This is a genomic window from Hungatella hominis, from assembly GCF_014288005.1.
GTDB classification, from domain to species: Bacteria; Bacillota; Clostridia; order Lachnospirales; family Lachnospiraceae; genus Hungatella; species Hungatella effluvii.
This window is the reverse complement of the sequence record NZ_JACOPB010000028.1, coordinates 1-52,953: the sequence shown is the minus strand read 5'-3', so window position 1 is coordinate 52,953 and position 52,953 is coordinate 1. Positions and strand designations below refer to the sequence as shown.

At 44.0% G+C, this 52,953-nt stretch carries 44 protein-coding genes and 3 pseudogenes; 39 read left to right on the top strand and 8 right to left on the bottom strand.

Annotated features, from left to right (window positions below):
• From H8S75_RS30360 to H8S75_RS30280, 18 genes and pseudogenes are all read left to right on the top strand, one after another.
• The coding region (locus tag H8S75_RS30360) for a hypothetical protein (protein WP_207729252.1) at positions 1-1,132 on the top strand (1,132 nt) is incomplete at its 5' end.
• A complete protein-coding gene (locus H8S75_RS30355; protein ID WP_002591372.1) occupies positions 1,116-1,988 on the top strand; it encodes a carbohydrate ABC transporter permease in 873 nt (290 codons plus the stop codon). The genes H8S75_RS30360 and H8S75_RS30355, both read left to right, overlap by 17 nt.
• Entirely contained in the window at positions 1,985-2,824 is an 840-nt protein-coding gene (locus H8S75_RS30350) for a carbohydrate ABC transporter permease (RefSeq protein WP_002591373.1), read from the top strand. Before H8S75_RS30355 ends, H8S75_RS30350 begins: the two co-directional genes overlap by 4 nt.
• 16 nt (positions 2,825-2,840) lie before the next feature.
• On the top strand, positions 2,841-3,959 hold the full coding sequence (locus tag H8S75_RS30345; protein ID WP_187024674.1) for an ABC transporter ATP-binding protein: 1,119 nt from the start codon (positions 2,841-2,843) through the stop codon (positions 3,957-3,959).
• On the top strand, positions 3,952-4,545 hold the full coding sequence (locus H8S75_RS30340; protein ID WP_002591375.1) for a VanZ family protein: 594 nt from the start codon (positions 3,952-3,954) through the stop codon (positions 4,543-4,545). The genes H8S75_RS30345 and H8S75_RS30340 overlap by 8 nt, the downstream gene beginning before the upstream one ends.
• An 89-nt stretch (positions 4,546-4,634) precedes the next feature.
• Positions 4,635-5,176: pseudogene (locus tag H8S75_RS30335) on the top strand (DUF3795 domain-containing protein).
• A 133-nt stretch (positions 5,177-5,309) separates the two neighbouring features.
• Positions 5,310-6,620 (top strand): phosphoadenosine phosphosulfate reductase, encoded by a 1,311-nt coding sequence (locus tag H8S75_RS30330; RefSeq protein WP_006774512.1) that lies wholly within the window; start codon positions 5,310-5,312, stop codon positions 6,618-6,620.
• Positions 6,610-7,143: an IbrB-like domain-containing protein gene (locus H8S75_RS30325; protein ID WP_002591378.1), complete on the top strand. Its 534-nt coding sequence runs from the start codon at positions 6,610-6,612 to the stop codon at positions 7,141-7,143. The genes H8S75_RS30330 and H8S75_RS30325 overlap by 11 nt, the downstream gene beginning before the upstream one ends.
• A gap of 99 nt (positions 7,144-7,242) precedes the next feature.
• Positions 7,243-8,004, top strand: a complete 762-nt coding sequence (locus tag H8S75_RS30320) for an MBL fold metallo-hydrolase (protein WP_002591379.1) — start codon at positions 7,243-7,245, stop codon at positions 8,002-8,004.
• Between the two features lie 92 nt (positions 8,005-8,096).
• Positions 8,097-8,561: a VOC family protein gene (locus H8S75_RS30315; RefSeq protein WP_006774514.1), complete on the top strand. Its 465-nt coding sequence runs from the start codon at positions 8,097-8,099 to the stop codon at positions 8,559-8,561.
• A 50-nt stretch (positions 8,562-8,611) separates the two neighbouring features.
• Positions 8,612-9,217, top strand: coding sequence for a GNAT family N-acetyltransferase (locus H8S75_RS30310; protein WP_118042184.1), 606 nt, complete (start codon positions 8,612-8,614; stop codon positions 9,215-9,217).
• A gap of 38 nt (positions 9,218-9,255) precedes the next feature.
• Positions 9,256-9,401, top strand: a pseudogene (locus H8S75_RS32925) (VOC family protein); the annotation flags it as partial.
• Positions 9,402-9,614: 213 nt separating this feature from the next.
• Positions 9,615-10,088 carry a GyrI-like domain-containing protein gene (locus H8S75_RS30305; RefSeq protein ID WP_187024673.1) on the top strand — a complete coding sequence of 158 codons (474 nt, stop codon included), beginning with the start codon at positions 9,615-9,617 and terminating at the stop codon, positions 10,086-10,088.
• A gap of 121 nt (positions 10,089-10,209) precedes the next feature.
• Positions 10,210-10,761, top strand: coding sequence for a nitroreductase family protein (locus tag H8S75_RS30300; protein WP_349769015.1), 552 nt, complete (start codon positions 10,210-10,212; stop codon positions 10,759-10,761).
• Between the two features lie 91 nt (positions 10,762-10,852).
• The gene (locus H8S75_RS30295) at positions 10,853-11,623 is read left to right on the top strand and encodes a TraX family protein (protein ID WP_187024672.1); all 771 of its coding nucleotides are present in this window, start codon (positions 10,853-10,855) and stop codon (positions 11,621-11,623) included.
• Positions 11,624-11,754: 131 nt separating this feature from the next.
• Complete coding sequence (locus H8S75_RS30290; protein ID WP_187024671.1) at positions 11,755-12,507, top strand: inositol monophosphatase family protein; 753 nt, start codon at positions 11,755-11,757, stop codon at positions 12,505-12,507.
• 1,004 nt (positions 12,508-13,511) lie between these two features.
• Positions 13,512-13,952: a sigma-70 family RNA polymerase sigma factor gene (locus tag H8S75_RS30285; RefSeq protein ID WP_187024670.1), complete on the top strand. Its 441-nt coding sequence runs from the start codon at positions 13,512-13,514 to the stop codon at positions 13,950-13,952.
• Positions 13,942-14,148 (top strand): helix-turn-helix domain-containing protein, encoded by a 207-nt coding sequence (locus tag H8S75_RS30280; RefSeq protein ID WP_055654191.1) that lies wholly within the window; start codon positions 13,942-13,944, stop codon positions 14,146-14,148. The genes H8S75_RS30285 and H8S75_RS30280 overlap by 11 nt, the downstream gene beginning before the upstream one ends.
• A 388-nt stretch (positions 14,149-14,536) precedes the next feature.
• Here H8S75_RS30280 and H8S75_RS30275 read toward each other — a convergent pair whose 3' ends face one another.
• Both H8S75_RS30275 and H8S75_RS30270 read right to left on the bottom strand, forming a co-directional pair.
• Positions 14,537-14,893 (bottom strand): hypothetical protein, encoded by a 357-nt coding sequence (locus H8S75_RS30275; protein ID WP_002602364.1) that lies wholly within the window; start codon positions 14,891-14,893, stop codon positions 14,537-14,539.
• 45 nt (positions 14,894-14,938) lie between these two features.
• Positions 14,939-16,126 carry a M20 metallopeptidase family protein gene (locus H8S75_RS30270; RefSeq protein ID WP_187024669.1) on the bottom strand — a complete coding sequence of 396 codons (1,188 nt, stop codon included), beginning with the start codon at positions 16,124-16,126 and terminating at the stop codon, positions 14,939-14,941.
• A 560-nt stretch (positions 16,127-16,686) separates the two neighbouring features.
• Between H8S75_RS30270 and H8S75_RS30265 the strand changes: the two genes are divergently transcribed.
• From H8S75_RS30265 to H8S75_RS33190, 15 genes are all read left to right on the top strand, one after another.
• Positions 16,687-17,649 (top strand): S1 RNA-binding domain-containing protein, encoded by a 963-nt coding sequence (locus H8S75_RS30265; protein WP_070102369.1) that lies wholly within the window; start codon positions 16,687-16,689, stop codon positions 17,647-17,649.
• Positions 17,650-17,718: 69 nt separating this feature from the next.
• Positions 17,719-17,931, top strand: coding sequence for a cold-shock protein (locus tag H8S75_RS30260; RefSeq protein ID WP_002591407.1), 213 nt, complete (start codon positions 17,719-17,721; stop codon positions 17,929-17,931).
• Positions 17,928-19,169, top strand: coding sequence for a DUF6273 domain-containing protein (locus H8S75_RS30255; protein WP_187024668.1), 1,242 nt, complete (start codon positions 17,928-17,930; stop codon positions 19,167-19,169). The genes H8S75_RS30260 and H8S75_RS30255 overlap by 4 nt, the downstream gene beginning before the upstream one ends.
• A gap of 42 nt (positions 19,170-19,211) precedes the next feature.
• A complete protein-coding gene (locus tag H8S75_RS30250; protein ID WP_187024667.1) occupies positions 19,212-22,841 on the top strand; it encodes an Ig-like domain-containing protein in 3,630 nt (1,209 codons plus the stop codon).
• Positions 22,842-23,033: 192 nt separating this feature from the next.
• A complete protein-coding gene (locus H8S75_RS30245; RefSeq protein WP_187024666.1) occupies positions 23,034-23,924 on the top strand; it encodes a transglutaminase domain-containing protein in 891 nt (296 codons plus the stop codon).
• A 65-nt stretch (positions 23,925-23,989) separates the two neighbouring features.
• Positions 23,990-35,599: a SpaA isopeptide-forming pilin-related protein gene (locus H8S75_RS30240; RefSeq protein ID WP_187024665.1), complete on the top strand. Its 11,610-nt coding sequence runs from the start codon at positions 23,990-23,992 to the stop codon at positions 35,597-35,599.
• 114 nt (positions 35,600-35,713) lie between these two features.
• Positions 35,714-36,169, top strand: coding sequence for a zinc-finger-containing protein (locus H8S75_RS30235; protein WP_002591412.1), 456 nt, complete (start codon positions 35,714-35,716; stop codon positions 36,167-36,169).
• Positions 36,170-36,185: 16 nt separating this feature from the next.
• A complete protein-coding gene (locus tag H8S75_RS30230) occupies positions 36,186-36,719 on the top strand; it encodes a hypothetical protein (protein WP_187024664.1) in 534 nt (177 codons plus the stop codon).
• 19 nt (positions 36,720-36,738) lie between these two features.
• Positions 36,739-37,107 (top strand): hypothetical protein, encoded by a 369-nt coding sequence (locus H8S75_RS30225; RefSeq protein WP_243270528.1) that lies wholly within the window; start codon positions 36,739-36,741, stop codon positions 37,105-37,107.
• 239 nt (positions 37,108-37,346) lie between these two features.
• Positions 37,347-37,928 carry a TetR/AcrR family transcriptional regulator gene (locus tag H8S75_RS30220; RefSeq protein ID WP_187024662.1) on the top strand — a complete coding sequence of 194 codons (582 nt, stop codon included), beginning with the start codon at positions 37,347-37,349 and terminating at the stop codon, positions 37,926-37,928.
• Between the two features lie 103 nt (positions 37,929-38,031).
• Positions 38,032-38,877, top strand: a complete 846-nt coding sequence (locus H8S75_RS30215) for an ABC transporter ATP-binding protein (protein ID WP_002591416.1) — start codon at positions 38,032-38,034, stop codon at positions 38,875-38,877.
• Complete coding sequence (locus tag H8S75_RS30210; protein WP_002591417.1) at positions 38,874-39,557, top strand: fluoroquinolone export ABC transporter permease subunit; 684 nt, start codon at positions 38,874-38,876, stop codon at positions 39,555-39,557. Before H8S75_RS30215 ends, H8S75_RS30210 begins: the two co-directional genes overlap by 4 nt.
• Positions 39,554-40,252: an Rv2686c family ABC transporter permease subunit gene (locus tag H8S75_RS30205; RefSeq protein WP_002591418.1), complete on the top strand. Its 699-nt coding sequence runs from the start codon at positions 39,554-39,556 to the stop codon at positions 40,250-40,252. Before H8S75_RS30210 ends, H8S75_RS30205 begins: the two co-directional genes overlap by 4 nt.
• Positions 40,253-40,262: 10 nt before the next feature.
• Entirely contained in the window at positions 40,263-41,174 is a 912-nt protein-coding gene (locus H8S75_RS30200) for a cation diffusion facilitator family transporter (protein ID WP_002591419.1), read from the top strand.
• 46 nt (positions 41,175-41,220) lie between these two features.
• Positions 41,221-41,349 (top strand): hypothetical protein, encoded by a 129-nt coding sequence (locus H8S75_RS33190; RefSeq protein ID WP_002591420.1) that lies wholly within the window; start codon positions 41,221-41,223, stop codon positions 41,347-41,349.
• A gap of 518 nt (positions 41,350-41,867) precedes the next feature.
• Here the strand turns inward: H8S75_RS33190 and H8S75_RS30195 are convergent.
• The gene (locus H8S75_RS30195) at positions 41,868-42,257 is read right to left on the bottom strand and encodes a helix-turn-helix transcriptional regulator (protein ID WP_002591421.1); all 390 of its coding nucleotides are present in this window, start codon (positions 42,255-42,257) and stop codon (positions 41,868-41,870) included.
• A gap of 171 nt (positions 42,258-42,428) precedes the next feature.
• On the opposite strand from H8S75_RS30195, the gene H8S75_RS30190 reads away from it, so the two are divergent.
• From H8S75_RS30190 to H8S75_RS30175, 4 genes are all read left to right on the top strand, one after another.
• Positions 42,429-43,232, top strand: a complete 804-nt coding sequence (locus H8S75_RS30190) for a helix-turn-helix domain-containing protein (RefSeq protein WP_243270527.1) — start codon at positions 42,429-42,431, stop codon at positions 43,230-43,232.
• Positions 43,233-43,300: 68 nt separating this feature from the next.
• Positions 43,301-43,609 carry an antibiotic biosynthesis monooxygenase gene (locus H8S75_RS30185; RefSeq protein ID WP_155560796.1) on the top strand — a complete coding sequence of 103 codons (309 nt, stop codon included), beginning with the start codon at positions 43,301-43,303 and terminating at the stop codon, positions 43,607-43,609.
• A 4-nt stretch (positions 43,610-43,613) separates the two neighbouring features.
• Entirely contained in the window at positions 43,614-43,877 is a 264-nt protein-coding gene (locus tag H8S75_RS30180) for a TIGR04076 family protein (RefSeq protein ID WP_187024660.1), read from the top strand.
• Positions 43,878-44,485: 608 nt separating this feature from the next.
• Positions 44,486-45,142 carry an SMI1/KNR4 family protein gene (locus H8S75_RS30175; protein ID WP_187024659.1) on the top strand — a complete coding sequence of 219 codons (657 nt, stop codon included), beginning with the start codon at positions 44,486-44,488 and terminating at the stop codon, positions 45,140-45,142.
• 259 nt (positions 45,143-45,401) lie between these two features.
• Here H8S75_RS30175 and H8S75_RS30170 read toward each other — a convergent pair.
• Both H8S75_RS30170 and H8S75_RS30165 read right to left on the bottom strand, forming a co-directional pair.
• Positions 45,402-46,911 (bottom strand): annotated as a pseudogene (locus H8S75_RS30170) (recombinase family protein).
• Between the two features lie 94 nt (positions 46,912-47,005).
• Positions 47,006-47,197: a hypothetical protein gene (locus H8S75_RS30165; protein WP_112481489.1), complete on the bottom strand. Its 192-nt coding sequence runs from the start codon at positions 47,195-47,197 to the stop codon at positions 47,006-47,008.
• A 291-nt stretch (positions 47,198-47,488) separates the two neighbouring features.
• On the opposite strand from H8S75_RS30165, the gene H8S75_RS30160 reads away from it, so the two are divergent.
• Positions 47,489-48,727: an IS110 family RNA-guided transposase gene (locus H8S75_RS30160; protein WP_112481490.1), complete on the top strand. Its 1,239-nt coding sequence runs from the start codon at positions 47,489-47,491 to the stop codon at positions 48,725-48,727.
• Between the two features lie 176 nt (positions 48,728-48,903).
• On the opposite strand, the gene mobV is transcribed toward H8S75_RS30160, so the two are convergent.
• The 3 genes from mobV to H8S75_RS30145 form a co-directional block, all read right to left on the bottom strand.
• Positions 48,904-49,845 carry a MobV family relaxase gene (mobV, locus tag H8S75_RS30155; protein WP_112481491.1) on the bottom strand — a complete coding sequence of 314 codons (942 nt, stop codon included), beginning with the start codon at positions 49,843-49,845 and terminating at the stop codon, positions 48,904-48,906.
• 183 nt (positions 49,846-50,028) lie between these two features.
• Positions 50,029-50,424, bottom strand: a complete 396-nt coding sequence (locus H8S75_RS30150; RefSeq protein ID WP_187024658.1) for a replication initiator protein A — start codon at positions 50,422-50,424, stop codon at positions 50,029-50,031.
• Between the two features lie 111 nt (positions 50,425-50,535).
• Entirely contained in the window at positions 50,536-50,949 is a 414-nt protein-coding gene (locus H8S75_RS30145; protein WP_112481493.1) for a cysteine-rich VLP domain-containing protein, read from the bottom strand.
• Positions 50,950-51,129: 180 nt separating this feature from the next.
• Here H8S75_RS30145 and H8S75_RS30140 point away from each other — a divergent pair, with 180 nt between their 5' ends.
• Positions 51,130-52,506 carry an IS1182 family transposase gene (locus H8S75_RS30140; RefSeq protein ID WP_187024657.1) on the top strand — a complete coding sequence of 459 codons (1,377 nt, stop codon included), beginning with the start codon at positions 51,130-51,132 and terminating at the stop codon, positions 52,504-52,506.
• Positions 52,507-52,953: the final 447 nt, after the last annotated feature.

Here is a 52,953-nt window from a genome sequence, read left to right as displayed (position 1 = left end):
CACCAGTGTTGGCATTAAATGGGAAAAGGGCGGTGTCAGCCCCTCAGAGCTTATCAGGCAGCAGACGTATGCAAGGCAGGATGGAGCAGGAAACCAGCCGGAGGTCACCTTATGGCAGATATATCCGGAACAGGAGATAATGGCTTCAGATAAAAAGGAGATGAAGGCGGATATAGTTGCCGCCTTTGGAGACTGCGGGGATGTTGTCTCCTCCATGCCGGCTGACGGCGCTTATCCGGCCAGATCGGATGCCTCTGGCTGTGCCGTCAGTACCGGTCTGGCATTCTCCCTGTGGGGGAGTATTAATGTGATTGGGTTGCCGGTAAAGGCGGAAGGAAAGCGGTTCTATGTCCGCGGCATATTTGAGGAGGAAGAACCAAGGTTATTCTTACAGGCGCAGGCGGAATCGAAAGAACCCTTATCCAATATGCAGCTGACGTTTACAGGTCCGGGAGCAGGGGAGAGGGCCGGTCAGTATCTCTCATCGGCAGGTTTTCCGGAGGGACGGATCCTTGACCTGACATTATTTGCATGGGTACTTGGCATGATACTCCGGCTCCCTGCGATCATTCTGGCAATTGGTATCCTTGGGCGCGTGACCAGGCATGGAAAAAGGCTTTTCCGTTATCCCCTACTGCTGGCTGTTTATTTTTTAATCGCTTTCGGTATATTGGCCGTATTATGGTTTTGTATGGATCTGCCTGAGTTTCCTTCCGAGTTTGTCCCCACAATGTGGTCTGATTTTGAGTTCTGGGGAAATCTGTTTCAGGAGCAGGGGAAAAATATGGTCTCCTGGATGGCGGCCGGGCCTGCCTTCCGGGATATGGAGCTTTGGACCTCGTCATTTATGGCAGTGCTGCTTTCTGTGTGTGCCTCTGCCTTTACGGCAGCCGCAGCAATGCTGGTATCCATACGCTCTTACAAAAGAATGATGTTCTATTGTGCGGCATATACACTGACACTTTGCCTGATTTCATTCAAGATAGCCTCTGCTCACAATATGACCTTTTGCAAAGCGATGTATCTTCTGCCATGTCTTTGGATATGTGTGGATTTTCTCTTTTACTGTCTGAAAGAAACACTTGCCGCCGATGTCCGTGAAGGGAGGATTATGGATGAAGAAAAAACGTGAATACAGTGTTCCGATCCGGGAACAAATGGTACCATGGCTGTTTTTGCTGCCGAGCCTGCTGTTCGTGAGCATTATGGTGCTGATTCCTATGCTGGACGCTCTGCGCCGTTCCTTTTTCCTGGCTGCCGGTGACCGGTTTGTGGGATTTCAAAATTATCTGTCAGTCTTGAGGAACCATGCGTTTCAGCTGGCGGCAGCTAATACAGCAAGATTTATCTTAGTCTGCATACCGCTTCTGTTACTCTTTTCCCTGGCTGTTTCCCTGATGCTGGCCTCCTTCAGGGAAAAGCGCGGCATTTTCAAGACCTCGTTTCTTGTACCCATGGCGGTTCCCGTTGCTTCGATTGTTCTTTTGTGGCGTGTGATTTTTCATAAAAATGGACTTCTCAATGCATTTACTGCACTTTGGGGTTTGGTTCCGGTTGACTGGATTGGAAGTAAGGCCGCCTTTGGCGTGTTGGTGTTTGCTTATCTGTGGAAGAATTTCGGATATGATATGGTGCTGTGGCTGTCAGGACTCAGCGCCATAAATCCGGCATTATATGAGGCGGCTCAGATAGACGGCGCCGGAAGCCTCCAGCGGTTTGTGAGGATTACGCTTCCCAATCTTATGCCCACATTATTTACCATTACCGTGCTGTCGCTGCTCAATTCCTTTAAGGTGTTCAGGGAGGCTTATCTGATTGCGGGAGGTTATCCGGATGACAGTATTTACATGCTTCAGCACTTATTCAATAACTGGTACGGCAATCTGGATGTGGATAAAATGTGTGCCGGAGCTGTGATGATGGCAATTCTGGTATTTATTTTAATACTACTGCTGCAAAAAATTATGAACAGAGGAGATAGGATATGAAAAAATGGCTTCTTGGCTTGCCCCTTGTATTGATTTCGGTCTTTATATGGCTGCCTCTTTGGATGCTGATATCCGGTACCTTTATGGGAGGGGCAGAGCTGTCTGAAAATCTTGCGCCTGTCCTGGAGGGCAGGGGAGGAACGGCTGTATGGCCTGTAATGGCGCGTTATCCGACTCTGGCGGCATATGTGGAACTATTATTGGATACGCCCCAGTTTTTTACGGTATTCTGGAATTCCTGCAGGCAGGTTTTTCCAATCATACTTGGCCATGTCCTTTTGGGCGCACCTGCGGCATGGGCATTTGCAAAGTTTCATTTTCGCGGGAAAAAGATACTCTATACCTTGTATATTGTCCTGATGCTGATGCCATTTCAGGTGACCATGGTTTCCAGCTATCTTGTCCTGAACAAACTGGGCCTGATTGATACCGTGTGGGCAGTCATACTGCCCGGTGCGGCATCAACACTTCCGGTATTCATCATGACACGTTTTTTCATGGACATACCGGAGGCGGTCATGGAGGCGGCAGCCGTGGATGGGGCTTCCTCATTTCAGACTTTTTTACGATTTGGGCTTCCGCTGGGAGCGCCGGGCATTCTCTCGGCTGTGGTATTGGGCTTCTTGGAATACTGGAACGCAATAGAAGCGCCTCAGGCATTCTTAAAAAACCAGGCGCTCTGGCCGCTGTCATTATATATGTCAAACATCACGGCGGATAACGCCGGGGTATCATTAATTGCATCACTGATTACACTGATGCCTCCTCTTTTGATATTCCTGTCCGGGCAGAAATATCTGGAGCAGGGCATTATATCTTCCGGAATGAAAGATTAACACAGGGGATTAATATATGGAAAACAGGAATTTTGCAGGCGATCTGCAGATAAGCAAAGTGAATAAATGGTATCCAGGCGATGTCCATGCTGTTAAGGATATGGATATGGAAATAAAGAGAGGGGAATTTATAGTTTTTGTAGGCCCTTCCGGCTGCGGAAAGACAACGCTGCTGCGCATGATTGCAGGACTTGAGAGTATAAGCAGCGGCGAGGTCATTATGGACGGCAGGACTGTGAACCAGGTTCCGCCAAAGAACCGCGATATTGCCATGGTATTCCAAAATTACGCCCTTTATCCCAATATGAAAGTAAAAGATAATATTGCTTTTCCCCTTAAAATGCAGCATATCGGCAAAACGGAAAGGGAGAAAAGGGTAGCAGAAGTGGCGCAAAAGCTGGAGCTGGATGCTCTGCTTGAAAGGAAACAGGGGGCCTTGTCCGGCGGCCAGCGCCAGCGTGTTGCCCTTGCGCGGGCCATGATAAGAAAACCCGGACTGTTTCTCATGGATGAGCCGTTAGCCAATCTCGATGCGAAGCTCCGCACAGAAATGCGCCGGGAGATTATAACGCTCCAACGGGAGCTGGGGGTAACAACCATATATGTCACCCATGATCAGACGGAGGCAATGACGATGGGGACGCGCATCGCCGTAATAAGCGGCGGTGTTTTACAGCAATTTGGAACACCGCAGGAAATATATAGAAATCCGGCGAATCTGTTTGTTGCTGGGTTCATAGGCTCACCCAATATGAATGTGTGGGACACAGAGCTTATTTCAAATAACGGACAACATTATCTGACCCTGGGAAATGCCCGTATTCCGATGGGTAAAAGCGGTCTGGACGCAAGAGGACTGCAGGGGCCCATTAAGGCAGGTATCCGTCCCGAACACATTGTGCCGGCGGCACCGGACGATCCTCATGCAGTGCGGATGAAAATCAGCATTTTAGAAAATACCGGGCGTGAAGCGGCAGTTTTCCTCACCGGGGCTGATATACCGGATATGACGATGGTAACAGGCGCGGATTTCTCAGGCCGGGCCGGGCAGGAGGTATATATTCGGCTAAAGCCGGAAAAGATACTTCTATTTAATACAGAGACAGGATGTGCATATGGAGATGTTTATGTATAGAATATATTCAACAGGGATAGAAACTGCGGCTGCATCAGCGATACTGATACCGATTCTTTTTTTATATCATATATTTATATTTCATAACATAAAAAAGACGGCAGCCTATATACTTTTTTCATTATATCTGGCTGCAATATGCTTTTTAGTGGGATTTCCCAATATAGCAGGGATGAGAATCGTTTTATCTCATAACTTTATTCCTCTGCGTGGGATGTTGACCGATATAACGAACAGCTATCTGAATGTTTTGCTTTTTATCCCATTAGGTATATTTGTTCCATGCTTATGGCCCGAATACAGAAGTATGATGAAAACAGTGGGCTTGGGCCTGATGACATCACTGGGTATTGAAATACTGCAGATATTTACCTTTCGCGCAACCGATATAAATGATGTGATAACGAATGTGGCAGGTACAATGATAGGATATTTAATAGGAAAATTGATTATTAATCGGTTTCCACAATTAAACTGGCTTGGCTGCAAGGAACGTGAGTTATATCTTTTATATGTAACGGTTGGCGTAGTAATGTTTTTTTCCCAGCCGTTTATTCAGTCTGTATTAGGTAATTTCTCTTTATAGGGAATTGCCTGGCAGCACAGGAGATGTTACAATGATAAAAAACAAGGAAAGAGGGAAACACAGGTGTGTAAACCGTTTAGGGAGGCAGCATGAAAGGATTCCATCGACAAAATAAATTATTTTCTCTCTGTGGATTGAATTGTGGGCTTTGCCCTATGTATTTGAATAAAAATTGTCTCGGTTGTGGTGAGGAAAATCACTCATGTAAAATAGCAAGGTGCAGTATGGAACATAATGGGATAGAGTATTGCTTTCAATGCAATGAATACCCCTGCGAAAAATACGAGAAGATAGACAAATTTGATTCTTTTATTTCACATCGAAACCAGAAGAGCGATTTAGAGAAGGCCCGGCAGATTGGGATTGAAGCTTACAATGCAGAGCAGGAAGAAAAGGTAGAAATACTGGGCACTCTTCTTGCAGGATATAATGATGGCCGTAAAAAGACCTTATTTTGTGTTGCAGTAAACCTTCTGAAGATTCATGAACTGAGAGCGGTACTTGGAAAAATTGAGAACAGATCCGATTTGGAAAACCTGACGCTCAAAGAAAAAGCGCTTTTACTGCTTGGTTGCTGAAGGCGGAAGCAGAAAAGAATAATATTGACTTGAAACTGCGAAAGAAAAAGTGAGAATTTGGATACAGACATCGTTCATTAATGGATAGTGAGGAATTGAGAATCGAAGTGAGTTCATCGAAATGTATCCGGTTCTTGGAAAGGACAGAAGAAGAGAGGTGTATTTTTGGTAAGAGAGTATCTGCATATGAATGTTTATGATGCGTTTTTAGCGCGGATGCATTTTCTCTTTGAGGAGTTTGATCATATCTATGTCTCTTTTTCCGGAGGCAAGGACAGCGGTTTGCTGCTCAATCTGGTTCTGGATTATCGGAATCAGCATTATCCGGAAAGGGCCATTGGCGTGTTTCATCAGGACTTTGAGGCACAGTATACGGTGACGACTGAGTATGTGGAACGCACCTTTGAACGGATTCAGGATCAGGTTGAGCTTTATTGGGTCTGCTTGCCCATGGCCACCAGAACCGCATTAAGCAGCTATGAGATGTACTGGTATCCATGGGATGATACGAAGAAGGAACTCTGGGTCCGGGAGATGCCACAAAAAGAATATGTCATCAATCTGGAAAATAATAGAATGACTACATATCGTTACCGGATGCACCAGGAAGATTTGGCAAAACAATTCGGGCGCTGGTACCGGGACGCCCATGACGGCGGAAAAACAGTATGCCTGCTTGGAAATCGGGCAGATGAATCTTTACAGCGGTACAGCGGGTTTTTGAATAAAAAATATGGCTATAAGGATACCTGCTGGATCAGCAAACAGTTTAAAGATGTCTGGTGTGCCTCCCCTTTATACGACTGGTCTACGGATGATGTATGGCACGCCACCTATTTATTTGGTTATGACTATAACCGCCTGTATGATCTCTATTATATGGCTGGACTGAAGCCCTCGCAGATGCGTGTGGCCTCCCCGTTTAATGACTATGCGAAGGATGCCCTGAATCTATACCGCGTCATAGACCCGGAGATTTGGTGCAAGCTTGTAGGGCGTGTACAAGGCGCAAATTTCGCTTCCATTTATGGAAAGAGCAAAGCGATGGGCTACCGGAATATTACTTTGCCAGAGGGGCATACATGGAAATCTTATACGAAGTTTTTATTGGATACACTGCCCAAAAGGCTGCGGAATAACTACGCTAAGAAATTCAATACCTCTATCCAGTTCTGGCATGGGACAGGCGGTGGGTTGGACGAGTCTGTAATTCAGGAGCTTCAGGAGAAGGGGTATCAAATTAGACGAAACGGTGTTTCCAATTATACATTGAACCAAAAATCACGGATTGTATTTGTGGGACCCATACCGGATCACACGGACGATATCAAATCCACAAAGGATATCCCCAGTTGGAAGCGGATGTGTTACTGCATTTTGAAAAATGACCATATCTGCCGCTTCATGGGATTTGGGATGACACGGCAGCAACAGAAACGGTTGGATATGATACGCCGTAAATACAAAAGTATAGAGGAATTCGATTATGAAGTATAAAAGCCCAGTTTATAATGTGATAGCTGTTCCAATAGAGAAGGTACGGCCCAATAACTACAATCCAAATAAGGTTGCTCCGCCGGAAATGAGGCTGCTTTATGAGAGCATCAAAGAAGACGGATATACGATGCCGGTCGTATGCTATTATGTAAAATCGCAGGATATTTATCTGATTGTGGACGGCTTCCACCGGTATCAGGTGATGATGGATCATCCGGATATCTACGAGAGAGAACAGGGATTGCTGCCGGTTTCTGTCATTGAGAAACCGATTGATAAACGTATGGCCAGCACCGTTCGCCATAACAGGGCACGAGGCACTCACGATGTGGATCTGATGAGCAACATCGTAAAGGAACTTCATGAGTTTGGGCGATCAGACGCCTGGATCTCAAAGCATTTGGGAATGGATAGAGATGAAATTTTGCGTCTCAAGCAGATTACAGGTCTTGCCGCGCTATTCAGGGATATAAAATTTGGAGAGGCGTGGCGCCCTGTAGAGGAAGAGACGGAAAAAGAGTAAATAATATTAATGAGTGAAAGTAATAAACGCCCTTTGGCAGAAAAATAAGTGATGTTCTGCAAAGGGAATCAGATATTAATTATGGAGGTATGCTTGCAAATGGATAAATGGTTCACGATTGATCAGATTGATGAAGATACATATATTATCAGCGAATACCGGCATTGGGAGGAGACGCATTGCTATCTGTTAAATGGATCCAGCCGCAGCTTATTGATTGATACGGGTCTGGGAATCTGCAATATTTATGATGAAGTAATGAAGCTGACAAATAAGCCTGTTACGGCCGTTGCCACCCATATTCATTGGGATCATATTGGGGGTCATAAGTTTTTTCCGGACTTTTATGCCCATGCGGAAGAATTGAGCTGGCTGAACGGTGAGTTTCCTCTGACAATAGAAACAATCAGAGAGATGGTGGCAGACCGCTGCGATTTACCAGACGGTTACGATACAGGCTCTTATGAGTTTTTCCAGGGAACGCCAACAAAGGTACTGGAGGATGGAGAGAACATTGAATTAGGTGGACGGAATATACAGGTATTGCATACACCGGGCCATGCTCCGGGGCATATGTGTTTCTGGGAATCAGACAGAGGTTATCTGTTTACCGGAGACCTGGTTTACAAGGACACTTTATTTGCCTATTATCCGTCAACAGACCCGGACGCATACCTTGCTTCTCTTGAAAAGATTTCGGAGCTTCCGGTCAAAAAGGTTTTTCCTGCGCATCATAGTTTGGATATTCAGCCGGAGATTTTAATTAGAATGAGAAATGCGTTCAGGCAGTTACGGGAAGATGGTAAATTACATCACGGCAGCGGTACATTTGACTATGGAGATTGGGCAGTATGGTTATAAAGAGAAGGAAGCAGTATAATTTTATTTAGTTGCGTGCTATACAAAAGGCTTTATCAGAAATAAAGAACAGCTATAGATTGAGGAGCGTTTATATGAAGTATGTATGTACAGTAATATCGGTAGCGGACATCAGCGCCGCAAGAAAGTTTTATGAGGAACTGTTCGGGGTAGAAGTCTATCAGGATTACGGAAGGAATATCGCTTTTACCTGCGGTCTGGCATTACAGCAGGATTTTGACTGGCTGGTAAGTATACCAAAGGAAAAGGTACTGAAGAAATCCAACAATGCGGAGATCGTCTTTGAGGAACAGGATTTTGATGGTTTCCTGAATAAGCTGAAAGCATACTCGGACATCGAATATTTGGGAGAAGTCATTGAGCATAGCTGGGGACAACGTGTAATCCGGTTCTACGATTTGGACGAGCATCTCATAGAGGTTGGAGAGGATATGCAGATGGTAGTAAAGCGGTTCCTTGCTTCTGGAATGACTATGGAAGAAGTCTCTGCAAAAATGGACGTATCCATTGAGGATTTAACAAAACTTCTAAATAGCTAATGTGCAGCGGGCATATAAATAAATTGAAATTTTGAGGAGAGTAAAATTAAATGTTAGACAGGACGATACCATTTTATAACATTATTCTTCGGTGTGATCGTTATTTAACCACTACACCAGTTTTGCATAATGGATATGAATTCCGTATGTATCAAGATGGAGATGAGCGAAAGTGGGCACAACTTGAATATGAAATTGGAGACTTTGATTCAGTTGATGAAGCAGAGCAGTATTTCATTTCAACTTATTGTTCAAAAAAGGCTCTTGATATTACAGAAAGATGTGTATTTGTAGTCAATGAAAAAAATGAAATTGTTGGTTCTTGCATTGCGTGGAAAGAATTAAGAAACGATATATTGGTTGCTTCCCTGCATTGGCTTGTTGTTTCCCCTCAATATCAGGGTAAAGGTATTGGAAAAGCTCTTTGCCAGAAGGTTATGCAGATTTTCGTTGTAAACGATGAGTTTCCAGTATATATCCACACCCAACCATGGAGTTATAAGGCAATCATTTTATATGTTCGACAGGGATTTAAGATTCAAAAAACAGACAGTTTTTCTCAATATGAAAACCAATTTAACTTTGCTATGAATACTTTGAAAAAAATATTACCGGAAAATCAATATGAGGAACTGACATACAATATCGAATTATAAATTCTTTAGGTTGTCGTGAGTAGCACAACAACAATCGGGATGGGCATCTCATAGAGGTTGGAGAGGATATGCAGATGGTAGTAAAGCGTTCCTTGCTTCTGGAATGACTATGGAAGAAGTATCTACGAAAATGGACGTATCTATTGAGGATTTGACAAAACTTCTGAATAACGAGAAAAAATAAAATTTTCAAATATGCTCAAAAACAGAGGAGGATAAAATGCCATATACATTTCAATCAGTGAAAAGCATGGAAATATTAACAGATAGCAGTAAACTATATAATTTCATCTAAGACTTTTCAGATTATGGAAAGAAAGGTATTTGAAAGCAAAGTAATTTTATTAGTATTTTTTTAAACAATTTAACAAATCGGGATTTGGAGGAAGAAATAATAATGCCAAGTTTAGAAGTGAACATAGAATATATCGAGCAACAAACAATATACGGATTATGGCAAAAGTCAAATGATAAAACAATTTCCAAAGATATAAAGGCTCTGTCTAAACAGTATCATGCCGTGGTTTCCATGCCGAAGGGGAAGGTGTTACCCTATTTTGTTCTGTCCAGAAATTACAATGAGCAAAGCCGCGATTTTGAATTGTTTATTGGTAGTGTGAATGACAAGAATAGTTTAGAAAGCTACGTCCTCCCAGCCAGCGAGTACGCCAAAATCACAGTAAAACCTAAATTGGGCTTTTTGTGGGGTGCTTCTATTGGAGAGGCAAAACAATATTTCTATACAAAATGGCTGCTCACAAGTTCCTTTGAAGCATTAAATTTGGAATATGAGTATCACACAGAAAGAAGTACGGAAAAGCAGCCGGCGATTGACATTATCTTTGCCATTCGACGCAAAGCTATCAATTAAAATTAGACCAATTATAATTTGTAGGGAAATTGAACATAGTGATTTTGCTCAATCGATATTTGAAAGGATAAAAGTAAAAATGATTTCTTCAATTTATAACAGACGAAGCACACGGTAATTCATAGATAAACCTATATCTCAAAAAGATATTATAGATATTATCCAAAGTGGAATAAAAGCCCCTTCTTCTAAAAATAGACAACCATGGAAGTTCGTTGTGATACAAGGAAATGCTAAGGAAAACATGATAAATGTTTTCAGGTTGGGAATCGGGAGAGAAGAAAACGATAGCGCATTGTTACCGCAAAGCAGACAACACATAGCTTCTGCAAAATACACTATTGATATTATGGCAGAAGCACCAACCATAGTCTTTGTTGTTAATTCACTGGGGAAAAGTATTATGGAAGAATTAACAACAGAAGAACGTGTTTATGAAATCTGTAATATTCAATCTATAAGTGCTGCTATACAAAATGTGCTTCTCGCCGCTACTGAGAAGGGAATAGGTAGTCTTTGGATATGTGATATTTATTTTGCATATCCAGAACTGTGTAAGTGGTTGAATAGTGACGGACAACTTATTGCAGCTATTGCATTTGGTTATCCAAATGAATTTCCTAAAGAAAGGCCACGCAAGAAGATTGATGATGTAGTGGAGTGGAGAAAGTAATTTGTCAGAATAATAACTTCCAGTTTGTTGAACTGAAAAATTTGAATTGATTTATCTGCAATGAATATGAAAACAAAAGGACAGAAACCATATGAAAACAACACAAAATTTAATGCGGGTGAAGGAGCTATTGCTTACCCCACCCACGTTTTCAGATAATAAGGCCCGACTGCAAACGAATCTGGATACTGATTTTCTCAAACTAATCGCCATTGTTTCAATGCTCATCGACCACATCGGCAGCGTCTTTTTCCCGGAGGTAAGGGTGCTGCGTTGGATCGGACGGCTGGCGTTTCCGATTTTCTGTTATTGCATGACAGTGGGCCTGCTATATACTCATGATATCAAGAAATATTTATTCCGTTTGGGAATATTTGCACTGATTTCTCAACCCTGTTATATCTTTGCCTTTCATCCGTATGACTTTTGGTCGCAGTTTACTAACTGGAATATCTTCTTTACTTTGTTTCTAAGCCTTTTGGCGATGTATGGATGGAAAGAACGCAAATGGTGGCTGTTCGCACTGACCTTTTTTGTGATTTCATGGTGGAACTTCGACTACTCCAGCAACGGAATTTTTTTGATGCTGGTGTTCTATCTCTGCCGCAACAATCCGGTAGTAGGGGCCATGTTCTATCTGCTGTTTACAGTTCCGCCAGCGCTTTTCGCCCGCCCCGGTGATTTTCGGAATCTCACCTTGGGTGGTCTTACATTTGATTGGACTTTTGCAATGGCCTTTGCCGCTTTGTTTATCTTCCCCTGTACCCATACAAACCTGAAGGTTCCACGTTGGTTATTCTATGCCTTTTATCCGATTCATTTGCTAATTATTGGCCTAGTTCGGCTGGTTCTCAAGGTATAATGTTAAGCTTTGCCAATTCATGTTTGTCGTGTTCTTTCAAACCTTATTTTCTTAACCTTTTAAATTAAGAAGCATGGTTTGCAAAACTCTATTTTGTAACCAGGTATTTGATGCCTATGGAGGAAACGCATATGGATATTCAGAAAATTATCAGTTTAGTAACAAAAACGCAAGGGCTAATTAAAAACCGTGAAATGGCCGCCCATGTAAAAGAGAAAGGTCTTGCAGATTATGTAACGCAGGTAGATATTGCCGTACAGAATTTCTTAAAAAAGGAACTGTTTGCCCTTGCGCCGGATATTCAATTCCTTGGAGAAGAAACCGGATTGCAGGAAATAAAAGCGGATAGCTTTTGGATTTTAGACCCTGTTGACGGGACGACAAACCTTATGCACGACTATCAGCACAGCGTTGTATCTTTAGCCCTTTGCCGCCAGGGGGAAATTATTATGGGAATTATATATGATCCCTTCCGCGATGAAGTGTTTTCTGCAATTAAGGGAAAGGGCAGCTTTCTAAATGGGCAGCCCATACATGTATCAAATGCAGAAAAACTATCCGACACAATGATTGGGCTGGGAACAGCAAAAAGAGAAGTGGCCGATGAAAATTTTGCCCGGTTTCGCAGGGTATTTGGTCAGTGCCAGGATGTACGCAGGATTGGCTCTGCCGCTCTGGAACTGGCATATACCGCCTGCGGCAGACAGGGAGGCTATTTCGAGATTTACCTAAATCTCTGGGACTATGCAGCCGGCATGCTTATGATTCAGGAAGCAGGAGGCAAGGTAACTGATTTTACAGGAGAACCGCTTGAACCGAAAAAGGGGAGCAGTGTGGTGGGAACAAATGGATTTATCCATACAGAACTGTTAAAGTTACTGTAAGCTATGTGTTCACTTGGGTACCCTGATGTAGGATAAGGTTAGCTTCTGGGTATCATCTTCTCGAAGCGAAAAATCAGAAGCCAGTCCAGAAAGTGGTGGAACTAACAATGTTCTATTCAATTCTCGGAAAATGCGGACTTAAATGTGGAGGCGGTTTACCCATTGCAAGAGCCGCGAACATCCTATCAGTCATGGCTAATGTAACTTTAGATAGGATAAAATTCTAACTGCTGGTAGTCAGGAGCTTTGTTGTGTGGAAACTATTCTGTCCTTAGGGAGGAGAATTATAATAGAGTACTGGAGTTCCTTTGAGTCTCATTTCCTTTGAGAATTTGAACAGATAGAGCCTTGTTGAAAATCCTATAGTATACTGACTAAAAAAATGTGAGCAGATGACTATTAGGATAATTTATTAAGCCTGAGCGAATTATGAGACCGTGTGTGCAGTTCAAAAGTTATGATGATTATCTAAAATTGGCTTATTAAAGAGCGGGCTGGTAATCTGCTTTTGGAGGCGTTATGAAAGGCTTTGAGAGACAAAACCAACTGCTATCCCTCTATGGATTGATTTGTAGGCTTTGCCTATGCTATTAATTAAGAATTGTCGGTATTTCTTACGGGTGTTGTAGTAAAGGCAGTGTATCAAAAACCAATATATTAGCTGATGGTCTGGACTCTTCAAGTACATTACCTCTTTATGGATGATGGACACTATTTTATTAAGTTAATATAGAACCGGAAATTAAACATAAACTATTATCCCTAAATATAAAGGTATATAACTTAGAGAAAGGAAGAGTAGCAAAGAGCCAAAGACTTAAAGAATGCGATATAGCAAAAAGCCAATATCAACAATTCTTTTTAAGGGGAACAGTACAAAGCTGTTCCTCTTTTGTTTTCAAAATAACAGTATACACCCTCATGAGCAGGGGAATATATAGGACAAAGGTTCGTGGCCCACCATAGTCTTTCTGAAAAGAGATAATTCTACATTCGGAGGGACTATGAAAGTGAAAAAGAAAGATAATATCAGATACCGTTTTACGGGATATGTATTAGCAGCTTTAAAACGTGCCAAGAGAGATTACATATGCCGTGAAATAAAAATAAGTAATCATGAAAGCCCGTTAGAGAAGCTGCTTCCAGAACCGTTGTGTGATATAACGGATAGTAAGCCATTTTTATGGGAAGAAACGGAGCAGATTCCACTGATACCGGATGAAGTTCGTCAGTATATGGAAAGCCAGATTGGTGAGTCAGGAGAAACGGCGCTTGAGGCTCTGACAGATATGGAAATTCTTGTAGTGTTTATGAAGGTTTTTAGACAGCTGACATATCAAGAGATCGGCAGGCATTTGGGCATGGACTATAAAAAGGCCGGCTCTGTTTTTAACTATGCGAAGAAAAAAATGAGGAAAGGATGGAAAATACGGAATGAATTTTAAAGAACTGTTAATGAAGGCTAAGCGGGGAGACAAGGAGGCAAGGGAGGAACTGTTTTTGATGTACCGTCCCATGGTGTTAAGCAGGTCCAGAATCAAAGGAATATTTTCAGAGGACTTATATCAGGAACTTTCTAAGACCTTTGTATCCTGTATTGAACAGTTTTCTATTGAGGGGACTGAAAACGAGCAAAAATAAGACTGAATTTCCTTCTTAATCCGCAGTTAACGACAGGAGGACCAGTAACTATGAGTCTTTAAGGAGACAGAGAGTAAGGGAATACAGCATGCAGAGGCAGGGGTATTCCCTTTTCCTTTAATAGTATTTATCTTTATGTATGCTGCTACATTTATTTCAAGGGTATCTGATACTTGTCCCTTAAGCAGCTTAATAGCAATAGGGGGAGTCAGGACCATAATAAAGACTAGACAAGCACTAAGAAGAATTATCTTTGTGCCTCTAAAACTTAGCTTTACACGCTCATTTTACGTGCAATACAAACAGGACGCCTGTCTGAATCGGCAGACAACTTAATGAGTCAGCGCTTTGGGGACTAGGAAAGCCGCCCAAAGGCGGCTCCTAGCTTTCAGCATTTTACAAAATAGTAGAACTCTATGTCATCTATCGTAATCCACACATATGGATTGCCCAATATGTCCCTTACACCGTTTACAACCTGTGTGAACGCTTCATGGAATTTTTCATAACTTTCCACTTCGACAGGATTCCATATAATTATAAAGTTAGCGGTCAAACCATCCAAATCAGGTCCTCGTTTATCCCCACAAAGGAAATAAGATTCGCTTAACCATGCATTTACATATATGCCTGTACTCGCATATACTTTTTTGGCGGCCTTTCCCCAAATCTTAACCAGGATGTTCTGAGTGACAATTTCCGGTATTAGTCCCGCAATGACAACGGTATATCGTTTTGTACGCATATGAATAACCTTTTTTATTAGTATATTCAGTAAACAAAGAAAAAGTTATTGGCTATGGTTTCGCAGCCAGTTTATGGCATTTGATGCGTAAAGTGCACTGCCTAGGGAAAGAATCTCCTCATTAAATACAACGTGGTCATTATGCATCGGTTTGCCGAATAGCGGATTTTCCTCTGGGGTTCCGGCGCCTATTAACATATAGCAGCATGGCCGCTCATAAGTATAAGAGGCGAAATCCTCTGACCCCATACCGCCTTGTGTAAACAATTCTATTTTATAAGGCTCATAGCATTCCTTCATGTAGCTGGCAAGCTCCTTGACCATTTCACTGTCATTTTGCAGCGGTGGTGCGGAAGCAATTTCTTTCACACAAGCTTGTCCGCGAAAGAGAGAAGCTGTCTGAATGGAGATTTCTTCAATTCTGTCAAAGATATATTTGGATATCTTGCAATCCATTGCACGGATGGTTCCCTCCAGAATCACATCTTCAGGGATGATATTTGGAGCTTCGCCGGCAGAAAACCTGCCAACGGTAAGTGCGGCAGGTTGGGTGGGAGCAATTTCTCTTGCAATGATTTCCTGGAGAGACAGATAAACATGGGCCGCAATATTGATGGGGTCAACTCCGGTTTCCGGCATTGCACCATGGCAGCCAGTACCTTTTATATGGATCTGAAATAAAGTACACCCAGCCATGCAGGTGCCTGAACCACACATAACTGTTCCAGATGGAATGCCGGAAACAACATGGAAAGCAATGCCTGCATCTACATGGGGATTTTCCAAAACACCGGCCTTAAGCAATGCCTTTGCTCCGGTGAATCCCTCTTCGTCAGGTTGAAATATCAGTTTGACGGTTCCAACCAGATCCTGCTGGTATTGTTTTAATAATTTAGCTGCGCCCAGAAGCATAGTTGTGTGCATATCGTGTCCACATGCATGCATATAGCCATTTTCAGAGGCAAATGGAACGGGAGCAGTTTCTTTAATCGGAAGAGCATCCATATCAGCGCGAAGAAGGATTGTTTTGCCGGGCTGCTTTCCAGATATAGTGGCAATAACAGCACTTTCGCATATTTTCTGAGGACAATATCCATACTCTTCCAATTTACTAAAAACAAATGATTGGGTTCGTGGTAAGATAGAACCTATTTCAGGATATTGATGTAATGTTCGTCTGATTGATATAAGTTCTGGGGTTAGCTGTTTTGCAGACTCAAAAATTGATTTCATATTAATATCCTCCGGGTTAATATTGACTGAATTTTAAGAGTATGAAAATGGTTTGTTTCACATGTTTCTGTTTATGAAGTATATCATAAAAAGTGAAAAGAATGTGAAGTCATATGATAAATAAACAATGAATTAAAAAAGAAAGTGTCTGGAATAGTATGTATGAATAGCACGAGTTGTATGCGAGTTGGAGCCGTATTCAGCAGAACATATAAATAAAGGTAGTAACTGGGAATGATAACAAGGAGGAAGGGATGATAGAATGCTGCATATAAATGCGGATGATTACAAGAAAAGTAAATATTGTTCGTTTGACGTTGGAGGGATAGGAGGATTTATATCAGGAATTGTACAAGACCTTTCTAAACTACATTGATAAGTTTCTGATTGATGTCACCGAAAAAGGACCAAAAAGAGACTGATTTGCGTCCTGACATGAATTGACATGCGATTTTCAATCTTTTATAATGATATCATCGGATTTGAAAATCTGGATAGAGAAAGCAGCTGGTTCGCCGGCTGCTTTTTCTGACTCAAAAAACAAGAAAGGTGGTATATGCATGAGGGAAGACAGTGAAGGTCGTCTGGCAGAGGAGGTGCAGGAGAGGGAAAAGCGTGTACATGTCCAGCCAATGGGAATCCTTACCGTAGATGCTTCCGGAGCAGCGGCAAGGCAGGAGAGCGGGGATATAACCTGGCATGAGATGGTGAATGCCTACCGCACAAAGAAAATCCTGTCTGGAGGATTAAGTGGTATCGAGCGCCTGGATGGCGGATGGGTAGTAGCAGTCGTCTACTATAAAGATTACCGTGTATTAATCCCCATGGAAGAAATGATGATTAACTTGGAGGGAGACGGAAGAGAAAATTCCAATACGTTAAACCGCCAGACCCGTCTTGCTAACAACATGCTGGGCGCAGAACTGGATTTTATAATCCGGGAGATGGAAGAAAAGTCAAGGAGCGTGGTTGCGTCCAGAAAAGAGGCGATGCTTCGTAAACGCCAGCAGTTTTACCTGGGACAACAGGAGGGCCCCCCTATGATTGTGCCTGGCCGTGTTGTGGAAGCGCGAGTTATTGCCGTGGCACAGAAAGCGGTCCGGTTAGAGGTCTTTGGCGTGGAATGCTCCTTAAAAGCGAGGGATATGTCCTGGGAATGGATGGCAGATGCCAATGAGAAATTCTCTATTGGGGATGTTGTCAGCGTGATGATGAAGAAGATATCCGGAGATTCGATTGAGAATCTGAAGGTAGAGGTAAGTGCCAAAGAGGCAAAGACCAATGTCAACAAGGAAAATTTAATGCGCCTGCGCCGCCAGGGAAAATATGTAGGAAAAATAACAGATGTATTTAAGGGCACCTATTTTATCCAACTGGACTGCAGGGTCAATGCGGTGGCACATTCCTGTAATACAGCCAGCCTTCCGGGGCAGGGAGATGAGGTCGGCTTTTTGGTAACCAGAATTAACGATGAGCGGGAAGTGGCAGAGGGGATTATCACAAGAATTATTAAAAGAAAATAGGAATTTTGTACCTGAGACAGTACCAGATGCTGTCTTTTTTATTTGCACAAATATGAAAGGAGTTTTGATATGCTGAAAGGAATTGTGAAATGGTTTGATGTACGGAAGGGATTTGGATTTATTACAGATGAGGACAACATTGATTATTTTGTCCATTATTCCGAAATCCATGGAGATGGTTTTAAACGGCTGAAGGAGGGGCAGAAAGTGAACTTTGAGCCAGGGGAGGATGACAGGAAACGAAGTGTTGCATTATCAGTGACGGTGGAGGAGCAGGAATGAATTGGCGAATCAGGATGAAAAAGCGGCATGCCTTGTTTGTTTTGGTTGCCACCTGTTCTGCTATCAGCTATCTATTTGGCTTTATAGCCCATGCGGAGACAGTCAGAGGTGAGGAGGGGAGGTTTGAGACAGGAGATACACTGGAGGTTGAGACTGGCCTCGGTGATGGATACAGCACATTGGGATTCACCTGTCTGGATACGGATTACCGGGGTGGATATCTGTTTGTGTCGGATGAGGTCATTCCCTACTCTCTGTGTGTCCGTTATGCGGCTTCCAATAACGATTATACCTACTCAGATGTCAGGACATGGCTTAACCAGCAGTTTGCTGATACCTTGTCAGTATCAGGGGACCTGCTCCCCGTAAAACTTTCAGAGACTGGGGATTCCATATCAGACCGGGTTTTCTGCCTGTCTGTTGATGAAGTAAAGAACCCTGACTACAAAGCGATTACCAGAAAAATCTGGACACCGCAAAGAGGAATGCGCTACTACTGGACCAGGTCGCCTAGAGAGAACACGACAAACCAGGCCTATATGGTGCAATACAACGGACACATTGCTTCCAGCCGGGTATCATTAACAGAAGCCGGGGTCCGCCCGGCCTTTGTCATACAGAAGGGAGAACCAGATAATACACAGGGCAGAATCTGGTATACCGGGGATACGATGGAACGGTCAATTGCCGGGAAATCATATACCTTCCGCTGTATTGATCCAGATTACTGTGATGCCGGAAGTAACCGGAATGGAGCGCTGTTTCTCTGTGACACCATTATTGGTGGAAGCGAAAGCCTTTTTGACGGGAGGGCAAATGCCTGGGAAGCGTCTGATTTAAGGGCATGGCTAAACCAGGAATTGGAGGATAGGGAAAATCTTGCGGAAACGGTTACAACCTGCCCGTTTACCTATGCGGGAAAAAGTAATAATTACCAGATTTCAGCCCGGAGCTTTACAAAGCGCAGCCGCCCGGGACTTAAAGTCACGGACCAGATTTTCTGCCTTTCATTGGAAGAAGCACTCCGGTATTCGGATATTTTATGGAGGCTTGGTGGTGCAGAAGAGAATAATTTTATAAATGCAGGAACCTTCACGACGGGCTATTGGCTGCGTACACCTACGGCCGGCGACGGAACGAAGGGTTATGCTGTTACCTATGACGGCCGGGTGGCACCGGAGGATGTAACCAATAAAAAAATCGGTATCCGTCCGGCGTTTGTGGTAGTTCAGGAATAAAAATTTGCACATAGGGAATTTTCTGAGAAAAAGGAGAACAAGATGAAGAAAAAGATGAAGAAGGGGCAGGCAGTTCTATCTGCATGGACCTTGATTGCAGCGATGGGGTTAACTCCAGTTCTTTCTGTATCATATCCAAACGGTATCGCTACCGTTTATGCAAAGGAGGCCGTTAACGAGGCGGTAGAAGAAGCCGGTACAGCTCCAATGGCCAGTCCGTCAGAAGCTAGGCGGGAGAAAGAAAAAGACAGCGCAGAAGGGGAAATGGCGCAAGCAGGTATCACCCAGACTGACCAGAAGGCGGACCAGGATGCAGGAACTTCAGATTTAGAGGACAAAACAGAAGCAAAAGCGGAGGAAGAGGAAAACGAGGCAGGAACGGAGGAAATCAAAACCAAGGAACCAGAGGCAGGGGCAGCAGAAGTCATTACAGATAAAGATGAGCTGATTCCGGCTACTCCTTCCAATGCTACTCCTTCCAATGCCATGTTTTACAAAGGTGCCTTGAATATTTGGGGCGGTATGGAAATGAGTGACCATTTTGATGGAGAGGGAACCGAGGAAGAACCTTACGAGATTAACTCGGATAAGGATTTGAAACTCCTGGCGTATCATGTTGCCAATGAGGAAGTGGACGGTTATGAGGGGTACTATTTTGCTTTGACACGGGACATATCCCTAAGCGATACTGCCTCCTGGCTGCCGATTGGATATTTTACAGAAGCCGGGGACAGCGAACCGAAACCATTTAAGGGGAATTTTAACGGACAGGGATACCGCGTGTATAACCTGAAAATCAGTGATACGACTCAGGATTATGCCGGGCTGTTCGGCAGTGTCCATGGAGCGGTGATTGAAAATCTGACGGTGGACGGACAGGTGAATGCTCACAGTAAGGCGGCACTTCTGGTTGGAGAGACGAACGACAGCACCATAAGTAATTGCAGCTCCAGAGGACAGGTGCGTGGCGTAGGTGTCATCGGTGGGATTGTTGGGGAAGCATATGACAGCGTGATTTTGGAGTGTACCAATACAGCTGGAGTCTTGGGGGGAACCGATGCAGACGGCGTAAATGATGCTTACGCTGGAGGAATCTGCGGCTCTGCCCAATCCTCCTTTATGAGTGACTGCACCAGTGATACCACAGATAGCTACAGCGCTCTTTACTCAGAAGGATATGTAGGCGGAATTGCAGGAAATATCTACGAAACGGAAATATATAATACATATGTGGAAGGTAAGGTTGGCAGCACGTCAGCGGATTATATCGGTGGTCTGGTGGGAAGGATGCAGAGCGGCCAGCTTAAGAATGGCCGGTTTGCAGGGACCATTGGAGCATCTACTTCAACGACATTAAAGACAGCGGGACTCTTTGTGGGATATATTGAAGGTGGGACCATTGATTTAGGAGATGACCTCGCCTATCTCTATACGGATAGTGAGGACAAGTACTCATTAAATCCCTTTGGAAATAAATTAACACCGCAAATTCGGCTGGAACATCACATCGGGGCATATTATTCCAACCAGCGGGATTTTTCCCTTTACCAGATGGGAAGTTTTATAAAGCAGACAAACCGTTATTTTTATGAGGAACTGGAAACGGGAGTTTTGGAAATTGGAAAAGAGAATATCCATCACTATGCTCCCAGTAAGACGGGAGATCCGGTCAGGGGGTATTTGATTACAATTCCGGCTGTGGACCATGGTACACTCTCTGTGCTGGAATCCCAGAATAATTTTGCAAAAGAAATCAACTGGGCAAACCCGGGAGCCGTAGCGAAGGGAGCCAAAGTCCTGGTGTATACAAGTCCTTTAAATGAAACGGAGTCAGAGCCCCCTGTATATTATGAATTGGTGCCGGATTCCCTGTCCTGGACAACCGACGATTTTGACAAAGAGGAAATCATACATACCAATGGGGCTGAAACCTCCTTTACCATGCCGGAAGGAAACATTACCCTGTCTGCTAAATACCGGGCAATGACTAATGGTGTTATCCTGGATAAGACGGAGCTGACGTTTGAGATAGAACAGATACGCAGCGGTTCCCGTTGGAATCCGCAGATAGGCTGGAAGGTTACTGATCCGCAGAAACTGACGGCTACCGTAATACCGGATACGGCGGCAAACAAGAACATCATTTGGAATGTGAAAGATACGGATGGCTCATCTACCGATGTCATCCATGTTACAGAAAATGGGGAGGTATCGGTCAACCAGTCGGCAAAGTGGATTCAGGAGCTGATACAAGCCGGTGTGGCCAATCAGGAATTATATCCGTCCAAAAAGATAACAACAGAGGGAACCAACTATGCGTCTGTTACGGTAACCACAGAAGCCGGGCAGAAGCGTTCCAGTGCATTTGTTACGGTGAATTTCAAGATTACTGACGATACGGTTGTCCCGGTATCAGATGTTAAGCTCGACCAGTCTGAACTGGCATTTGAGATTGTCAGGACATTAGAAGGGGACCGTTTGGATCCTACAGAACGTTATTCCGTCACACCTTCAAAGCGTCTTTATGAAACGATTACTCCGGAATATGCGGACAACAAAAATGTGAAATGGTCTGTAGGTGATGCGGATATGCTCCGGATTGATTCAGAGGGTATTGTGAGTGCCAAAGAGAATGCAAAGTGGATTTTAGATTTAATCAGGGCAGAAGAAGAGAGAAATAAAGAGCACCCTTACGCAAAAAAGGAAGCGTCTGGTACCCGTTCCAATTATGTGACGGTTACAACGGAAGATGGAGGAAAACAGTCGGTATGTGCAGTGAATCTTTCCTTCCGTACCGATGACCAGACCATAGCACATGTAGCATCTGTAGCCTTAGATAAAAGCGAACTTAAGTTCAGCATAGAGAAGGTGATGACCGGCAGCCGGGCCAACCCGTCTGTTTCCTATCAGGTGACGGATGCCCAGCAGCTTACTGCTTTCGTGATGCCAGAAGAGGCGGAGAATAAGGAGGTAAGCTGGAACTCGGTGAATGAAGCAGTGGTATCCGTATCAGGTAATGGTCTGGTGACAGTTTTGCCGGAGGCAGCATGGATAAAAGCCCTTGAGAAGGTCGATGCAGATAATCTTGCAAGAGACAAGTATTATGTATCCACGGCGGCGGGAACAATGGAAACCAGTATTCAGGTGCTTACCTTGGATGGGCAGAAGTCCGCAGAGTGCAAAGTCATTGTAGCGTTTAAAACAACAGATCAGACACAGCGGCCATCAAGCGGTTCATCGGGTGGAAGTTCCTCCGGTGGTGGTGGAGGCGGTTCCAGCCGCTCTGTCATAGGAAGTGCTATGAGTCCAAACTCTGACAGTGCTGGAACCTGGATTCAGGATAGTACCGGCTGGTGGTATCAGAATAAAGATGGAAGCTATCCGGCTGCCTGCTGGCAGCTGCTTACCTATAATGGGACAAGTGAGTGGTACCATTTTGATGAGAAAGGATATATGCAGACCGGATGGTTTACAGATACAGACGGGAACCGCTATTACCTCCATGCCGTTTCAGACGGGACCAGAGGACGTATGTATACCGGCTGGAACCTGATTGACGGAGTGTGGTACTATTTTAACCCCACATCAGACGGAACCAAGGGCTCTTTATTTATGAACCGCCAGACGCCAGACGGATACCGGGTAGATGCGTCCGGGGCTTGGGTAGAGTAGTTGGTAAAATTGTATATGGAAGGAAAGGTGTGGAGAGAGTATCTTCATGCCTTTTCTTTTGTAGCCATTTTATGAAGTTATTGGGCGCTGGAAGGGATGCCTTTGAGGTAATTCCTTAAAAAAAAGTTCAGAAATGCCCTCGACATAGATTCCAGAGACTTTGTATGCTATGGATAGAAGGAGGTGCTTATAATGAGAAAAAGTACAGGTTGGAAGCTGGCATTCATATTCCTGGCAGTTACCCTAAACCCGATGTCGGCGTATGCAGGAACATGGAAGAATACTTCAACCGGCTGTCAATACCAGAAAGATGATGGAAATTATGCGAGGGCGGAATGGATAATAGAGAATGGAACATCGTATTATCTGAATCAGAATGGAATTATGGCTGTAAATACTACTACACCAGACGGATACCTGGTGGCAGCAGACGGCAGTTGGGTGCCCGAACAGCAGTCGCTTGGCGGCTATGTCCGAACCCCGTATGATAACCGGCCTTATTATTACGATCCAGAATGGCAGGTATATATCTTTGATGAAGATACGGACTATGCGTGGGTGAATGACACACGGGTATTGGCTGCGGTCAGGGGAATTATCCCTGCATCGGAGCTGTCAGAAAAGAACCAGGTAGTTTATGAGGAGGTGTGCAGGTTTCTGACTGGTTTTGACTATGGCGCCAGTGATTATGAAAAGGCGACCAGGATTTATGATGAGATTACATTACGTGCGACCTACAACCGGGGAAAATATACACAGGCAGATGATGAGGTCTACAGCATTCTGGTGAATGGGACTGGCAAGTGTGTTGGGTTTGCCAGGGCCTATAAACTTTTGGCTAATGCAGTAGGGCTTAAGTGCGCGCTTCGGGAGGATTACGTGCACATGTGGAATGCCGTATATATAGATGGTCAGGCAAAAAGCATTGATGTATCTTCAACGAGAACGGATGCGTGTTTTTATCTGGATGTAGTGGAACTCAAATGTCCGTTCTGCGATTACAGAAATGTATTCGGATTAAGGGAGGTTTGCCACCCTTGTCCAAACTGCAAAGCGCAGCTGTATAATCCTGATATGAATTAAATAGCCTAAGTCAAACCGGCACAGCAATGTTAGTCTGTGCCGGTTTTTTGGAAATGAGGAAAAATATGATACGACACGATAGCTTTTTCAAAAGACTGAAGCGTGGTGGCTCGCTGTTTTTAGCGGTGTTACTTGCGGTTCAGTCCTTTTTTAATGTTGGATTTGGTATTATTTCAGCAGATGCATCGGAGGGAGAAAACAGAGGAAGTACGTTTGCCTATTATGGCTCCCAGAATCTTTTAAAAGAGGGAGCAAGTTTTCCCTTTTATGGAAAAAACCATAATCGGGTTGGCCTTTGGCCATATGGGATTACCAATGTAGAAGGCGGCCATTCAGCACCTGGATACTGCCTGGAACCGAATAAGTCCATGCGTTCGGGCACTCCGGGAACGATTGTAACATATGACCTTGATACGGATGGTGACAACCTGCCCCTTGGGCTGACAAGAGAGGATGCAGAAATTTTATGGTACGCCCTCTCATCATCAGGTAATTTTGAAGGAGGCATTTCGGGAAATGGGAAAATCGGCCAGGGACATTATATTTTGGGTCAGGCAGCTACCTGGGCCATTATGTCAGGAAATTGGAATGGGTTAGATGATTTCCGTAGTCAGATGGAAGTCCTAATCGAGAACCTGAAAGATCCTATGCTTGCGATATTGACAAGAGGAGCATCGGAACAATTTTTTAAACAGGTTAATGGAGCCGTGGAGGAAGGAGCCGTTCCACCCTTTGCATCTAAATTTCAAAGCCAGGCGCCGGTACATAAAATGAAAGAAAACGGGGATGGGACCTATAGTATTACATTGGAGTTTGACGGTGATGATTGGAGGCAGTCCACGCTTGTTTATGATTTGCCAGAAGGGTGGAATGTGTCTCTGGAACATGGCAGAATCACATTTACATGTACGACAGGTAATCCCGATATTGGCCTTGTGAGGGGACATTTTCAGGATGGCTCCCTGGGGGCTCAATACTGGGTTAAGCCAAATAGCTTTAAAATCTGGTATCCGGATGGTTGGAACGAGAGCAGTGCAGTAGATGGGAAACAGGCCATGATTACAATGGCAGGGAAACAGGAATCGTGGGAGGTTTGGCTGTCTTTTGGAAAAAGTACAACACACCGCGGGGAAGGAGACTATGAAATTCCATATACCCAGTACCTTCATGAGGAGACCTTTAAGCGGGATTATGTCATTGAACTGGAAAAGCAGTGTTCCGAGACAGGGAAAACTTTGGAAAACTCCACCTTTGAAGTATTAGAAAAGTTTGAGTTTTCGCAGCTTGACGGGACAAATCTGGAAAAAGACCAGTTTATGAAAATGGTGCCCACATCAGAAGGGAAATTTGAAGATTTAGCTGTGTGCGATATGGGGCTTGGTACAGATGCCAATGGACATTTTTCGCATTCGGATAAAAAGCTTTATAAATATGAGAAGACTTATTGTGGGGGACACCCAGATCCAGTCATTCATTATGTGGATGGTGACTCTGACTCGGCCGATGAAGAAAATGAACGCCGGAAGAAGAAAGCCTGGGATGCCTGGCAGGAGTGCGTGGACTGGTGTGAGGAAAATTGTGATTTCCATTCCATCGATGAGGGCGTTGCCAGAGACTTAATGGAGGAGGACCGGGATGAGGCATGGAATACCTATATTCACCTGAAGCGTATTTACACAGTCAGGGAAACAGACGCCAGAACCGGATATATCCTTCATGACCTGCACAATGATGATGTCTCCATTGAAATTGTTGAATTTTCATCTTCTCAGTCAGAAGGAGAGGGTGCCATTACCGGCTATTACCCTGGCAATCGGGCAGTTTCGGTTCGAGAGATGGAGGATGTGCCGCAGTTGTCAAAATCGGAGAAGGTTACAGATATTGTTCAGGCGGGAATGTCAGATGAAGGGAATCAAACCAATGATTCAGTTACCGGACAGGGAAAAATACCTGAGGATAAAGGGAATGAACAAGAGCCTGCTACTAAGGAACATGAGAACACAAAGAAACATGAATCGGAATCTTCCGGTGACACAGCAGAGAACGGCGAGGAAGGGGAGAAGGAGGTGGAGGCCGGGTCAGAGGAAACAGCAGATACAACAGAAATAAAAGAGTCTGATGAGGCATCCCAGCCATCAATGGAAAACAGAGAGGAAACAGATGAAGAGGCTAGTCCTGAAGCTGAAACGCAGGATTCTGGAAATGAAGCTGAATCAGTGGAAGAAGAGACCATAACAGATGACCTTCCTACCGTAGCAACCAGATCCCAGATAGGGATAGAAAAGGACGTGGCCACACCGTCAAATGCGTCCACCTATTTGGTTTCACGCCCGGCCTCTATAAAAGTTGGAACAGGCGGGCACTGGGAATGGGATGGTGTCCAGGAAGACAGTGAAGTGGCACCGATTGAGCAAGGCAGCTATCCGTCCGGGTACATTGGTTACGCTTATCTGGTGAAGGATCACAGGACAGAAGGAGAGCTGCATATTAATAAGCGGGATAAAGAAATTTTTGAGCTGGAAGAGGACAGCTATGGAAAAGCCCAAGCAGATGCAACCTTAGAAGGCGCTGTATATGGACTATATGCGGCAGAGGACATCAGGCATCCAGATGGGAAAACCGGTGTTGTATTTTCTGCGGGGGAGTTGGTATCCATTGCCACAACGGATAAAAATGGTGATGCTTCATTCTTAACCATAACAGAAGTATCAGAAACCTCAAGAGAGGTACCGAATCTCTATACGAATAATGAAGTGCGGAATGGAAATGGCTGGATTGGACGTCCGCTTATTTTAGGCAGTTATTATATAGAAGAAATCTCACGCTCTGAAGGTTATGAACGTTCTGTAACCGGCAAGAACTTATCTGAGAGCAATCGAATAGGAAAGCCTATTGTCTTAACCGCGTCAGGGAGTGCCTATACAGATGGATTTACCCATAGTATTAATGAATGGTTTGAGGATTCCTATGATTTTACGGTTAAATATTATAAAACAAAGGGTTTCGATATTCTGCTTTCCGGTCTCCCGGAGCGTGTCAAGGCATATGAGGTGACAAGAAAAGAGACTGCATCACAGGAGCAGGTGATAACCGGAACAGAGCGCGTAGAGAAAAAAGATGCGCAGGGAAATATCCTGTACCGGACTGCCGAGGGTGGAGAATACAAGTTAGACGAAACCGGGAATAAGATTATAAAATCAGATGATAGCGGCAATCCGGTGTTGTCTGACCGGGCGCTCACCCAAACGGTTTCGGCAGTGAACCGATTAAATGATTATATCTCATCCATTGAGCGGGAGGAACCGTCCGATTTGGATATGGAAGAATCAGAAGATATTGACGAGGATTATATTTTGTGGGAGACATCATCGGCTCTTGCTCTTTCGGGGTATAAGAGTGGGCTGTCTGATTACCCGTTTAAAAAACTCAAATTATTTGGAAAGACAAATGGGAAGATGATAGATGAGATTCTGACCTTCTGCTCCTCGGAAAGTTTTTGGGATGCATATGATGTAGATGCAGTATATGAAGAGGCGGGAACCTGGTATGCAAGAATTCGTTATGGATATAAAGCATTGGCGAACCAGCCAGCCATTTATGAAAGCGGCAGTGGTCTTTTAGTAATCCGAAAGGAATATGAGGGCGGGTTTTATTATGCAGTCTATGAAGAGGGACAGTATGATATGGATGGTTACCGCTTCACAGTAGAGAAAAAGGAACTGGACCTGGAGGCTTTGGGGCAAGACGAAATTCTGTTAAAGACGGTTTATGCACCTGTCTATGAGACCTATGCGGCTGGGGAGTTCATATTGGATAGTGAAGGACAGAAAATCCCGCAGATGGAGGCGGTTCCAATCTATACCAGCCAGGAGGTGGTTTCCTATGAGGAAATTCTGACCCCTGTAAAGACAACCGCAGTGGAGGGTCAGGTGAGCATCCATGTGGATACGGACGAGGAATTTACAGAGGGGGAAAAACATGAGAGAACTTACCGGGTAGTGACAGAACAGAAAATAACAGAATATACAGCAACCGTGAACGTCATGACGACCAAACCTGCACAGAAGAGTGGCTCTTATCTAAAGTTCCCTGTATTATTCTATCCGGGCCAGTATGAAATCTATGAAGATAACGGCACACGGAAAGAGCCGGTTATTATGCTGGAGCGGGTGATTAAGCAGGCAATCGAGGTGAAAAAGGATATTGCTCTGGACTCCTATGAGCATAATACCTATGAGATTCACCGTGACCCGTTTACCGTTCTTTTTGGAGGGTATAACGGAACACAGGAGACGAAGACGCTTCCCGGCTTTTTCTTTAAACTGTATCTGCGTTCTGATTTAGAGAAAACAGACAAGCTTATGAAAAAGGAAGATGGCAGTTATGACTATGTAACATTTTTCAAGGAAAATCCCGATGCTGCGTTTGAGCTTGCAATTGAGTGGGATTTGGAAAAGTATGATGCAGACGGGGATATGACAACCGTACATGCAAACCGGGGCGGCGGGAAGGACGACTACTGGGGACAAAGCAGGATGCTTCCTTACGGTACATATGTTTTGGTGGAGCAGCAGCCAACAGGCATCCCACAAAAACATTATGAGATTGATGCGCCTCAGGAGGTAGAGATTCCTTTTGTTCCACAGATAGATGCCGATGGTACAGTACATGATAAAATCCCATCTAAGGAATATCTTTACGACTCTGCCATGACACCGGAGGAATTGACTGAGCGTTATCAGATTCGATTTAATGAAGAAACCCATATCATATATGCGCATAATAATGACGGCGATTTTGAAGTGTTTAAGTATGGTCTGGAGCCGGACAGCAGAAGGGATTGCCAGAATGAGACAGTAGCGAGGTATTATCATTACGGCTCTATCAGCGAGGATGCTGGAAGTGCAGACCAGGTGTATTATGAAACTTATTACGACCGGGATGGAACGATAGCGGATTATGGTGTAACAATGAATGGAGTGGTTACCATGACCGGAAAGTCTACTGCCGTGGACCGGATGTACGCGAAAGCACTTGTACCCTGGAGTGTGTTAGATCCCAGATATGGAGAAGTAATCAACGATGACGGCGATATCGGAAACCGGGAAGCTGGCCTGGAGACAGATGGAACCTTTAATTTTATTTCCTTTGCAGTCAAGGATTTTGAGAATGAGTTTTACAGCTCCAGACTCAGGATTGAGAAATTGGATTCTGAAACTGGAGAAAATATTCTGCATGAAGGAGCGCTCTTTAAGATTTATGCAGCCAAAAGGGACGTGATTGGAAATGGTGCTTCCGGTGTGACAGGAAGCGGGGATATCCTGTTTGATGAGGAGGGAACGCCTCTCTATGAGGAACGTGAACAAATTTTCATGCAGGACGACACCGGAGCGGAAGTAGGGGTTTTTAAGGCTTACACCACAATCCGGGACGGAGAAGTTGAAGGAGAGGACGGAAGCCTGCATACAGAGAAGCAGTGCGTGGGGTATCTGGAAACGTATCAGCCGTTAGGCGCCGGCGCTTATGTTCTGGTGGAGGTAGAGGCACCGGATGGATATGTGAAGTCGAAACCTATTGCATTTACGGTATATAGCGACAAGGTGGAATATTATGAAGACGGCAATCAGGAGAAAAGGACGCAGGCGGTAAAATACCAGTACATGCGTCCCATTGGCGCTGACGGGAAAACCGTTGTAGAGGATATGCACCAGATTATTGTAAAGAATGCACCTACACATATAGAAATACATAAGCTGGAAAACCGTGCGGATGCCGTCACATACCGTGTAGAGGGAGATGAAAAGCAGCTAAAAAACCGCGGGGACGTGGATTTACAGTATAAACCCAATGGGGAATTTGCCGGGTTTGGTTATGTGACAAAACGCCTTGAAAACGGTCAGGAGAAGATATATGTGGAGAATGCAACACTGACATTGTATGAGGGGGTGGAAGTAAAGCAGACTGGGGAACACGAGTATGAGAAAGTCAAGGTGAAGAGAAATCTATTTGGCTCAGTAATAGGAATCCAGGCGTATGATACCGGCGTGGGTACCGATATAAGACAGACTGGGACAAACGCAGCAGGGCAGGCGGAGTGGGATATTACGGAAGAGGATAATCCACCCGTGGACATATGGTATTTTGACTTAAAATATGATCCCACAGAACTTGATGAACAGACCGGCATCCTCTATGGACTGGATGACTGGGGGAACCGTCTCTGTATGTTGGATTCAGAAACAGGTATGGCTTATGTGACAGATAAAACCGGCGCAGTGATTGTCTGGCCGCTTGATGAAAATGGGGATAAAATCATTTCCCAATCCGTAGAAGTATATACCAACGGGGAAGGAAATTCATCTATCAACATGGATTTGCAGCCAGTACCAGATGAAAACGGGCTTCCTATCTATTATAAGGATGGCGGTGTTACATGGATTGAGAATGAATGGGTGACGGACCATGGTGCCTGTGAAATTGCAAGAGTAAGGCAGGGCGCCTATATCCTGGAGGAGACAGCTGCCCCGTTGTCAGACGGTTATGTACAGTCCGCAGCAGTCGGTGTGATTGTCCATGATGTAAGCGAGAAGCAGTCCTATGTGATGGAGGATGATTACACAAAGATTGAGGTATCAAAGCTTGATATGACTTCCAGAAAAGAGATTGAGGGCGCGGTTTTAACACTCTACGAAGCATACCGCGTCTATGATGATTCCGACCGGGGGTGGCATTTGGAAATTCTCCGGGATATGGAGGACAAACCGATTGTAGCGGAACGATGGGTGTCAGAAGGAAACGTTCCACACTGGATTGACCATATCATGCCGGGAGATTATATTCTTCAGGAAACAAGAGTACCAACAAAGGCCGGCTATGTGACGGCGGAGGATGTGGAAGTCACCATATTGGAAACCGGTGAAGTACAAGGCTATGTAATGGAAGATGATCATACAGCGGTAGAGGTTTTAAAGCTGGACTCCCGGACCGGGGCTGTGATGGATAATCTTCACCGGGCCACACTGGCTTTATACGAAGCCCAGGTAGATGAGAATGGGGAAGTGCAGTATAGAGATGATGGAACCATACTCTATCATCAGGAAAAGAAGGTGTATGAATGGCAGACAGATGATGGAAGTGATGTGAGAAAAACGGCCCATCAGGTTACCATACCGGGTGGACACAGCTACACGGCCTATGATTATGAGATAGAGCAGGTTCCGGGAACCAGTCAGGCGGTTTGCTATATCACGGAGACAGGAGCCATGCGTTTTGAGTATCTTCCTGTGGGGAAATATGTGTTGGTAGAAGAGCAGGCTCCTTACGGCTATACAGTGGCAGCACCGGTTTATGTACCAGTCCTTGATGTGGGTTCTAAGGAACGGGTGCAGACCATTACCATGACAGACGAACCGATTCAGGTACTCCTGACAAAAGTGAATGTGACAGGTGGAAAAGAAATTTCCGGAGCCACAGTTGCCGTCTACCGTGCAAAGGAAGATGGTACACTTGCCAAACACCAAATGAAAGACAAAAACGGGAATCTGTTGTATGTAACCGATACGGACGGCAATCTGTTGCAGGATGAAGATGGGAACCATATTCCGGCTATGGAGTACGAAGAGGCGTATCTGGTGGAACGCTGGATTTCCGGCTCAGACGGAACATACACGAAGCGGGACCAGAAAGAAGGCAGGATACCGGAAGGTTATGAAATCGGGGATTTAAGGCTTCATGAGTTAAGTCAGCCAGCCGCAGGGAATTACTATTTTGTTGAGGAACAGTCTCCCTTTGGATATGTGAGGGCTGCAGAACTGTCGTTTGCGATTGTTGATACACTGGATATTCAAAAGATTGAACTGGTAAATGAACTGATTCTGGGCCAGGTTGAGATTATCAAGACCGATAAAAGGAATCCGGAACAAGTTTTATCAGGTGCAAGGTTCCGATTGTCCAATCTGGATACCAATGTGGCGACCATTCTGATAACGGATTCCGATGGTCGGGCAGTCAGCTCCCCGGTCCCCATTGGAGGGATAGGAACGGATGGGGCGGTAAGCCTCTATCATTTCCGGATACAGGAAGTGGAAGCGCCTGACGGTTATCTGCTTGACCCGACAGTCCACGACTTCCAGTTTAATATAAAGACAGACCAGTACCAGACGCTCACCTATCAGTATGAAGCAGCGGATAGCCCTAATAGGGTTATCATTTCTAAAAAGCAGCTTACAACAAAGGAGGAACTGCCGGGCGCCAGCTTAGAGGTCCGCAGAGTCACAGAGATGGTTGACAAGGACGGAACGGTTATACGGATTGACGGAGATGTGATTGAAAGCTGGATTTCCACGGAGGTCCCGCACGAACTGGAATGCCTGACAGAGGGAATGTATGTCCTAATCGAGACACGGGCACCGGAAGGATATATAGAAGCAGAGAAAGTGTACTTTACAATATCCGGGAACATGACAGTGGATGACATCCCTATGGTGGAGATGTTTGATGATGACACCAAGATTGAAATCAGAAAGGTGGACAGTGAAACCGGAAATCCTTTAAAGTGTGCGAAGATGCAGCTGATTTTGGAAGCGTCCGGGGAAATCATTAAGGAATGGATTACAGATGAAACCGGAGCGATTCAGTTCTTCGGTCTCCCGGCAGGCGTGTACTTAGTGAAAGAGGTAGAGGCTCCGGAAGGATACCAGATACCGGAAGGTCCCATGCGGATTACCGTGACCAAAGATTATAAGCAACAGACGTTTGTAATGGAGAACCGGATGACCGAATTGATGATTGACAAACTGGACGAGGAGACCAGGGAACCGGTAACAGGAGCAGTGCTGCAGCTTACAGATGGGGAAGGAAATCAGGTGGCGAAATGGGTTACCACTGGGGAACCGGAACTAATCCGCGGCTTAAAGGCAGGCTGGTATATACTGGAGGAAATCCTGGCGGCAGACGGCTATCTGCTTTTAAAGGAACCAGTGAGAATCGAGATTACGGAGAAAGCAGGAATACAAACCGTTACCATTACAAACCGGAAACTTGAAGTGGAAGTGACAAAAACAGATAAAGAGACCGGAGAAAACCTGGTGGGAGCAAGACTTCAGTTGATTCGAGATGCCGATGGCATGGTATTGAAAGAATGGGTAAGCGGGAAGATACCTGAAATTTTTAAAGGACTTTCTGTCGGAGAATATACAATCAGGGAATTGACGGCCCCAGAGGGCTATGCAGTAACAGGGCGTTTAAACTTTTGCGTGAGCGGAACCGAGGAAAAGCAGGAGATTAACCTGGTAAATGAGAAGATTGTGGTGGAACTCCAGAAGACGGACACCTTGGAAGGCAGCCCAGTGGAAGGGGCGGTTCTTCAGCTTCTAAAGGCTGCGGGGACAAACGAGGAGACTGTAATGAAAGAATGGGTGTCAGGAAAGGAGCCGCTTATTTTAACAGGAATACCGTCTGGTATCTATACAATAAGGGAAACACAGGCACCGGAAGGATATGTCCCAATGGAGGATATGAAAATTGAGATTCTTCCTAATCAGACCATGCAGCATTTTGATATTAAAAACCAGCCAATCCAGATAGAGATAGGAAAGGTTAGCGGAGAAACAGGAAAACTGCTGGGCGGCGCTGTTCTTCAACTGGTAAGAGATTCGGACGGTACAGTAATCCGGAAATGGACATCCAGGGACGGTGAGGCTGAACACTTTAAAAACCTTGCGGGCGGTACGTATATAATACGTGAGGTGAAGGCTCCCTCCGGCTATGAGAAAATGGAGCCGCAGGAAATAGAAATAAAAGATGTTGAGGCGATACAGGAATTTGTGGTCAAGAACTATAAAATCACCCATTCAGGTGGCGGCGGTGGCAGCACTCCGAATCACCCGAGACCCTCAGCGGAGTATATGGAACTGTTTAAGATTGATGGAAGAACTGGCCAGAAGCTTGCAGGGGCAAAGATTACCGTTTACAATCCAGACGGCAGTGTCTATGCGGAAGGATTTACAAATGCAGCAGGAATATTCCGGTTTAAGAAACCTTTAAAAGGAGCCTATACATTTAAAGAGACGGAGGCACCAGAGGGATACTATCTAAATGAGGTACTGCATGCGTTTGCAGTAACTGAAGATGGGACCATAGAAGGGGATACGACTATGGAAAACTACAGTAAAACAGAAATGATAATCTCTAAAGTGGATGTAACAACAGCAGAGGAACTGCCTGGCGCCGAGATCGAGGTCACAGACCAGGACGGAAACCATATCTTCTCCGGCATTAGTGATGAAAAGGGAAAAGTATATTTTCCGGTCCCGTCTCCGGGGGAATATCATTTCAGGGAACTGACAGCACCGGAAGGGTATGACAGAAACGAGACGGTCTTTTCATTCACGGTGTTTGAGGACGGCAGTATAATTGGCGACAATACCATTACCGATCAGAAACATTACGGAACAATCACGGCCAATTATGAGACAAATAGAAGGGGAGAGGGTGATTTGACGGTCGGTGAACTTAATCATGCACCAAAGACAGGAGATACCAGCTATTTTGTAGGGGTGTTCATGGCATGGCTTGCATCCGTAGTCAGCCTGTTAATTGTTTCCCTCTCAAAGTGGAGAAAAAAACAAAAGAAATCAAAAACAGGGATAAAGGCTGGCATGTTTCTATTGTTGGCAATAATGGTAGTTAGTACGCCAGTGATGGAGTCTCAGGCAGCGGAAGATGTAATTGAAAATATATATGAGGAACACCAGTATACAACGGAAAACCCCGATTCTAATGAAGCAGAAAAGCTGTTTGAAAAAGAAATTGAGAGAGACGGAAAAAAATACCGTCTCTCAGAAATCCGGACAGAAGTGCTGGAAGAACAGGGGAAAAGGAGTTCTGGAAATTCTTTTGAAATCGCAACAAGCCCGTTTCTTGATGGAAAAGTGGAGGTTAGGCCGAAAGAACAGATAACCCGGAATGGAATTACTTATCATTTGGTAAAATCCCAGAAGGAAGCAGCCGTTATACGGGCTCATGAGGTACCGGTAAGTAAGGAAGTCTTATATGAAGCAGTGGAAGCCAAGGACATGATACCGTCAAAAATCAAGATGACGGTAACAGATGAGAAAACCGGGCAGATGATGGAGACTATTGCAAAAATTTCTGGCCAGACATTTGGCGGGGAGCGCCTGGACGATACATTTTCCTTTTCAGCTGTGTTCCATGAATATGGGCTGGACGGCTATTGGATTGGGGACCAGGTTTTTAAACTGAGTGGGACTGAACCAGACTTTACGGGATATGAAGGGCAGCTCCTTTCTCTGATTGAGGCTGATGCTGAGCATTATACCATAGAAGCAGCAAGGTGGGATGGGGAAGCTTACACAGATGAAGCGGGTATCCTATGCCGTAGGGTTGTTATAACTGGTACCAAGAAGGTGAGTGACTGCACAGTGATGTATGAGGGAAGTGCCTATTTTCCGGAGGAGGAAGGCGTACGCCTGATTTCTACCTATGATAGCGGGGAAGAAGGGGTAGAGCAATACACCATGAAAGCAACGGGGGTTTACATACCTAAAAAGAACCATGGAGCAGCGGTCGCCACTGTGATTGGTGTTACCAGTGTCGTTGCAGGTACTGCAGGATATACCTATTATCGGAAAAAGAAGCATAATCAAAACGTATAAGCAAAGAGGGGAGGAATGGGACATATTTCTCCCCATAAAAAATTAATGCCCTTGTATTAAGGATTAACCATTTTATACAATAGAACTATATTAAGGAGGAAGGAGATAGAAGAAATGAAAAAAAAACAGAAAGTAGTCCGGATACATCCGCGTAAGAAACCTAACCTTGCAATGCCCGTTTGTCCTTACTGTGGACGAGACGCTGTTATGCGGCCAGCCGAGTATGTGTATGGTGATGATACGATAACTGCAGGAAGCATGCTGTATGTATGCAGCGGATATCCGGATTGCAATTCCTATGTAGGAGTTCATAGAGGAACGAAAAAGCCTATGGGCTCTTTGGCGGATAAAGAACTTCGTAATAAAAGAATCCGCGCGCATCGTGCCATGAACAGACTGATTGAAAGTGGGTACATGTGCAAAAATGGAGTTTATGCCTGGTTATCCTGCAGCTTAAACCTGCCGCCTAAAGAGACACACATCGGATGTTTTTCAGATTATATGTGTGAGCAGACCATCATGGAGTGTGAGCGAGTATTAGAAAATTGGAAAGGAAAAAGAGCTGCATAAAAGGGGGCATAAGCACATGAGATTAGAGCCATCAGATAAACCAATGTACCACAGAATGGATCAAAGGGATAGAGCATTGATTATGATACCTGTTTTTGGAATAGCAGCCTCATTGGGGCTGTTTTTTCTTGCGGCCCGTTTTCCGGCCATCATTGGTGGACCATTCATCGGACTTGGTGTGTGTGGTATGTTTGGAGGCGCAATTCGCTATTGGAAGCTAAAGCAGATGATTATGCCATTAAGAGGATGCTGCTTAGAAATTCAGACCAGTTGTTTTGTTGCAAGGCAACCTTGGAAGAAGGAACACTACGAGCAATGCAGAATCTATTTTAAGGAAGTTCAGGTGCTAATAAGGGAAGCCAAAGCAGGCGGTTTTTATCTACAGATTCCAGAAGGCGGTGAGAGTGAAATCCGTGGGTTTGGAGAAAACCGGCGGTGTCTTTTCTATGTCAGCCCATTTGGTTACCCGGAGGATAAGATGCAGGCCGTGTACCAGACCATAAAAGAAAGGCTGCCTGAAACGGCAGAAATATATGAATATGAAACATGAATGGATGGGAGTTCCGGAAATGTTAATGAAAAAGCTAATCATAAATGCAGGTATCATACTGGGTATCCTGGAAGCGGGAGTTTTTATGGAGATTCATCAGGAGGGAGAAGGTGTTTTAAAACTCACAATACTATGCGTGACCGGCCTGGGTCTTTACTTTCTATACCTTTGTCAGGTTATTTTCCAGAAGAAATATGAGACGCTGGTGGGAGAAGTGACCCTGATACAAAACTGTAAGGGCAGAAAAAGATATTGGGAAATTGAGGTGGTAGATGGGGAAGGCAAGGCAAAGCGGCTTCTGGTACCGGTTCAGAGCGGGGTGAGGAAAGGGATTGTGTACCGATTTTTCTTGAAGAATGATATTTTGCTGGGGGTGGAGGAAATGTGATGAGTTATAGAAATATATAGTAATCTGAGGGTTAAGTATGTCAAAGATAGCTGTATCCTGCTTGACTACTTCAGTAGTAATAGCAGTAAGCGTATGTAGTAAAATCATTGTATGATTTATTATTTATATGCCAGATTTTTTTATAAAATAATTTTAGACTATCTCTTGACAACAAAGAAAGCAAGTGATATATTCTATATGACGATATAAAATATTTAGTCATAAGGAGGTGAGGAAAATTGCCGCGCTTTACAGAACAAGAAAAAGAAATCATAAACAGGAAACTTTTGATAGAGGGGGAAAAGCTGTTTGCAGCACACGGCTTGAAAAAAGTAACGGTTGATGATTTAGTAGCTGCTGTAAATATATCGAAAGGTTCATTCTACGCTTTTTATCCGAGTAAAGAACACCTATATGTAGAAATCAATTTTCGCTTACAGAAAGAGCTATTTACTAATATTGAAACAACAATTAAAGGAAGAAAGTATGAAAATCATAGGGACTTAACAAAAGATGTTATCACTTTGGGGGTAACTGGGTTGATTAATTCTCCTATTCTTTCGCAGATCGATTTGTCTTTAATGGACTATCTGCAAAGGAAACTTTCGCCAGATATATTTGACAGTCATATGCACAATGATATACGTATACTAAAAATGCTTGAAGATTTAGGGGTTATTTTTACGATTCCGCATACGGTTATCATAAAATCCCTGTATTCTGTTTTATCCTGTTTGGAACAGTTCAAGGAGGATAAAGAACTGAATATGATACAAAATCTTTTAGTGAATGGCATTGTTCAACAAGTAGTAGCAGAGTAACAATTTTGTTTGGTTATTTGACAGGCAGATAGCCAAACATATTTTTTACAGTTTGTATGACTATATATTTTTATGAGTCATAAAGTCTGAGGAGGACAAAATAATGATTGATGTAAAAAAACTGTATTTTAGCTATACTGACAAACCGTTTGTCGAGAATGTAAGTTTCCATGTTGGGAAAGGAGAAATTTTTGGATTTTTGGGCCCTTCTGGTGCCGGAAAATCAACCATTCAAAAAGTTTTGACCGGACTTAATACAAAATATAAAGGCAGCGTAAAAGTTGCAGGTACAGAAATACGGGAGCGTACAAATCGGTTTTATGAAAATATCGGTGTTGATTTTGAATTTTCAACCTGTTATGAGAAATTCACTGCACGACAAAATCTCGCCTATTTTGCTTCTCTGTATGAAAAGCAGCCCCGGTCTATTGACGAACTATTGCATATGGTTGGATTGGAAAATGACGGAGATAAAAAGGTTGGCGATTTTTCCAAAGGTATGCGTTCCCGCTTGAATTTTATCAAAGCGTTGATACATGACCCAGACATATTATTCCTTGATGAACCGACAAGCGGTCTTGACCCTACGAATAATCGTTTGATGAAAGATATTATCCTTGCAGAAAAGAAACGTGGAAAAACGGTTATCATTACTACTCACAATATGTTTGACGCAACAGAGCTATGTGATCAGGTAGCCTTTATCGTTGCCGGAAAAGTAAGCGCATTGGATAGTCCGCATAATTTGATTATGTCAAGGGGGGCTGCAAAAATACAATATACCTACTATGACAAAGGTGAGAAAACGGGAGAATGTCTGCTTGATAGAACCACAGAAGATAAGTTATTGAAAAACTTAATTTCCGAAAACCGTCTGCTTTCCATTCATAGCAGTGAGCCTACATTAAATGATATTTTTGTAGATATTACAGGGAGGACACTTCAATGAGATTGGGACGTTTAATTTGTGGTGATATACATTTCCAATGGAAATATGGTTTCTATTTTATCTACTTTATTTTAACCGTTTTATATGTGTGTGGGATTGCCGCTTTGCCCGAACATTGGAAAACGGATATTGCTTCTATTATGATATACTCTGACCCGGCAGCAATGGGATTGTTTTTCATGGGAGCGATTGTTCTTTTGGAAAAAAGTCAAAAGGTATTAAATGCTATGGTGGTATCTCCTGTAAAAATATCTGAATATATACTTTCAAAAACAGTTGCGTTGATTGCTATTTCTACGGTAATTGCATTGATATTAGGGTTAGTTTCCGGCAGCAATCATTTGCTTGGTATCGCAGTTGGTACTGCTTTGACATCAGCAATCTTTACTATGCTTGGAATTATTGCAGCTACAAAGATTTCAAACTTGAACCAGTTTCTTATTGTAATTATGCCGATAGAAATTGTTTGCTTTGTTCCACCTATTGCTGGTCTGTTTGTGACTTTACCAGATGTGTTTTGCTTTTTTCCGTTCATGGCTTGTATGAACCTTATAACTGGAAAAAGTATGTTACTATCGTTCGATATGGTAATTGTAATTGCTACGCTGATTATCCTCTACATAATTGCAAGGGATACAGTTGAGCATATGTGGAAAAGTTTGGGAGGTGTAAAGCTATGAAAAAGATACTATCCAGTGCCATACAAGTATTTAAGCAAATCAAAAGCGACCCTATGATGTTTGCGGCTTGCTTCACCCCTTTTATTATGGGAGCTTTAATCAAATTTGGTATTCCATTTTTTGAAAGAATAACAAAGTTTTCTTTACAAGGATACTATCCGATTTTTGATTTATTGCTTTCTATCATGGCTCCTGTACTGCTTTGTTTTGCATTTGCCATGATTACGTTAGAGGAAATTGATGATAAAGTATCGCGGTACTTTTCAATTACCCCTCTTGGTAAGGCGGGGTATCTCTTTACAAGGTTGGTAGTACCCGCAATTATTTCAGCGGTCATTGCTTTTATCGTACTTTTGCTTTTCTCATTAGAAAAGCTACCCACTAGTATGATGATTGGTTTAGCACTTCTCGGCTCGGTACAGGCGATCATTGTTTCACTTATGATTATTACCTTGTCCGGTAATAAATTAGAGGGTATGGCTGTAACAAAACTTTCTGCACTTACACTGTTAGGCATTCCAGTTCCTTTCTTTATAGATAGTTACTACCAGTTCGCGGTTGGCTTCCTCCCATCATTTTGGGTAGCAAAAGCCGTACAGAATGAAGCAGTTCTTTATTTTCCCATAGCATTGGTAGTAGCTTTGATCTGGTACTACTTCCTTATAAAACGTCTGTTTCGGAAGCTGGCAGGATAAGGGGGCATATATGAAAAAAAATAAAATCCTGCCAAACGAAAATGTAAATACGGCAATCCGGGTTTCCACAATTACACTAATCATCAACCTGATTTTATCGCTGCTTAAATTTGTCGCCGGATATATAGGAAAGTCAAGCGCCATGCTGTCAGATGCTGTCCACTCGGCTTCTGATGTATTAAGCACAATCGTTGTGATGGTTGGAATTAAAATATCAGAAAAACGACCTGATAAAGAACACCCCTATGGGCATGAGCGTATGGAATGTGTGGCTTCCATTATTCTTGCTGTTGCATTGGCTGTAACAGGAGCCGGAATTGGATATTCAGGCATTAACAAAATCTATTCAGGGCAGTACAATACACTTTCCGTACCCGGTAGAATCGCACTCACGGCGGCAGTCTTATCCATTGTAATAAAAGAGTGGATGTACTGGTTTACAAGAGGTGCTGCAAAGCATACAAATTCTGACGCACTTATGGCTGACGCATGGCACCACCGCTCTGACGCACTCTCGTCAGTCGGTTCTTTAATTGGCATTTTAGGAGCGCGTTTGGGTTATGCCATTCTTGACCCTATTGCAAGCGTTGTGATTTGCGGTTGTATCTTAAAAGCCGCTTTGGACATTTTCAGAGAAAGCATTAACAAAATGGTGGATCATAGCTGTGACAACACTACTGAAACAAAGATTCGGGAACTTGTACTTCAACAGCAAGGGGTTGAGGGTATTGACGATTTAAAAACCCGCATGTTTGGAGCGAAAATGTATGTAGACATTGAAATATTAGCCGATGGCAGTTTAGTTCTTTATGACGCTCACAGAATTGCCGAGGGAGTCCATCAGGCGATTGAAAACAGCTTTCCACAATGTAAACATTGTATGGTACATGTTAATACTAATGAACTTTCCCATTCTGCATAGGACGGGGAAGAGGATTTAAGGTCACTGAAAGGAGGTGAAGTAGGTTATGGAACAATACTGGTGGATTATCATGATTGCGGTTTTGATTGTCGTTGGCTTACTTAAAATGGTTATTATGAAAAAATACAACGATAAAAAGAATCCCAAAAAGCGTCCGCATAATGATGAAGATTAGTAAAGAGCAACTAAAAGGGAAAACTGCTATCTGTGTAGCAGCGCAAAACGGCAGTTGAAATAAAACCGCCGTTTTCCTTTTTCAAAAATTGGATTACGGAGGGTGTATTAAATTCGCCTTTTTTAAGGACACGGCGGTATCAAGGAGGTATCGCTATGTCCTTATTTTCTATAAATTCAATGATTATCTCGGAAACTCCTTGATTTACGGGTGTTTTCAAAGGATTGTAGGCTGATTTTACTACCAATTTACTACTTACGGAGTTGGCTTTGATATGCCGCCGAAATCCTTTTGAAGATAGACCCCATACCGCCGTTTGGAAATGGCGTGGCACATCAGCAATCAAATAGAGAAACACAACACACCACCAGACAGGCGGCGTTACCTATTCCCACACGGGAAAACAGGAACGCCGCTTTTTTATGCCCTCATGTCACGCAGTAGGGGCAAAGGAAGCCTTGTATCATGGGGCTTTACGGGCGCGGTTTTGACCGGGCAAGGGAAATATACCTTTTCCCTCAAAAATGCCTTTCTATCGCGTGCCCCCCCACAGCAAAGGTTTCCTTGCTGTGGGCTTCCTGTATTACCTTTGCAGTTGCCGTTATAATTGTTAAATCCCGGTTGCTCATATCGGCAGGCAGACTGTCAAGCTGCCGCCGCCCGGTAGATTTTTCCGTTTCCACGTTCGGGAAAAAGAACTGGTCTACCGACACATCTAAAAAGGTGGCAAGCTCATAGAAGATTTGTAGGCTTGGATGCTGTCCGCTGTTCTCAATGGACGCAATATAACGCGGCGCAATGTTCAGTCTGTCCGCTAACTGGTTGCGCAATATGCCCTTTGCCTTTTTTGCTTCTTTAATGGCTTGCCCGAAAGCCTTAAAATCATACTTTACTTTGTCCTGCTTCATATTTTTCATCCTATTACATTTTACCGTTCACCTTTCTGCTTTGGATATGAGTTCACATATCATAGTGTTGATTAGAATAGAACATAGTATTTGCAAGTAATATGTTGATATTTTTGAGGTCAAACATTTATAATGATACATAGAAAGTTTCGATTGGAGGTGATTAACATTTTGAATATTACCCGTTATGCAACTAAAAACGAATGTCTCATTCCGTGGGTGAAATTTTTTTGGCACATTGAAGCCGCAAATGCAGACATACACTATAAACTTCTTCCAACAGATTGTATTGATGTTATATTGAATTTGGCTGATGATGTGGTATATGAAACTGAATGTAATAAAATAATAGCACCCCCTTTTCATATCAATGGACTACGTAGTAAGTACAGTTTTATCCATCAAGAAAAAACCATTCGTATTTTTGGTATATCATTTTATCCTCATGGGCTATATCCCTTTGTGCATAAATCACTTAAGGAAGTTCAAAACAAAGTGGTTGATCTAAACGGGCTTTCATACAGTTTAGGAGAAAAGTTAAAAAAAGCAGTCAGTAATGATACTACTGAAAAAATCATAGCTGAAATTGAAAATACTTTGATTGAGGAGTTATCTATAAAGCAAGATTTTGCGGACAAAGCACAGCTAATATCAGACTTTATAACAATTAGTGATGATATATCTATCAAATCTTTTTGCGATAAACGGTCAATAAGCATAAAAACATTTGAGAGAATGGTTTTATACCATACGGGCTATACTCCGAAAATTTTGCGTCGTATAAAACGTTTCCAGAATACATGTAATCAATTAGTACATCAACATATTAGTTTAACCGATATTACTTACGATAATAATTTTACTGACCAATCATATTTTATAAAAGAGTTTACACGTTTTTCGGGAACAGCACCACGCACCTTTCAGACAGAGAAAGCTACTGTAAAAGAGAATGTTAAATACAAATACCTATGACAGTCGATTTTCTACTATACCTCTTGTTCTATTTTATGTAGACTATGAAAAAAACAGGAGGTATTTTTATGTCTATTGCAACGGAAATCGTAACAATGAAAACTTTACAGGAGGTAACAAAAGACAGCTTTATCAGCATTGTGGACTCGCTTGAAAAGGACTATCATTCAAAGCAACAGGGTTTTATTGACACGGAACTTCTCTATAACGAAGAAAACAGGGAATGGACTATGATACAGCATTGGGCTTCAATGGAAGAACTCAAGGCTGCTTCTGATAAAATGTTTCAAGATGAGGAAGCAGCCCCTTTTGTAAAAGCACTTGACGCTGCAAGTGTCAAAATGAGCATATTACCACAAATAAAAATATGGGGATAAAAAAGTGAAAAAGTTTGAATATCAAATTGAAAAGGTAACAGGGCATTGTTCATGTGGATATAAGGTAGGGGACGTATTTCAATGTGAGGGTATGAATACTCCCTGTACTCCATTTTGTGGAGGTGCTTACATGGCTTTGTTTCCTATTCAAGTCGCCCTACACAATGGAGCTACCTTTAATTTGGAAGAAAACCCAAAGTCAAAAGGAAATTTGGCTTGTCCTGATAATGGGTATGTTGTTTTCAAAGTTACTCTGATTGAGGACTAATTATTTAAGCGAAAAATCATTTAATATTGTACATGGACACCTGTATACGGTTTACCCTCTTTTCTTTGCTAATTCACTTCGGAGCTAGTGGTAAAATCATACTCACCATATTGATGATGAAACACCCTTGCAATTTCCATTTATGTGGATAGGTACGGCATTGATGAAAGCTATGCTTAGTGAAAAAGGCTATAAGTGGACTTCATTAGCAGTATAAAAGGCTAACTATGCTCTGAAAATGTAAAAATGTGATGAGTTATATAAATATATGGTAATCTGAGGGAGATGTATGTCAAAGATAGCCGTATCCTGCTTGACTACTTCAGTAGTAATAGCAGTAAGCGTATGTAATAAAATCATTGTATGATTTATTGTTTATATGCCAAATTTTTGGTATAATTCAAATGATAATATGCATAGTTACATATACTCAAAACTCAGAAAAGTGGAGAAGGTCAATGGGAGAAGATGAGGAAAAGATAGAAATAGAGTTAGAAAATGAAACGTATGGCTTGAATAATTAAAAACTATATTGCAATTTGCTGGGGAGAGAATTGATTATTATATTCATATACATTAAAGAATAAACCACTTAGGGAGATGATAATATGTTGTCGCAGGAAGAAAAAATCTATGTCGAACAGGCCTGCCTAAAATTAAAGGAACGTGGTTGGTTTCCTGGAGAGAAATTTGATCTATCCACTATCACAGAACAGGAAATTGCTGTTTTTGAACAGCAACATCAAGTGACCCTGCCATCTCTTTACAGAACATTTTTGACCTCTTTCGCACTTCCTCAAAAAAGTATTCATATATGTGCCACTATCTACGACATGGGAGATTTTGGCCCCCTATGGTTAAGGTTTGACTGTCCGAGAACAATGAAGGACATATCAGAGCAGATGGAAATCCTGCAGGAGATTCGGGATTTTTGTGAATTGCCGGAGGGCTGCTTTCGGAATCTGATTCCGATTGGAGACTGGGGCGCGGGCTGGGGGCCTTTGTGTATAGACCTTTCTAAGCCAGAGGAGATGGTGGACGGGGACGATGAAGACACATGGTCTTTGGTATGGTTTGACCATGAAGATTTTGATTGGGATGAGCAATACCTTGGTGAAGATGGTTTGCTTCACGGGCAGGCGGCTTTACCAAATCTAAAAGTATTATTGGATTGGTATTTTTATGGGGAATTGGAAAACAAGTATGAACAGGAGGAAGGTGTAAAGCCTACCTATGAGTGGTATCAGGACACCTTGAAACTGTAAAATTTCTGCAATTAAATCTACAATACCCCTTTTATTATCTACTAATAATATTTTATTGCTTATTTTATCACTTCCTTGCTTTTATTCTTTTATCTAAAGGCTTCTTTGCTGTTGCATGTATAAGCCGGAGAATACTGGCACCTGGATACATCCGGCAGAACAATAACATATCTCTTTTTAAATTATATTTCGAGTTTTGGAAAGTGCAGTTTACAAGGGACTACACAGGGTAGGTATCTGACGGGAGGTGTGCCGCCCGTCAGATTTTCCATGTGATATTCAAGCTGTCGCTTGTGGCGGCTATGGTAGTGAGCATTAAGTCCACCACCCGCCGCTTGTCGTCAAAGGATACATTCTCCCAAGTGTCGAGGTAGCCGGAAATCTGGCTGACCTGTTCCGGGCTTATGGCTTCCACCGTCAGCTCCGCTATCTGCGCCAGTAGTTCCTGCTTGCGTCCGTCCAGTTCGGCAATCTTCACATTCACATAGGAGAGCAGGACATTGTTTGCGCCTGTCAGACTGTCTACCAGCTTTTCAATCTCACTGTCCACATGAGCAAGCTCCACTTGCAGGGCGGCGATTTTCGGGTTGGCTTTTGCCGCTTTCTTCCTGCCCGTCAGCGTCTTGTAGCTGTCCAGCTTCTTCACCTTTGCTGATAAGTGACCGCTTCCAGTTCCGAAGTGATGATTTTCCCACAGCAGGGGCAACTCTTGTTATCCAGCCGCTTTGTACAGCGGAGATATTGCTTGCCGGACGGATTGAAGATACTCATAAGAGCATATCCGCAGTTCCCGCATTTGATTTTCCCCGCCAGCCATGTGTGGGTGGCTTTCCGGGCAGACTGGATTTTCATGTTGTTCATCAGCTTCTTGCGGCAGGTCAGCCATACGTCCGAGGGGACAATCCCCTCATGCGGAGCCAGCACCAGCATTTGGTCTTTGAGATTTTGCGCCTTGTCCGGCTTCACGTCCCGCCCCTGATACAGATAGCACCCGTTCATGCCCGTAAAGTCGGCGGCGTCATTGACAATGACCGTCCCCTGGCTTTTGAAAAATTCGTACACATCGAGGTCTGCCTGCACATAGACGGGATTGCGTAACATCTGCGCCAGCGTGGGGCGTATCAGTTCTTTGCCGTTGAATAAAATCCCCTGTTCAGCAAAATACCGGGTAATGTCCCCGGAGGAGGTTGTAGGCTGGGCGTACATCTCGAACATGAGCCGGATATTCGCCGCTTCCTCCGGTTTTACCACCAGCTTCTTGTGTTGATACCGTCCATTTTGATAGGCTCGGTGTGGAAACCATAGGGAGCCTTGCCGCCCATTTTGAAGCCCCGCTGACTGCGGGAATAATAAGCGTCCGTCACCCGCTTCTGTATCGTTTCCCGTTCAAGCTGGGCGAACACGATACAGATATTCAGCATAGTCCGCCCCATAGGAGTGGAGGTGTCAAACTTCTCCGTAGAGGAAACAAACTCCACGTTGTAATGCTGGAACAGTTCCATCATGTTTGCGAAGTCCAGAATGGAACGGCTGATACGGTCAAGTTTGTAGACAATGACCTTTGCAATCAAGCCCCGCTTAATATCCCGCACCAGTTCCTGAAACTTCGGACGGTCTGTGTTCTTGCCGCTGTACCCTTTGTCTGTGTATTCCTTGCAGTTACCGCCTTTCAATTCGTATTTGCAAAATTCAATCTGGCTTTCAATGGAAATGCTGTCCTTTTTGTCCACCGATTGTCTTGCATAGATTGCGTCTATTCTGTTGTTCATATTGTCGCTCCTTTTCTTAAAAAAGAAACGGAGCTGCTGACACTTATATTATATCGCCAGCAGCCCCGCAAATCAACGGTGGCTTTGGAAAACCTTACGCCCCGGCGTTCTCATTCTGCCGTTTATCGGCGTACTTGCGGAACACCTCATAAAGCTGTTGCTCCAACTCCCGGCGTTTCGCCGCTTCCTGCTCCGGCGTGAACACCGGGGAGAGATTTTCCAGCGTGATTTCCTTTCCCTGAAAAGTCACGACCTCTGTTTCTTTCTTGTATCTGATATGCTCCATAGAACCTCCCATATTCAATTTTCAACGAATCATGAAAGCTTATCTCAGCCTATGATGAAAATAGGGTATTGGCTCCACTACTTTTTTTATTTCTTATTCTGCCTTACAATAGTCTTAGGCAGGATTAAATTTGATTGCACCTTGGAGGAATTTGCACCCCGTTTGTCAACGTAAATGTTTTGCCCTTGAGCACAGCATATTGTCGCACCTTTTATGGATAGCACGAGTAGCAAAGTCCGTATTATCTCGGGCAAATCTCCTGCCAATTCTATTGCAAAGGAGATGTTCTGTATGAAAGACCTTCTGGAAATTTCCTGTGGACTGGATGTCCACAAAGAAAAAATTGTTGCATGTATCCTGTCTGGTCCTTTGGGTAAGCCAACACATTCCGAAATCCGGGAATTTTCCACCCTAATCCCAGATATGATCGCCTTGCGGGATTGGATCGTTTCTCAAAACTGCCATCATGTCGCTATGGAAAGCACAGGCATTTACTGGCTGCCTATTTATGAAATACTGGAAGACTCATTCTCTGGAGATATTACTTTGCTGGTTGTAAATGCACGCCATATGAAGAATGTTCCCGGCAAAAAAACAGACATGCGAGATTCCGAGTGGATTTCTACCCTACTCCGTGCCGGGCTGCTGAATGGCAGCTTTATTCCCGAAAAAAGAATTCGGGAATTTCGGGACTTAAACCGTTACCGTAAGAGCCTCATCCGTGATATTACATCCCAGAAAAACAGGATTGAGAAATTTTTACAAAGTTCCGGCTTCCGTTTGTCTTCTTTCATTTCTGATATTTTTGGTACTTCCGGCAGGAACATCATTCTGCACCTGATTGAGCATGGTCAAATCGATCGGACTGCTTTGGACTCCTGCTTAAAAACAAAGACAAGAAGCCGTATAGATGAAATCCTCATGGCCGTAAATGGAACTCTCTCGGAACATCAGAAAGCGTTTCTCAGAATCCTCATGAACCATTATGATTCTCTAAAAGAACATCTGAATCAAATCGAAAAAGATCTCGAGCAAGATATGGAACCATTTATTCTGCAAGTGGAACAGTTGAATAGCATTTATGGGATAAGCACCACCGCTTCCTGTGCAATTATTGCTGAAATCGGAGTTGATATGAAACCATTTAAAACCGCAGAGCATATCTGTTCATGGGCTGGTCTATGTCCCGGAAATAATGAGAGTGCGGGAAAACGAAAAAGCACATCTGTCACGAAAGGCAATCCGTACATAAAAAGTATGCTCTGTGAAATCGCCTGGGTAATTGCCGGAAAACGAAACTCTTATCTTTCTGCCTGGTATTGGAGAATCAAACAGAAAAAAGGTGCGAAAAAGGCCATTGTTGCTCTTGCCAGGAAACTACTTGTTATCATCTATACAATGCTAAAACAAGGGACTCTTTTTAATGAAGCCTGTTTTGAAGTCAGGCGTAAAAACTGTGAGCAAAAGCAGATTTCCCGGTATATACGGGAATTGGAAAAACATGGTTATCATGTAGAAGCCCAAGGTTAGCCCATCTTTGATTCATATTTCACTGTTGGCAGCCAATATCGTGACTGCTTTTTAGCGATGCTTTCATGATTGTTGAAAACATTTGTTGTCAAGGTTCAGGTCTTGGCTACGAGTTTTATTTTCGTAGCAAGGTACAATGCCGCATAGGGGCGGCGTGAAATTCTGCTTATATTCAATCACCTTTCCTTTGTGTATCGCTGTTGCCGCTTTACTTCTGCCAGCACGTCCGGCGGGATACGGTCAACCAGCCTTTGAATATCCTGCAATTCGCTTTCCAGTTTCGCCCGTTCCATGCGGTCTTTCATCTTGCCGCTTTCGCTGGCTCTGGCTCTCGCTTCCAGCTTTTGATTTTCTTCCAGCAGGTCATTGATCGTGACCTTATATTTCTTCAACTGCCCGGAGAAGTTCTCCATTTGAGGGAACCACTTTTTCAGCATGGCAAGGGCTTCTTCTTTCTTCTTCCCGGCGTTCAGCGGAGAAATACTGTCCAGCGTGGCTTCAATCGCCCTCGCCTGTTTGGAGAGATTGACCGCCTGCTTGAAAAGCCGGGTGGGGAAATGCTTCCGTCCCGTTTTGCTGGCGCTCTCCCCACGCTCTAAGTCAGGATATTTCTCCACCATATAGGCGTGAAAATCGTCCTGCCACTTCGTCAAATTCGCCCGGTTGCCTATGATTTCTTTGGCGCACAGGCGGTTGTCCTTTGTCAGCGGAACGAAAGTCAAATGTAGGTGGGGCGTTTTCTCGTCCATGTGTACCACCGCCGACACGATATTTTCCCGGCCTACCCGGTCAATGAGGAAGTCCGCCGCCCGCTGAAAAAAGGCTTGTATCTCCTTTGGGGACTTGCCCTTGAAAAACTCCGGGCTGGCGGTTATGAGCGTATCCACAAACCGGGTGCTGTCCTTTCGTGTCCTGCACCCCGCCTGTTCAATGCGGCTCTGAATGAAATGGTAATAGCGTCCCTCCGGCTTGACGATGTGAAAGTTGTACTTGCTCCGGCTCGTGTCAATGTCAGGATTGCTGGCGTACTGTTCCTTTTGCCGTTCGTGGTGGGCTTCCAGCGGCCTTGCCGGATTGCCTTTATGCTTCTCAAATCGCAAAATTGCGTGTTGTGCCATAAACTCCTTTCCCCATTCCTTTCCTATCCGGGACTTTTCCACAGGAAAATCCCGCCGGAAATATCTCTGATAGGATTGGAATGGAATTGATATAAATAAATCTGTTTAATCTCTGTATTTCTATCTTCCGTCCGGTTTTCGTACTTCAAGAGGATTGATTATCGTACTCCATGCGTGCGGTTTTCAGCCCTCCGGCGTACCGGAACCGGATTTCTTGAAGTCGGTGTTTGAAACCGCTTCATAGGATTTTGGATAGATACGGTTGGGTTTTCCACAGCCCTGTTTCTGTATCTCCACAAGCCCCGCATATTGTAACTCCCGTAGAGTGTTGACCGCTTTCTGCCGCCCACAGTGGAGCAAGGCGACCACCTCGTAGATTGGATAGTACAGGAAAATGCGCCCGTACTCGTCCGACCAGCCGTTCTTGCGGGACAACTCCGTCCGGCGCAGGATAAAGGCGTACAATATCTTTGCTTCATTGGACAAAGCTGTGAATGTGGGGGCTTCAAAGAGAAAATTCGAGAGCCGGGTGAAGCTGACCGATTTCTTCGGCTGATGAATATAAATCATGTTTGTCATAGTGTGCTTTGTGGACAGTTAGAACGGCATTTCCGGGGGAGGGTGATACTTTATACCACTTCCCCCGGTTCTGCCCTCTGGAAGCCTTGCAAATCAAGGACTTTTCCCCGCCTAATTGTCCACGCTCGACCTCCTTTTCCGTTCACTTTCCGCTTTCTGCTGCCTGTGAACTCTGGCGGCGCAGTCCGGGCAGTATTTCGCCCGGTTGGACTTTGGGACGAACACGCCGCCGCAGACCTCACAACGTTTCAAGTTCTTTCCCCGGAAAATCTCTGCTTCCAGCGTTCCGTCCTGCGTCAAGACCGACCAGCGAAACCACTTACAGCAGACGGAGAAAGAAATCATCTGCGGGCAGGTGTGAGCGTCCCCGTCATCAAGAGCGATACAATCCCCGCCCTCGCAGTTGCAACACTCCCGGCGTATCAGGCTGTTTGCCTGTTTCCTCTGCGCCGGCGTCATGCGGTAGAGGGAGCCGTCCGGCCTGCGCTCTACGGGCGGCAATCGCTTGTATAAATTTTCTTTCATGCGTTCCTCCGTTTCTCTGTTGCCGTTCTCCCCGAAAAGGCTTCCTGCCCCATTCCTGCGGCTTATTCCGACGTTGGCACGCTCCCCGGACTTCGGGACATTTTGGAGCTGTTGACAAAGTCTATATAAAAGACTCCCCATATGATAAAATTGATATAAAAGGACATGGGGGACATACGTATGATGACGAATTCTGAAAATAAACAAATAAAATTTCACATGATTACAATCGAAAATCTTGTGCCGGAAAATCACTTCTTACGAAAACTGAATCGACTGGCTGATTTCTCGTTTATACGGGAAGAAACGAAAGCATTCTACTGTCACAATAACGGGCGGCCCTGTATCGATCCGGTGGTTCTAGTAAAATATTTGTTGATCGGATTTCTATATGGCATCGAATCAGAGCGCCGTTTAGAGCAGGAAATTCAGGTAAACATGGCATACCGCTGGTTTTTAGGGCTGGATTTGGACGAGCGTGTTCCGGACCACTCCACCCTATCCCAAAACCGGCGCAGGCGGTTTCGCTCAAAGGAGCTGTACCGAACTCTGTTTTTGCAGATTGTCCGCCAATGCATGGAAAAGGGGCTGGTGGATGGGAAACTGATCGTAACCGATTCCACCCATGTCAAAGCGAATGCCTCCCGCCAGTCTGAGCATGTTGTAGAAGTGGAGAAGGCCGCTTGCGGGTATCTGTCCAAGCTGGATGAATACGAACAAGTCGAGCGTACACGGCTGGAGAATGCAGGGAAGCTCCCCCACAAAGAACCGGTAGCCCGCCGGGAAACCACTCCTAAAATCATCTCGAAACGGGTAAGCCGAACCGACCCAGAAGCAGGTTTTTACAAACGCAAAGGCAAACCGGAGGGAATGCATTACCTGTCCCACCAAAGCCTAGACACCGCTAACGGAATCATCGTGGACGTTTATACAACACCAGGGAATGTGACGGATGCCACCCCCTATGTGGAACGGATTGATGCGATCCACCAGACACTTGGGTTTGCTATTGAGAGCGCCGGAGCAGACAGCGGTTACGACATTAGCCTGGTTCATCAGCAGATGCAGGAAAGAGGGATCCGGTTTTATACCCCCATCAACCATGAGAAGCCGAACTACAAATCCAGCTTTACCCGGTCTGATTTTACCTACGAATCCGAAACGGATACGTTCCAATGCCCTGGTGGGAAAGGGCTGCCGCTGAAACGTTTGCAAAGAAATGAGTATGGGGTATATCGGGAATACCGCGCCGAAAAAAGCAACTGTCAAATATGTCCGTTTAAAAATGCCTGCCTGACAGGAAGTTTCCCCAGCCGCCGCCTGCAGGTTAATATCTTTGAAGCGGCGGTCAAGAAAAACCATGACGCAGGCGGCAGTGCGGGCCATCGAGAGGCGTTACGGCTGCGCCAAATCTGGTGTGAGGGCAGTTTTGCAGCACAGAAAGCGCGGCACAATTTAAAACGCCTGTTACGGCGAGGGTTGGAGGCAGCGGAGGAGCACTGCCTTTTGTCGGCGACGGCATTAAACCTAAAACGGATGGTAAACTGTCTGGAATAGCGCCGAAAGGCGTTCTTTTTTTGCCCTTTTTCCCTTATCTGCACTCATTCATTTTACTTATTATGCATTTTAGATGGGTTTGTCAACAGCTCCATTTTGTCCCGAAGTGGCTCGTTGCGGTGCTTCCCATGCCGGGATATTCCTTTTCGGACGGTCATTTGATTTTCAAGGTGCTGTTCACCGATGAACTAAGATAAGTCTACACCTAAATGACCGCCTGCCCCGTATATCCATAAAGTCGGAAATCAGCCCGGAAAACTCACTATTTCCACGCTCTCGGAATTGTGGTAGAATACAAAAAGGAGGAGATTGTATGGACATATATGTTGAACGGATAGGGAAAGTGATAACTTTAGAGGAATGGAAAAAATATGTGCAATCAGACAAAGAATTGTCATTATCAGAACAAGGAAAGGGGATAAATCCCTTAACCCGTACAACAATGTA

Bases quoted from the DNA above. Each gene is read 5' to 3' on its own strand.
- H8S75_RS30315 (WP_006774514.1), top strand. From the start codon at position 8,097: ATGAAGTATGTATGTACAGTAATATCGGTAGCGGACATCAGCGCCGCA.
- H8S75_RS30330 (WP_006774512.1), top strand. From the start codon at position 5,310: ATGAATGTTTATGATGCGTTTTTAGCGCGGATGCATTTTCTCTTTGAG.
- H8S75_RS30245 (WP_187024666.1), top strand. From the start codon at position 23,034: ATGAGAAAAAGTACAGGTTGGAAGCTGGCATTCATATTCCTGGCAGTT.
- H8S75_RS33190 (WP_002591420.1), top strand. From the start codon at position 41,221: ATGGAACAATACTGGTGGATTATCATGATTGCGGTTTTGATTGTCGTT.
- H8S75_RS30295 (WP_187024672.1), top strand. From the start codon at position 10,853: ATGAAAACAACACAAAATTTAATGCGGGTGAAGGAGCTATTGCTTACC.
- H8S75_RS30210 (WP_002591417.1), top strand. From the start codon at position 38,874: ATGAGATTGGGACGTTTAATTTGTGGTGATATACATTTCCAATGGAAA.
- H8S75_RS30355 (WP_002591372.1), top strand. From the start codon at position 1,116: ATGAAGAAAAAACGTGAATACAGTGTTCCGATCCGGGAACAAATGGTA.
- H8S75_RS30140 (WP_187024657.1), top strand. From the start codon at position 51,130: ATGATGACGAATTCTGAAAATAAACAAATAAAATTTCACATGATTACA.
- H8S75_RS30240 (WP_187024665.1), top strand. From the start codon at position 23,990: ATGATACGACACGATAGCTTTTTCAAAAGACTGAAGCGTGGTGGCTCG.
- H8S75_RS30225 (WP_243270528.1), top strand. From the start codon at position 36,739: ATGTTAATGAAAAAGCTAATCATAAATGCAGGTATCATACTGGGTATC.
- H8S75_RS30235 (WP_002591412.1), top strand. From the start codon at position 35,714: ATGAAAAAAAAACAGAAAGTAGTCCGGATACATCCGCGTAAGAAACCT.
- H8S75_RS30265 (WP_070102369.1), top strand. From the start codon at position 16,687: ATGAGGGAAGACAGTGAAGGTCGTCTGGCAGAGGAGGTGCAGGAGAGG.
- H8S75_RS30255 (WP_187024668.1), top strand. From the start codon at position 17,928: ATGAATTGGCGAATCAGGATGAAAAAGCGGCATGCCTTGTTTGTTTTG.
- H8S75_RS30195 (WP_002591421.1), bottom strand. From the start codon at position 42,257: ATGAAGCAGGACAAAGTAAAGTATGATTTTAAGGCTTTCGGGCAAGCC.
- H8S75_RS30345 (WP_187024674.1), top strand. From the start codon at position 2,841: ATGGAAAACAGGAATTTTGCAGGCGATCTGCAGATAAGCAAAGTGAAT.
- H8S75_RS30270 (WP_187024669.1), bottom strand. From the start codon at position 16,126: ATGAAATCAATTTTTGAGTCTGCAAAACAGCTAACCCCAGAACTTATA.
- H8S75_RS30185 (WP_155560796.1), top strand. From the start codon at position 43,301: ATGTCTATTGCAACGGAAATCGTAACAATGAAAACTTTACAGGAGGTA.
- H8S75_RS30165 (WP_112481489.1), bottom strand. From the start codon at position 47,197: ATGGAGCATATCAGATACAAGAAAGAAACAGAGGTCGTGACTTTTCAG.
- mobV (WP_112481491.1), bottom strand. From the start codon at position 49,845: ATGGCACAACACGCAATTTTGCGATTTGAGAAGCATAAAGGCAATCCG.
- H8S75_RS30340 (WP_002591375.1), top strand. From the start codon at position 3,952: ATGTATAGAATATATTCAACAGGGATAGAAACTGCGGCTGCATCAGCG.
- H8S75_RS30350 (WP_002591373.1), top strand. From the start codon at position 1,985: ATGAAAAAATGGCTTCTTGGCTTGCCCCTTGTATTGATTTCGGTCTTT.
- H8S75_RS30260 (WP_002591407.1), top strand. From the start codon at position 17,719: ATGCTGAAAGGAATTGTGAAATGGTTTGATGTACGGAAGGGATTTGGA.
- H8S75_RS30320 (WP_002591379.1), top strand. From the start codon at position 7,243: ATGGATAAATGGTTCACGATTGATCAGATTGATGAAGATACATATATT.
- H8S75_RS30150 (WP_187024658.1), bottom strand. From the start codon at position 50,424: ATGACAAACATGATTTATATTCATCAGCCGAAGAAATCGGTCAGCTTC.
- H8S75_RS30290 (WP_187024671.1), top strand. From the start codon at position 11,755: ATGGATATTCAGAAAATTATCAGTTTAGTAACAAAAACGCAAGGGCTA.
- H8S75_RS30310 (WP_118042184.1), top strand. From the start codon at position 8,612: ATGTTAGACAGGACGATACCATTTTATAACATTATTCTTCGGTGTGAT.
- H8S75_RS30160 (WP_112481490.1), top strand. From the start codon at position 47,489: ATGAAAGACCTTCTGGAAATTTCCTGTGGACTGGATGTCCACAAAGAA.
- H8S75_RS30145 (WP_112481493.1), bottom strand. From the start codon at position 50,949: ATGAAAGAAAATTTATACAAGCGATTGCCGCCCGTAGAGCGCAGGCCG.
- H8S75_RS30205 (WP_002591418.1), top strand. From the start codon at position 39,554: ATGAAAAAGATACTATCCAGTGCCATACAAGTATTTAAGCAAATCAAA.
- H8S75_RS30230 (WP_187024664.1), top strand. From the start codon at position 36,186: ATGAGATTAGAGCCATCAGATAAACCAATGTACCACAGAATGGATCAA.
- H8S75_RS30305 (WP_187024673.1), top strand. From the start codon at position 9,615: ATGCCAAGTTTAGAAGTGAACATAGAATATATCGAGCAACAAACAATA.
- H8S75_RS30285 (WP_187024670.1), top strand. From the start codon at position 13,512: ATGAAAGTGAAAAAGAAAGATAATATCAGATACCGTTTTACGGGATAT.
- H8S75_RS30325 (WP_002591378.1), top strand. From the start codon at position 6,610: ATGAAGTATAAAAGCCCAGTTTATAATGTGATAGCTGTTCCAATAGAG.
- H8S75_RS30280 (WP_055654191.1), top strand. From the start codon at position 13,942: ATGAATTTTAAAGAACTGTTAATGAAGGCTAAGCGGGGAGACAAGGAG.
- H8S75_RS30275 (WP_002602364.1), bottom strand. From the start codon at position 14,893: ATGCGTACAAAACGATATACCGTTGTCATTGCGGGACTAATACCGGAA.
- H8S75_RS30250 (WP_187024667.1), top strand. From the start codon at position 19,212: ATGAAGAAAAAGATGAAGAAGGGGCAGGCAGTTCTATCTGCATGGACC.
- H8S75_RS30175 (WP_187024659.1), top strand. From the start codon at position 44,486: ATGTTGTCGCAGGAAGAAAAAATCTATGTCGAACAGGCCTGCCTAAAA.
- H8S75_RS30215 (WP_002591416.1), top strand. From the start codon at position 38,032: ATGATTGATGTAAAAAAACTGTATTTTAGCTATACTGACAAACCGTTT.
- H8S75_RS30200 (WP_002591419.1), top strand. From the start codon at position 40,263: ATGAAAAAAAATAAAATCCTGCCAAACGAAAATGTAAATACGGCAATC.